Genomic DNA, 53,867 nt, shown 5'->3' with positions numbered 1-53,867 from the left:
CACCTCCGGCGGGATCGGGTTCGTCGGGGTCTTGATACTCGTGGTCTCCGTGATCATCGCGGCCGGCCTGCAGACCTTTCTCGTCGTCGTGCCCGGTGCCTGCCTCGCGGTCGCGTACAACATCTGGGCCTGGAGACGCGCCGAGTTGACGCCGATTCCGAAGGAGAACGCGGACGCGGCAAAGGCAGCCAACTGGTTTCTCGCGGGGCTTTACGCGCTGTTTGCGCTGTTCAGTTGACACGCCCGCAGCCGCTGCCGATCACACGGCGTGCTGCATATGGGGAAGCACGGCAGCGAGCACCTCCCTCGGTGTGCCTCCTGGGCCCTCAGTCGCGCCGCCGCGCGGGCAGGCGGGCGGCGGTGAAATTGCCGGAATCCTTCCTGATCCATAAGCGGCGGAAATAGTGCGGCAATGACGCGCGCGTTGCGCAGCACGACGTGGGAAACGGCTGACAGACAGACGCCGCTGCACGTGGACAGTACGCAATACTTGGTTTCGCAGGAAGTTTGTTCATGTCCGTCGTTTGTCCGATTTGCGGGGCCCCCAACCGCGAGAAAGCCATGTTCTGCAGCGGCTGCGCCGGCCGGCTGCCCGGCTTTGCGCCGACCGGCCCGTCGGCACTCGAAGCGATAAGGCCAACGCCAAGGACGACAGGATTCGAAGACTCCATCCCGTCCCTGGACGGCCCGTCGCGGCGCAGGAATCCTTCTCTCGCTCTGCTGCCGGCCGAGACGCCTGCCTTCTGGCTTCGCCTGGGGTTGTCGGCCGTCGCCATGAGCATCGCTTTCATCGGCTGGTATGTGTACGTCACGCGCGATGTCGGCGAGTCGTCGTCGTGGCCGAAGCTGAACACGACGGATGCGGCACCTGAAGCCAGGATGCCATCGCCGGAAAAAGCTGCGGTGGCAGTGCCCGAGCCCGCGTCGAAACCGCCGGCAGCCGCAGCGCCCGCACCTGCCGTGCCCGTCGCGGCCGCGCCCGCGGCGCCTGCGCCTGCGCCTGCGCCTGCACCTGCACCTGCGACCCCCGTCGCTGCGAAGCCTTCTCAGTCCAGCGCGGAAAAGTCCGCGGCGGCGCCCGCCGCGAGTCGCCGCTCCACCGCGTCCCCGGAGCGCATTCCTGCGGATCCATCGCCAGCGCCGCAGCAGGCGTACACGCCCGCATGGGCCCGCGGCGACTTGGGGCCTCCGATCGCCCCCGGTCCGGGGCCGCTGGTCGGCTCTGCGCGCGCGCAAGCGTGGACGCGCGACGATCCGGGACCGCCGATCGTGCCGGGTCCAGGTCCAGTGTTCAGCTCGTCTCGCTCACCCGAACCGAAATTCGACGACCCGGGGCCGCCGGTCGTCCCCGGTCCAGGCCCGCTCGTCAGCCGTACGCCCGCATGGGCCGCCGACGACTCGGGGCCGCCGATCGCCATCGGCCCCGGGCCGCTGGTCAATCCGGTTCGCGCGCCTCGCACGAGGTAGCGCCGTCCGAGGGACGGCGCGTCCCATTGTTTCCAAGTCGCAAACGCCGCGGTTCTTTTCGCGGCGTTTTTTCGAGCGCCTTCGCACGCAAACTTCATCTCACCAACCAACCGATTTGAAGGAACCGAAATGAATGCCTCGAAGCTCATCGCCGCTGCTGCCTTTTCGCTTGTGGCCGCAGTCGGCGCGCAAGCGGAAACCTATGACGGCGTGCACACCCTGACCTCGGCGGCCAGCCGCTCGGAAGTGGCCGCCGAAGGCGTCGCAGCCGCACGCGCCGGCAACCTCTACGCCGAAGGCGCCAGCGCCGGCGCGCAGACCTTCACGTCCACCGCCGACCGCGCCACGATTCGCGCGGAAGCGGTCGCCAAGGCGCACGACCCGTACCAGAGCCTGGATCGCCGCGCCTTCTATCGCGACGAGGTGCCGGCCGCCTACAAGAAGCCGACGGTCTCGTTCACGCGCCAGGCCGGCTTGTAAATCAGGCTTCGCTGCTGCTTCGCAGCAGCTTCACCAGCCGGTCCAGCGTCTTCAGCGCTGCGTCCGGCGTTTCGTCGAACTGCGCATGAACGATGGCGCCGTCGACCGCCAGCGCGACGAGCTGTGCATCCTTCGCGCGCTGGCGCGACGGCGGCAGCAGCCTCTCGATCTCCGCCGTCATCTCGCGCTTGTGGCTGCGCGCCATCCCCACCACTTCGGGCAAGGCAGTGCCGAGCTCGCTCACGCTGTTGAGGAAGGCGCAGCCGCGATAGCCCGCATCCGCGAACCAGTCGCGCAGCGCGGGCACCAGCGCATCGATGCCCTTGCCGCGGTGCGCACCGTGGCGCTCCAGCGCATCGACGAACCATTTCATCCAGCGCTCGTGGCGGTAGGCCAGGAAGGCGCGGATCAGCTCGTTCTTGCTCGGGAAGTGGCGGTAGAAGGTGACCTTGGTCACGCCCGACTCGGCGATCACGCGGTCGATGCCGGTGGCGCGAATGCCTTCGCGGTAGAACAGCTCGTGCGCGGTCAGCAGGATGCGCTCGCCGGCGGGGCGGTCCTTGAGTTCGAGAGTCGTGGGGCTTGGCATGAAGCCATTGTAGACAGGCCTGTCTACGTGCGTTAGACTGGCCATGTAGACAGAGTTGTCTACATCATCTCGTTCATCTCCTTCAGGAATTCGCCGCCATGGAAACACGCCCGCCCCTGCCTCCGTTCACCGTCGAAACCGCGACCCGGAAAGTGCGCTTGGCCGAGGATGGCTGGAACTCGCGCGACCCGGCGCGCGTCGCGCTGGCCTACAGCGAAGACACGCGCTGGCGCAACCGCGCCGAGTTCCCGGTCGGCCGGGCGGCCGCGCAGGCGCTGCTCGAGCGCAAGTGGGCTCGCGAGCTCGACTACCGCCTGATCAAGGAGCTGTGGGCCTTCGGCGGCCCGCGCATCGCGGTTCGCTTCGCCTACGAATGGCACGACGATGCCGGCAACTGGTTCCGCAGCTACGGCAACGAGAACTGGGAGTTCAACGAGCACGGCTTGATGACGCACCGCCATGCGAGCATCAACGACCTGCCGATCAAGCAGAGCGAACGCAAGTTCTTCTGGCCGATGGGGCCTCGGCCGGACGATCATCCCGGACTGAGCGACCTGGGACTCTGAACCGCACTCAGCCCGGCAGCGCCACCACCACTGCCGCCTCGTCGATGGCAGCCACGACGCGCTGCCGCGTGCGCAGCCCGGAGCCGGCCGGCGCGAAGCCGACCAGCTGCAGGCCGCTGTCGAGCATGATCGCGATCTCGTCGCCGTCCTCGCCGCGCGCCGTGCCCTGGATCACCCCGCCCAGCTGGTTCCTCCGAACCCTTCGCGGCGCCGCAGCGCGCTCCACGCGCACCGCGGTCGCCTTGCACAGCGCGATCGCCGCCATGCCTTCCGCCAGGCCCAGCAGTTCCGCGCTCTCCTGCGTAATGCGCGCGGCGATGGGCTGCTGCGCATCGCCGCCGAGCCGCATGTGCACGCGCACGATGCGGCCGGTGGATTCGATCGCGCCGACGGTGGCCGGCAGCTGGTTGCGCATGCTGGTGCGGATCGAGAGCCGCGCCGCCGCAGTGCCGGCACTGGCGCCCGCACGCGACTGCACGGCACGGCGCGCCGCATCGAGCGCATCCGCCAGTTCGAGCAGCTGCGCGCCGTGCGCGGTGAGCACGGCGCCGCCGCCGCCCGCGCCGCCGACCGCGCGCTCCACCAGCGAGACGCCGGCCAGGTTGGTGAGCGTGGCGACCGCTTGCCACGCGGCCTTGTAGCTCACGGCCGCCTCGCGCGCGGCCTGGGAGATGCTGCCCGTGCGGCCGATGCCGCGCAGGATGTCGATGCGCTTGTCGCTCATGCCATGGCCGAGCGCGTCGCCGAAACGGGGAGATGCCATGCGCGGATTGTGCCGTTGGGCCTACACTCTCGCTATTCCTTTGATGAATAGCGCTTCATGAAGCTCCCCCTCGCCTTTCGCCTCGCCGCCGCCACGCTGCTCATGCTCGGCGCCTCGCTCGCCAGCCGGGCGGCGGAAGTCCAGGTCGCGGTCGCGGCCAACTTCTTCGCACCCATGAAAGCGATCGCCGCCGAGTTCGAGAAGGCGAGCGGCCACAAGGCCATGCTTTCCTCCGGCGCGACGGGCAAGTTCTATGCGCAGATCCGCAGCGGCGCACCCTTCGACGTCTTCCTCGCAGCCGACGAGGAAACACCGGACCGTCTCGACAAGGAGAATGCCACGGTGGCGGGCAGCCGCTTCACTTATGCCACCGGCAAGCTGGTGCTGTGGTCGGCCAGGCCCGATGTGGTGGACGCCAAAGGCGAGGTGCTCAGGAGCGCGAAGTTCGCGCATATCGCACTGGCCGCGCCGAAGCTCGCACCCTATGGCGCGGCAGCCGTTGAAACGCTCACGCGTCTCGGCCTGCTGGCGCAGCTCGAACCCAGGTTCGTGCAGGGCGAGAGCATCGGGCAGGCCTTCAGCTTCGTCTATACCGGCAATGCGGAACTCGGCTTCGTTGCGCTCTCCCAGGTCTGGGAGAACGGCAAGCTCAAGAGCGGCTCGGCCTGGATCGTGCCCGCGCAACTGCACAGTCCGATCCGGCAGGACGCCGTGCTGCTGGCACGCGGCAAGGACAACGCGGCCGCCGCTGCACTCATCGCGTATCTCAAGTCCGACGCCGCGAAGGCCGTGATTCGTTCCTTCGGCTACGACACCTGAGCCCCGATCCTGCATGCCCAGTGCCTCCGACCTCGGCGCCATCGTCCTCACGCTGAAGCTGGCGTCGCTGACGACGCTGATCCTGCTGCTGGTGGGCACGCCGCTCGCCTGGTGGCTGGCGCGCACGCGCTCGGCATGGAAGGGGCCGGTCGGCGCGCTGGTCGCGCTGCCGCTGGTGCTGCCGCCCACCGTGCTTGGCTTCTACTTCCTGGTGACGATGGGGCCCAGCGGTCCGATCGGCGCGTTGACGCAATGGCTCGGCATCGGCGTGCTGCCCTTCACCTTCGCGGGGCTGGTCGTCGGCTCGGTGGTCTATTCGATGCCCTTCGTGGTCCAGCCGATCCAGAACGCCTTCGAGGCCATCGGCCAGGAGCCGCTCGAGGCGGCGGCGACGCTCCGGGCCTCGCCGCTCGACACTTTCTTGAGCGTGGTGCTGCCGCTCGCGCGGCCGGGCTACCTGACGGCGATCGTGATGGGCTTTGCCCACACGGTGGGCGAGTTCGGCGTGGTGCTGATGATCGGCGGCAACATCCCCGACAGGACGCGCGTGATATCGGTGCAGATCTACGACCATGTCGAGGCGCTCGAGTACACGCAGGCGCACTGGCTGGCAGCCGGCATGGTGGCCTTCTCCTTCCTCGTGCTGCTGGCGCTCTATGCGCTCAATCCGACGGGACAGCGGCGATGAGCGATGGCGTGCGTGCGCAGTTGAAGGTCGACCACCCCGGCTTCTCGCTTCGGGTCGATCTCGACCTGCCCGGCCGCGGCGTGAGCGCGCTCTTCGGCCCTTCCGGCTGCGGCAAGACCACTTGCCTGCGCGCGATCGCGGGGCTGCAGCACATGCCGGGCGCGCAGGTGACGATCAACGGCGAGGTCTGGCAGGACGGCGACACCTTCCTGCCCACGCACCGGCGGCCGCTGGGCTATGTGTTCCAGGAGACGCGGCTCTTCGCCCACCTCGACGTTCGGCGCAACCTCGAATACGGCATGAAGCGCGTCGCTGCATCCCGGCGGCGCGTGTCGCTCGCGCAGACGGTGGACCTGCTGGGCATCGGCCACCTGCTCGCGCGCCGGCCCGGCACGCTCTCGGGCGGCGAACGCCAGCGCGTGGGCATCGCGCGTGCGCTGGCCACCAGCCCCAGGCTGCTGCTGATGGATGAGCCGCTCGCCTCGCTGGACCTGCAGCGCAAGCGCGAGATCCTGCCCTACCTCGAGCGGCTGCATGCCGAGCTCGACATGCCGGTGATCTACGTGAGCCATGCGCCCGACGAAGTGGCGCGCCTGGCCGACCACCTGGTGCTGCTCGATGCCGGGCGCGTGACCGCGAGCGGCCCGGCCAACGCGCTGATGACACGGCTCGATCTGCCGCTGGCGCACGGCGATGCAGCGGGTGCCGTGATCGCGGCAGTGGTGACGGGCTACGACGCCGCCTATGGCCTCACGCAGCTCGCGTTCGCGGGCGGAACGCTCTGCCTGCCGCACAGCGGCGCGCGCGTGGGGCAGGCGGTGCGGGTTCGCATCCAGGCGCGCGACGTGAGCCTCACGCTGCAGCACCAAGCCGCAACCAGCGTGCTCAACATCCTGCCGGCGACCGTGATGGACCTCGCCGAAGACGGGCCGGCCCAGGTGATGGTGGGGCTGGATGTCGGCGGCGCGCGCATGCTCGCGCGCATCACGCGCAAGTCGGCCGAGCTGCTGCGGCTTGGCGTGGGCTCGGCCGTGCATGCGCAGGTCAAGGGCGTTGCGATCCTCGAGTAGGCCTCAGGCGCCGACCGGCACCTTGTCCAGGAAGCCCGTGACCGACCGCAGCTTGCCCGCGTCGAGCTGGACGAAGTCGGTGCCTTCGATCAGGTCCTCGGCGCCGCTCGGACCCAGCGTCCACGAGAAGCGCAGGTGGTCGCCATGCGCATCGGCCTGGCCTTTGAGCTTGAAGCGGAAGCCCGGATAGCGCTGGTGCACGTCGCCGACTAGCGCGCTGATCTGCGCGCGGCCGCTGCCTTGCATGATCGGGTCGACGTAGCGCGCGTCGGCGGTCCAATGACTTTCGATCAGCGCAAGGCGGCGCTCGGCATCGGTTTCGTTCCAGACGGCGATGTAGTGCTCGGCAATGCGCGCGGCATCGGGGGCGGCGGTGTTCATGGCATTTCCTTTCTGTTCAAGGCCCGCAACGGCGCGGGGTGAACGAATGGTCGTCGCGAGCGCACCGCGGGTCGATGACGTGGGAGGTCATGTGCGCAACGGCACTACCATGCAGAGAGGATTTTTGCGGAGCAGGTCATGAAGATCGCGGTGATGGGTGCAGGTGCGGTGGGTTGCTACTACGGCGGCATGCTGGCGCGCGCCGGCCATTCGGTGGTGCTGATCGGCAGGCCGCAGCACGTCGATGCGATCCGGCGCGACGGCCTGCTGCTCGATACGCAGTCCTTCAAGGCGCACGTGCCGATCGAGGCCAGCACGGAAGTCAGCGCCGTGCAGGGCGCGCAGCTGGTGCTGTTCTGCGTCAAGTCCACCGACACCGAAGATGCTGCGGCGCAGATGGGCCCGCACCTGATGCCGGACGCGCTGGTGCTCACGCTGCAGAACGGCGTCGACAACGCCGAGCGGCTGCAGGACGCACTGCGCCAGCAGGTCGCTGCGACGGTGGTGTATGTCGCGACCGAGATGGCGGGACCGGGCCATGTCAGGCACCACGGCCGCGGCGAGCTGGTCATCGCGCCGTCGCCCCGCAGCGATGAGGCCGCGCGCCTCTTCATCGAGGCCGGCGTGCCGACGCAGATCTCCGACAACGTGGCAGGCGCGCTGTGGGCCAAGCTGATCCTCAACTGCGCCTACAACGCACTGTCGGCGATTTCACAGCTGCCTTACGGCCGGCTCGTGCAGGGCGTCGGCGTGGACGCCGTGATGCGGGATGTGGTGCAGGAGTGCCTGGCCGTGGCCGAGGCCAGCGGCGTGACCGTGCCCGGCGACAGCTGGGCCGCCGTCGATCGCATCGCGCAGAGCATGCCCACGCAGTTCTCCTCCACCGCGCAAGACTTGGCGCGCGGCAAACGCAGCGAGATCGACCACCTCAACGGCTACGTGCTGCGCAAGGGCGAAGCGCTGGGCATCGCGACACCGGCCAACCGCGTGCTGCACACCTTGGTGAAGCTGCTGGAGGCGCGTGGCTAAGCCAGCGCCACCGCCTCCATCTCGACCAGCAGCCCATGGTGCAGCGGGCCGGTCGGCACAACGGCCCTCGCCGGCCGCGCATCGCCGGCCCATGCCGCATAGATCGCGTTGAAGGCCGGCCAGTGCGCGATGTCGACCACGTAGACGCGCACCTGCACCAATCGGTCGATGCCGCTGCCGGACGCGGCCAGTGCCGCCTCGATGTTGGCAAGCACCTGCAGCGCCTGCTGCTCGAAGGGTGCGTCCGTGAGCCGCACGCCTTCGGCCGTGATGGGCAACTGGCCGGAGACGAAGACGAAGCCATTGGCAACGGCCACATGGCTATAGTGGCCGCCGGGCGCGGACAGCTGCTGCGGCGAGATGAAGCGCGCCGTGTTTTCACCAGCCATGGAAGCGGCTCCAGCTGTGGACGCTGCCGTCGCGGTCCAGCGCGTGGTATTCGGGGAACTGGGCCCCGGTAGCGCACGCATGGTTGGGCAGGATGCGCAGCCGCGTGCCGATCGGAAAGCGCGCCGCGATGTCGGCGTCAGCCTTGTCCTCGCGCGCCAGGATGCCGTGCTCCTGGTTGGCGCCCTGCAGCACGTAGCCCGGCAGCACCGCGCCGTCGACGCTGCAGACCTGGCCGTAGCCCCAGTCGCGTTTCTGCTTCTGCGTGCCGCGGTCGCGGCTCATTGCCATCCAACCGGCATCGACGATGGCCCAGCCCTTCTCGGGCTGATGGCCGATCACGGTGGTGAGCACGCTGAGCGCGAGCTCGTCGATGGCGCACACGCCGGTGTTGTGCATCACCAGGTCGAAGAACACGTAGACGCCGGCGCGCACCTCGGTCACGCCGTCCAGTGCCTGTGCCGACAGCGCGGTCGGTGTCGAACCGACACTGACCACCGCGCAGGGCAGCCCCGCCGCGCGCAGCCGCTCCGCCGCCTGCACGCAGCCGGCGCGCTCCTGCTCGGCCAGGGCCGCGAGCGCCGCGGGCGTGTCGAGCTCGTAGCTGGAACCGGCATGCGTGAGCACGCCGCCCAGCCGCATTCCGGCCTCGTGAAGCAGCCGGCCCACCTCGATCAGGTCCGCCTCGCCGGGCCGCATGCCGGAGCGATGGCCGTCGGTATCGATCTCGATCCATACCTCGAAGGCCTCGCCCTGCGCGCGCCCGAACTCCGCGATCTGGCGCGCCGACGTCGGGCTGTCGGTGATGATCTTCAAGTCGCAACCGCGCCGCCGCAGCGCCAGCGCTTGCGGCAGTCGATGCTGCGCCATGCCGACGGCGTAGACGATGTCGGTCACGCCGTCGGCGAAGAACTGCTCGGCCTCCTTGAGCGTGGACACGGTGATGCCCTGCGCGCCGGCCGCGATCTGGGCGCCGACCACCGACGTGCACTTGGTGGTCTTCACATGTGGGCGCAGGCGCTTGCCGAGCGCATCCATGCGGGACTGCATGCGTTCGATGTTGTGCCGCATGCGCGCAAGGTCGACGATGGCCGACGGCGTGTCGAGCATGGCGAGAGGGTGGGAAGTGGGTGTCATGGTGGGTCTCAATCGAGGAATTCGCCCTTGCCCTCGAGCGCAGGCGATGGGCTCTACTGTAGGAAGTCACGCCCCGATCGTGGTTTATGCTGGCTGCATCAATCGTTAAGCTCGGCTGAATGATTCGCATCGAAGACCTGCAACTCGCCGCGGCCCTGGCGCAGGCGCCGTCCCTGAGCGCCGCCGCTCGCGCCCTGAACGTCACGCCGCCCGCGCTGTCGATGCGCCTGCGCAAGCTGGAAGCCACGCTCGGCCTGGCGCTGGCGGTGCGTACGGCCCGCCGACTGGGCCTGACGCCCGAAGGCGAGCGCTTCGCGCGCGAGGCCGCCGAGTTGCTCGCCAGGCTCGACGCCCTGCCCCAGGCCTTCCAGCGGGATGACCGCCAGCTCACCGGCACGCTGCGCATCGCGGCACCCTTCGGCTACGGACGGCAGCGCATCGCGCCCATGCTCGCGCGCTTCTCGCGCTTGCATCCAGGCCTGCGCCTGCAACTGGACCTGCGAGAGACGCCCTGGCCCGACCGGCACGATTCGGACGTGGTGATACACATCGGCACGGTGCGCGATTCGTCCTGGGTCGCGCGCACCCTCGCCTTCAATGAGCGCTGGCTGTGCGCGAGTCCCGACTACCTGCGCCGGAACGGCGCGCCGAGCGAACCGCGCGAGCTGCTGGCGCATGCCTGCATCAGCATTCGCGAAAACGACGAAGACGTGACGCTGTGGCACTTCCATCGCCCGAGCGCCGATGCTTCGCGATCGCGCAAGGTGCGCGAGACGGTGCGCATCGTGCCGGCCTTCACCACCAACGACGGCACGGTTGCGCGCGAGTGGGCCGAGCAGGGCCTGGGCCTGGTGCTGCGCTCGGAATGGGACGCGGCCGAGGCAGTCGCGCGCGGCGCCCTGGTGCGGGTGATGGTCGACTGGCGCCTCGACAGCGCGCCGGTGCTGGCGCTCGTTCCCACGCGCCGCGGCCGCACGGCGCGGGTGCAGGCGCTGCTGCAATTCCTCGAGGATTCGATGGGCAAGCCGGCGCGGCTCGCAACGCCCGCGCCTTCGGTCAGCACCCGGGCTCGGAGATCTGCCGGGTCAAGCTGATCGACGGGCCGCGGCCTGAGCCGCCTCAGCGCGGCGCCACCGGGCTCGGCTGCCGCACCGCGGGCAGCGCCGCGAGGTCCTGCCGATAGGGCATCGAGACCTGCGCGCCCGCCTTCGTCACGCTGAGCGCCGCGGCCTGGATGCCGAGCGCGATGCCGGCATCGACGGACTCTTCCATCGCGAGCGCGGCACACAGCGCGCCGATGAAGGTGTCGCCGGCCGCCGTGGTGTCGACCGCCTGGACCGTCAAGGCCGCGAAGTGGCGGCAGCCCTCGGCGTTGGCGATCACGACGCCTTCGCCGCCCATGGTGAGGATGACCTGCGCCGGACCCCGCTGTCGCAGGGCATCCGCCGCGCGGGCGGCACTCGCCGTGTCGCAGACGGTCATGCCGCTCAGCATCGCGGCCTCGGTTTCGTTGAGCACCAGGATGCTCACCCGCGGCCACAGCGTGTCGGGTAGCGGCTGAGCGGGGGCCGGGTTCAGCACCACCGTGCAACCGGCGGCATGCGCGATCGCCGCCGCCTCGCACACCGCCGGCATGGGCACCTCGAGCTGCAGCGACACGATGCGCGCCGCCGCGAGAGCGCTGCGCAGCCGGCCGATGTCTTCGGTGCCGACGGACGCGTTCGCGCCGGGACTCAGCGCAATGCGGTTCTGCGCGCCGTCGTCGACCATGATCAAGGCCACGCCGGTCGACGCTGCATCGGTGGCCACATGGCGAGCATCCACGCCGTCGGCTTCGAGCGAGGCCTTCAGCGCAAGTCCGAAGGCGTCGTCGCCCACGCGGCCGACCATGGCGACACGGGCGCCCTGCCGTACGCAGGCCACGGCCTGGTTGGCACCCTTGCCGCCCGGATTGCTCATGAAGGAACGCGCCTGCAGGGTTTCACCAGCATCCGGCACGCGCGGCACACGGAACACCAGGTCCATGTTGAGGCTGCCGAACACCACGACCTCGGGCTTGGCGTGCTCGGGGTTCAAGTCTCGGCGTCCATCTGTTGAAGCTTCTCGACGCGGCGCCGGAAGTCCTCGTCTTCCACCGCGGAAGCGCGCGCCCAGGTAGCAGCTGGAGAGGTCGGCGGGAGCCCGCCGGCGTGGTCCGAACCGATGACGAGACGCATGGATTCCTCTTCGGGTTGTGAATGATTCAAGCACGCATGTTCGCGGGCAGGTCGCTGCCGTAGAGCTTCTTGTCGATGGCGTTGAGCTTACCGCTCTGGAGATTGGCCGTGACCCTCGTTGAGCTTGGCGACCATGCGCTCCTCGCCTTCATGACGCCGATGGCGAGGTCGGGATGGAGTGGCCCTAGGCCGAGGCGCCGCTAGGCAACGCGCCGACGGAACGGTGCGGCGCGGGCTGCAGGTAGCGGTCCATCGCCAGGCCGTCGGTCCGGATATCGGGCCGCCGCCCCATCACCTGGTCGGCCACCACCTTGGCAGAGCCGCAGGCCATGGTCCAGCCCAGCGTGCCGTGGCCCGTGTTGAGGAACAAGTTGGCATACGGCGTTGCGCCGACGATCGGCGTGCTGTCGGGCGTCATCGGCCGCAGGCCGGTCCAAAAAGTGGCGCGCGGCAGGTCGCCGCAGGGGAACAGGTCGGTGATGACGCGTTCCAGCGTCTCGCGCCGGCGTGGGTTCAGGCGCAGGTCGAAGCCAGCGAGCTCGGCCATGCCGCCGACGCGGATGCGGTCGTCGAAGCGCGTGACCGCTACCTTGTAGGTCTCGTCGAGCACGGTGGATTGCGGTGCAGCGGCGGGGTCGACGAGCGGCACCGTCAGCGAGTAGCCCTTGACCGGGTACACCGGGATGTCCAGGCCCAGCTCGGCTGCGAAGTCGCGCGAATAGCTGCCGAAGGCGAGCACGTAGCGGTCGGCCGCGAGCACTTCGCGCCCCGGGCCGCCCAGGCGCACGCCGGTGATGCGGCCGCCTTCGGTGGCGAGCCCTTCGACGCTCTGGTCGAAACGGAAATCAACGCCCAGCCCGCGCGCGACCTCGGCCAGTCCGCACGTGAACAGGTGGCAGTCGCCGGTCTCGTCGTTGGGCAGTCGCAGGCCGCCGGCCAGCAGGTCGCCCGTGCGCGCCAGCGCCGGCTCGGCCGTCGCCAACTGGCTGCGATCGAGCAACTGGTAGGGCACGCCGCACTCCTGCAGCACGGCCACGTCGCGCTGCACGCCATCGAGCTGCGCCTGGGTGCGGAACAGCTGCAGCGTGCCCTGGGTGCGATGCTCGTAGCGGATGCCGGTCTCGGCGCGCAGCTCGCGCAGGCAGTCGCGGCTGTACTCGGCCACGCGCATCATGCGTTCCTTGTTGATCGCGTAGCGCTCGGGCGCGCAGTTCTTCAGCATCGCCGCCATCCAGCGCAGCTGGAACAGGCTGCCGTCGGGCCGGATCGAGAGCGGCGCGTGCTTCTGGAACATCCACTTGAGCGCCTTGAAGGGAATGCCCGGCGCGGCCCACGGCGTGGAATAGCCGGGCGACACCTGGCCGGCGTTGGCGAAGCTGGTCTCCTCCGCGGGGCCGCTTTGACGGTCAACCAGCGTCACTTCTGCGCCGGCACGCGCCAGGTAGTAGGCGGTCGTGACGCCGATGACACCACCGCCCAGAACGATCACTTTCATGGCAAGACACCTTCACTGCGAAAGAAGTGTCAAGCGTATTCATTCATCTGCCATAAACTTCACTGAAATATCGACCAATCTCAGTGCTTTTTGCTGACCATGACCGAACTCGACCGCACCGACCGCAAGATTCTCGACATCCTGCAGCGCCAGGGCCGCATCTCGATGACCGAACTGGCCGAGCAGATCGGCCTCTCGACCTCGCCCTGCTCCGAGCGCGTGAGGCGAATGGAGCGCGAAGGCGTCATCACCGGCTACCACGCGCGCATCGATCCGCAGGCGATCGGCAAGACGCTGCTCGTGTTCGTGGAGATCACGCTGTCCTCGAAGTCGGCCGACGTCTTCGACAAGGTGAGGAAGGAGCTGCTGCACGTGCCCGAGGTCATGGAATGCCACCTGGTGTCGGGTGGCTTCGACTACCTGGTGAAGGCCCGCCTGCGCGCGATGAGCGACTACCGCAACCTCCTGGGCGACCTGCTGAAGAAGCTGCCGGTCACCGCCGAATCGCACAGCTACGTCGTGATGGAAGAGGTCAAGGAGAGTCTCTACATGCCGCTGGATCGCTGAGGCTTCGGAGCGGATCAGCGCACGTCCTCAGACGCGATTGAGCGCGTCGAAATCCAGGCGATCGATTTGCGCGAACACGGCCTGCAAGACCTGGGGCGTGCGCGCATTCTGCTCGGGTCCGGTAACCGTTCCTCCTTCGAGTTCGTGCCAGGTCGCACCCGACAGCAACACGCGGGCTGTGTAGTAGGTGGACTCCGGACCCGGGTCCAAGTCCACCTTGTAGGTGATCAGCTTGCCGGTGACCGCCTGCACGTGTTCCCCATCGATGGTGACCATCCATACCTCCCCGACATTGAAAGTCGCAGGCTAGAGCCGGAGCGCCCCCATTGCTGTAAGACGGAAACGCACAGTCCTGAAGCCTGAAGCGAAAAATCCACCTTGGCGGCGGAGCGCCTACTGGCTGCCCGCATTGGGAAAGAACAGTTGCTCGCCGCCGATCCTGTAGCTCGCGACGGTCGATTGCCCGGCCGGCGAGATCACCCAGTCGACGAACTTCTGCGCGCCGGCGCCGTTGAGATGCGGAAACTTCGCCGGGCTCACGACCATCACGCCGTACTGGTTGAAGAGGCGCTTGTCGCCTTCCACCAGCACCGCCAGGTCGCCGCGGTTCTTGAAGCTGAGCCAGGTGCCGCGGTCCGCCAGCACGTAGGCGCCGCTCGAGGCGGCGATGTTGAGCGCCGGGCCCATGCCGCAGCCGCATTCCCTGTAGCCGGTGCCTTTCCTGTCGTTGGGCACCGGCTGGCCCGCTTTGGCGACCCCGGCCTGCGACCAGAGCCGGTGCTCGGCGGCATCGGTGCCGCTCTTGTCGCCGCGCGAGACAAAGGCCGCGTTGCGGGCGGCGATCTTCTTGAGCGCGGCGGCGATGTCCTTGCCCTTCACCGCGGCCGGGTCGTTCTTGGGCCCGACCAGCACGAAGTCGTTGTACATGACGGGAAAGCGCCTGGCCGCGAAGCCCTCGGCGACGAACTTCTCCTCGGCTGCCGCGTCGTGCACGAAGAGCACGTCGGCATCGCCGCGCCTGGCCATGTCGATCGCCTGGCCCGTGCCGACCGCCACCACCTTGACGTCGATGCTGCTGGCCTGCTTGAAGGCAGGCAGCAGATGCGAGAACAGGCCCGACTGCTCGGTCGAGGTCGTGGAGGCCATGGTGATGGTCTCGGCATTCGCCGAGAACCCGCCGGCCGCGAGGACGATCGCGAGCGCCACGAACCTGAATGACTTCATGCCAGTTCTCCCTTGACGAACATGCGGGCCTCTTCGGGAAGAGGCCCCTTGAAGAAATCGTCGACCGGCAGGTCGGCGAGCACCCGGCCGCGCTCCAGATAGACGACGCGGCTCGCGAGCCGCTTGACTTGCCCGAGGTTGTGGCTCGCGAACACCAGCGTGCGGCCGTGCGCCGCATCGGCGATCAGGGTTTCGACCTCGCGCTTGGCGGTCGGGTCCAGGCTCGCGGTGGGTTCGTCGAGCAGCAGCACGGCCGGCTTCAGCGCCCAGGCGCGCGCCAGCGCCAGGCGCTGCTGCTGGCCGCCCGACAGCGTGCGCGCGTTGCGGCCGGCCAGCGCCTCGAGGCCGACGCGCCCGAGCGCCGCCGTGGCCTCGCGCTGCGCGCTGCGCCACCGCGCGCCGTGCAGCCAAAGCGCGAGCGCGACGTTGTTGCGCACGCTCATGCGCAGCATGTGCGGCCGCTGGAACAGCATGGCCTGCGCGCGCAGCGGCACCGACCCCACGAAGGCGCCGGACGCATGCGGCACCAGGCCGTGCAGCACGCGCAGCAGCGTGCTCTTGCCGCTGCCGTTGGCGCCGATCAGCGCGACGCGCTCGCCGGCATGGATCGACAGCGTGGCGTCGACCAGCGCCGGCACGCGGCCGTAGCGCACGTCGATCTCGTGCAGGCTGAAGAGCGCCTCGCTCACGACAGCACCTCCACCCGCCGCGCCGCAGCCGCGTCGGCCGCGCCGCCGTCGACGCGCTCGCGCCAGCCGCGCACGGCCGAGATTGCGAGGTTGAGCAGCAGCACCACGCCCAGCAGCACCAGCCCGAGCGCGAGCGCGAGCGGCAGGTCGCCTTTGCTGGTTTCGAGCGCGATCGCGGTGGTCATCACCCGCGTGAAGCCGTCGATGTTGCCGCCGACGATCATCACCGCGCCGACCTCGGACACGGCACGGCCGAAGGCGGCGATCAGCACCGTGATCAGCGCATAGCGCTCGTCCCACACCAGCAGCAGCGCGCGCACCAGCCCGCCGGCGCCGAGCGAGCGCAGCTGCTCGCCATGCGCGCGGTCGGCATCCTCGATGGTCTGCCGCGTCAGGGCGGTGACCACCGGCAGCACCAGCAGCGTCTGCGCCAGCACCATGGCCTTGAAGGAGAACAGCCAGCCCAGGAAGCCCAGCGGCCCCGAGCGCGAGAGCAGCAGGTAGATCACCAGCCCCACCACCACCGAGGGCAGCGCCAGCAGCGTGTTGAGCAGCGTGAGCAGCAGGCCGCGGCCGGCGAAGCGGGCCACCGCGAGCCAGGCGCCCAGCAGCAGGCCGAAGCCGCAGGCCAGCGCGCAGGCGCTGGCGCTGACGGCCAGCGAACGGCCGACGATGGCGAGCAGCGCCGGATCGCCCGAGACGACGAGGTGCCAGGCCGCGACGGCGCTGTCGGTGAAGGTGTTCATGCAAAGGTTGGAATCGGAAGCCGGCGCAGTATGGGCAAATGCGGGAAGCCTGCTTATGCAATCGCCTGCATAGGTTGGGGTCGGCCTCTGCATAATCCTTCGCGGCATCCCGCCTTCCCTTTTTCCCGCGTGCAACAGATCGAACTCTCCTACGCCATCGCACCGCGCCGCAACGGCCGGACGCTGATTCGCAATCCGCTCATGGAGCTGCTGCACGCAGTGCGCGAGCACGGCTCCATTTCTGCCGCGTCACGGGTGCTGGGGCTTTCGTACCGGCATGTGTGGGGCGAGCTCAAGCGCTGGGAGCAGACCCTGGGCCATCCGCTGGTGACCGGCGAGCAGGGCCGCTCGGCGCAGCTCTCCGAGTTCGGCGACAAGCTCCTGTGGGCCGAGCGCCAGGCGCAGGCTCGGCTCGCGCCGCAGATCGAGGCGCTGCATGCCGATCTCGAACGCGCCTTCGCGCTCGCCTTCGACGACAGCATCCACGTGTTGAGCCTGCATGCGAGCCATGACGATGCGCTGGTGCTGCTGCGCGCGCACGCAGCCGAGAGCGCGCACCTGCAACTCGACATCCGCTTCACCGGCAGCGTGGACGCGATCGGCGCGCTCAACCAGGGCCGCTGCGTGATGGCGGGCTTCCACACGCGGGAGCGCCCGCCGCGCGGCTCGCTGGCGCAGCGCACCTACAAGCCGCTGCTCAAGCCCGGACTGCACAAGATCATCGGCTTTGCCCGCCGCACGCAGGGGTTGATCGTCGCGCCCGGCAATCCACTGGGCTTGCGCGGCCTGGCCGATGCCGCGAGCCGGCGCGTTCGCTACGTGAACCGCGCGCTCGGCACCGGCACACGGGTACTCTTCGACGAACTGCTCGAGGAACAGCAAATCGACGCCGGCGCGCTCGAAGGCTACGCGCTCTGCGAACCCTCGCACGCCGCCGTCGCGCACGCGGTGGCGGCCGGCCAGGCCGATGCAGGACTGGGGATCGAATCCGCCGCGCACAACGCAGGGCTGGGCTTCGTGCCGCTGGTTCACGAGCGCTACCACCTGGCCTGCCTGAAGTCGGCGCTCGACCAGCCCGCGATCCTGGCCCTGCTCGCGCTGCTGCGCGGCGCCGCGTGGCAGCATCGCCTCGGCACGCTCGCGGGCTACGAAAGCGCCGGCAGCGGCGAGGTGCAGTCGCTGAACGCCCTGCTGCCGTGGTGGAGCTTCAAGCGGCCGAAGTGATCAGGTTTTCTCGGCTTGCGAGTTGCGAAGCGCTGCCGGCCTAGGCTTCGGTACGCGCGCCCAGCCCCAGGTAGGTGTCGATGATACGGCGGTCGTGCAGCAGCTCCTTGGCCGGCCCCTGCAGCGCGACGGCGCCCATCTCGAGCACGTAGGCGCGGTCCGCCACCTGCAGCGCGGCGCGCGCGTTCTGCTCCACCAGCAGCACCGAGACGCCATGCTGGCGCAGCGAGGACACCACGTGCAGCACCTCGCGCACGATCAGCGGCGCGAGGCCGAGCGAGGGCTCGTCGAGCATCAGGAGGCGCGGCCGCGCCATCAGCGCCCGGCCGATCGCGAGCATCTGCCGCTCGCCGCCGGACAGGGTGGACGCGAGCTGCGCGCGGCGCTCCTGCAGGCGCGGGAAGATGGCGAAGACCTCCGTCATGCGCTGGCGCTGGTCGCGCTCGCCGCGCCACCAGCGCGAGAAGCCGCCCAGGAGCAGGTTGTCCTCGACCGACATCTCGCCGAAGAGCTCGCGCTTTTCCGGCACCAGCCCGACGCCGCGCGCCACCATCGCTTCGACACTGGTGCGCGCCATGCGCTCGCCGTCGAGCAGCACGCCGCCGCGCGAAGGCAATAGACCCATCGCGGCGCACAGCAGCGTGGTCTTGCCCGCGCCGTTGGGCCCGATCACCGTGACGATCTCGCCCGCATCGACGCGCAGGTCGATGTGGTGCACCGCTTCCACCGCGCCGTAGGAGACGCAGAAGTCTTCGAGTTGCAGCAAGGGCTTGCTCATGCGGACTGCTCCACCAAGCGGCCTGCTTCGGCCGGCTCGTCGACGCCGCCGAGGTAGGCATCCAGCACCTTCGGATCGGCCTGCACTTCGAGCGGCGTTCCGCGCGCGATGACGGAGCCGAACTCCAGCACGGTCACGCGATCGGCCAGATTCATGACGAACTCCATGTCGTGCTCCACCACCAGGATCGCCAGCCCCTCGGCACGCAACTGATCGAGCAGGGTGGCGAGCGCGCGTTTTTCCAGGTGGCGCAGTCCGGCGGCCGGCTCGTCGAGCAGCAGCACCGCCGGATGGCCCGCCAAAGCACGTGCGATCTCGATCACGCGCTGTTGCCCCAGCGCCAGCGAGCCCGCCGGCACTTCCGCGAACTCGCCGAGCCCGCAGCGTTCGAGCTGGCGCCGCGCCTGCGCGAGCAATGCGGCCTCTTCCGCGCGGTCGAGCCGCAGCATCGAGGCGATCCATCCGCGCCGCCCGCGGCGGTGCGCGCCGAGCGCGACGTTCTCGATCACGCGGCGCTGCCCCAGCAGGCGCACATGCTGGAAGGTCCGGCCCAGGCCGAGCGCGGCGAAGGCGCGCGAGGGCTGGCCGGTCATCGGCCGGCCCATCAGCCGCACCTCGCCCGAGCTGGGATCGTCCACGCCAGAGATCATGTTGAAGAAGGTGCTCTTGCCCGCGCCGTTGGGGCCGATCAGCGCATGGATCTCGCCCGCCTTCACGTCCATGCTGACCGCGTCGTTGGCGACCAGGCCGCCGAAGCGCTTGGTCACGGCGTCCGCCTGCAGAACGATCTGCCCGCGCGGCGGCAGGGCCGCCTCCGGCAGCGTGAGGGTCTGGCGCGGAGCGCGCGCCTTCACCGGCTTCAGAAAGCGGCCGCCGAGGCGCGCCACGGTCGGCCACAGGCCGTCGGCAAAGCGCTGCAGCACCACCAGCATCAGGAGCCCGAACACGATCACCTCGAAGTTGCCGCTGGAGCCCAGCAGGCGCGGCAGGATGTCCTGCAGCTGCTCCTTGAGCAAGGTGATCAGCGCAGCGCCGAGCACCGCGCCCCACAGATGGCCGGCGCCGCCGACCACCGCCATGAAGAGGTACTCGATGCCGATGTTGAGGTTGAAGGGCGTCGGATTGATGAAACGCTGCATGTGCGCATAGAGCCAGCCCGACACGGCCGCCAGCAGCGCTGCCAGCACGAAGACCTTGATGCGGTAGCGCCCGGTGTCCACGCCCATCGACTCGGCCATCACGCGGCCGCCCTTCAGCGCGCGGATGGCGCGGCCCTCGCGCGAATCCAGCAGGTTGTGCAGCGCCCACAGCGCGAGCAGCAGCACGCCCCAGATCACCAGGCCCAGCGAGCGCGGCGACGCGAGGGACATGCCGGCCACCACGATCGGCGGCACGCCGGCCACACCCGTGTGGCCGCCGAGGAAGTCGAGGTTGCCGAACAGGAAATAGAAGCTCAGGCCCCAGGCGATGGTGCACAGCGGCAGGTAGTGGCCCGAGAGCCGCAGCGTGACCGCGCCCAATCCCCAGGCCACGACGAAGGTCACGACGATGCCGAACAAGAGCCCGATCCACGGCAGCAGCGCGGGATTCACCACCGTGCCGATCGCGGCGGCCACCATCGGCGAGGTGCAGACCCAGGCGGTCGCGTAGGCACCGGCGCCGACGAAGGCGGCCTGGCCGAAGGATGTCATGCCGCCTACGCCGGTCAGCATTACCAGACCGGCGGCGACCAGCGCGTAGAGGCCGATGTAGCTGAGCACGGTGACCGAGAAGTCCGGCAACAAGCCCCACAGCGCCGCGAGCGCGACGACGAAGGCCAGCGTCAGGTGCCTGCGGTTCATTGGGTAGCCTCCCCCAGGCTCGTCGCTTCGTGTACTTCGCGCACCCCCTCCTGAAGGAGGGGGCGAGCGCCTTCGGGCGGCCGGGCGGCGCTCATTCCTCGTCCTCCACATGGCGGCTGCTCAGCGAGCGCCACCAGAGCACAGGGATGATCAGCGTGAATACGAAGACCTCCTTGAACGCGCTGGCCCAGAAGGAGGAGAAAGCTTCGAGCTGGCCGACGATCAGCGCCCCCACCAGTGCCAGTGGATAGCTGGCCAGGCCGCCGACGATGGCAGCCACGAAGCCCTTGAGGCCGATCAGGAAGCCGGTGTCGTAGTAGATGGTGGTGAGCGGCGCGATCAGGAGCCCCGAGATCGCGCCGATCGCCGCCGCCAGCGCGAAGCTCAGGTCACCCGAGAGGCCGGTCGGAATGCCCATCAGCCGCGCGCCGACGCGGTTGATCGCAGTGGCGCGCAGCGCCTTGCCGACGATCGAGCGCTCGAAGAACAGGAACATCAGCACCACCAGCGCGGCGGTGACCGCCACCACGACCAGCGACTGGCCCGTCAACGCCACGCCGCCCAGGTCGAGCCGCAGGTCCGAGAAGGCCGGCGTACGCGAACCCTCGGCGCCGAAGAAGAGCAGGCCCAGGCCGACCAGCACGCCATGCAGCGCCACCGAGACGATCAGGAGCGTGAGCACGGTGGCATCGGCCAGCGGCCGGTAGGCCAACCGATAGAGCAGCGGGCCGAGCGGCACGATCACCGCGAGCGCCGTCAGCGTCTGCATCACCAGCGATTCCGGGCGCAGCAGCAGCACCAGCGCGCAGGCCACCGCCGGCAGCACCACGCACCAGGCGATGGTCGAAGCCCAGTCGACCGCGACGCCTCGCTTCCATCGCCACAGCTCCACCGCCAGCGCGGCCACGGCCAGCGCCACCAGCAGCCACAGCGTGGCCGGCACGCGGCCGGCCTGCAAAGCCACCACGGACAAGGCGCTGAAGGCGACGAACTCGCCCTGGGGAATGAAGATGACGCGGGTGACCGAAAACACCAGCACCAGCGCCAGCGCCATGAGCCCGTAGATCGCCCCGTTCACGATACCGTCCTGCCCCAGTATCAGGGCGATTTGCATGTCCATCAGTTCCTCCGGCGCGGCCACGCCTGTCGGTTGGAGATGCTCAACTCAGCGGCTCCACCACGCTTCGCACAACCTATGACGCATGAAGCGTGCACGCGAGTCGGGGAACACCGCGGAACCGGCTCTGCCGGGCCGCTGGTGTTGCCCCCAGAGAGGGGTTGGCGGACCACACGAAGTGGGGGAGCCTGGGGTGAGCTTGATTTCAGTCTTGGGGCTGGTACTTCCAGGCGCCCTTCTCGATCTTGACCATCACGCGAGCACGCTGGTCCAGACCCAGGTGGTCCGTGGGCGACATGGTGAAGATGCCATGGGCGCCGGGAACGTCCTTCACCGATTCGAGCGCATCGCGCAGGGCGGCGCGGAAGGCCGGCGTGCCGGGCTGGGCCTTTTTGAGCGCCACCGGAATGGCGGCGGTCATGAGCAGGCCCGCATCCCAGGCATGGCCGCCGAAGGTCGAGGCGCTGCCCTTGCCGTGGGCCGCCTCGTAGGCGTTGACGTAGGCCAGCGCCGACTTCTTCAGCGGATGCGAGTCGGGCAGCTGCGACGCCACCAGCATCGGGCCGGAGGGCAGCAGCGTGCCTTCGACGTCCTTGCCGCCGACGCGCAGGAAGTCGGCGTTCGCGACGCCGTGGGTCTGGTAGATCTTGCCGGTGTAGCCCCGCTCCTTGAGCGTTTTCTGCGGCAGCGCGGCCGGCGTGCCGGAGCCGGCGATCAGCACCGCATCGGGCTTGGCGGAGATCAGCTTCAGCGTCTGGCCCGTGACGGAGGTGTCGCTGCGCGCATAGCGCTCGTTCGCGGTTACCTGCAGCTTCTTGAGCGCGGCGGCCTTGCTGAACTCCTGGAACCAGCCTTCGCCGTAGGCGTCGGAAAAGCCGATGAAGCCGACCGTCTTGACGCCGTTGGCCGCCATGTGCTCGGCGATGGCGAGCGACATCATGATGTCGTTCTGCGGCGTCTTGAAGACCCACTTGCGCTTCTCGTCCACGGGCTCGACGATGCGCGCCGAGGCCGCCATCGAGATCATCGGCACCTTTTCCTCGGCGACCACGTCGATCATGGCCAGCGAGTTGGGCGTGACGGTCGAGCCGATCACGATGTCGACCTTGTTCTCGCTGATCAGCTTGCGCGTGTTCGACACCGCCGCGGTGGTGTCGGAGGCGTCGTCGAGCACGATGTAGTTGATCTTCTGGCCGCCGATGGTCTTGGGCATCAGGGCGATGGTGTTCTTCTCGGGGATGCCGAGGGACGCGGCCGGGCCGGTCGCCGACAGCGTGACGCCGACGTTGACGTCGGCCTGCGCGGCAAAGGCCGTCGCGCACAGGAGCGCCCCTGCGAGCCGGGTGAATGTTTTCATGAAAGTCTCCGTTGGTTGAAAAGTAGCAGCGGCTTCAGCGCTCGTCGAAGGACAACACCACGCGCTCGGTCAAGGGATGCGCCTGGCAGGTCAAGATGAAGCCGCCCGCCACCTCATTCTTGTCGAGCGCGAAGTTGCGCTCCATCCGCACTTCCCCTTCCAGCAGCTTGGCGCGGCAGGTGCCGCACACGCCCGAAGTGCAGGAATACGGCACCTCCAGACCCGCCGAAGAAGCGGCGTCGAGGATGCTCGGCTGGCCCTTGGTAAACGGGATCTCTCGGCTGACGCCGTCGCGCACGATGGTGATGCGCGCCTGCTCGGCATCGCCGGGCAAGGCCTCGTGCACCACGGCGCCGACCGGGCCGGCGGGCTGGGCGATGCCGAAGCGCTCGATATGGATGCGCTCCTCCGGCACGCCGGCCGCCAGCAGTGCCGCCTCGGCCTCGTCGTTCATCTGGAAAGGCCCGCAGATGTAGACGTGGTCGATCTGCCCGGCGGGCACCAGGCCTTCGAGGAACTCGGCGATCTTCTCGCGGTTCATCACGCCCATGTTGATCGGCACGTCGGTGTGCTCGTCGGAGAACACGTGCTGCAGCGCGAGCCGCGTCATGTAGCGGTTCTTGAGGTCCTCGATCTCTTCCTTGAACATCGTGGACTTGAGCGACCGGTTGCCGTAGATCAGCGTGAAGCGGGCGAAGGGCTCGCGCGCCAGCACGGTCTTCATGATCGAAAGGATGGGCGTGATGCCGCTGCCGCCCGCGATGCCCACATGGTGGCGGTGCGCCTCCGGCTCGATCGGCACGAAGAAGCGCCCCTCCGGCGCCATCACCTGCAGCGTGTCGCCCGGCTGCAGCGCGCTGTTGATCCAGTTGGAGAAGGTGCCGCCCTGCACCTTGCGCACGCCCACGCGCAGCTCGCCGTCGTCGACGCCGGCGCAGATCGAATAGGAGCGCCGCAGGTCCTGGCCGTCGATTTCCTTGCGCAGCGTGAGGTACTGGCCCTGCGTGAAACCGAAGACCTCGCGCAATTCTTCCGGCACGTCGAAGGAGATGATCACGGCCTCGGAGGTGTCGGGCTCGATCCTGCGCACTCGCAGGGGGTGGAAGATGACGCTCATAGAGCCTTGAAGTGTTCGAACGGTTCGCGGCAAGCCACGCAGCGGTAGAGCGATTTGCAGGCGGTGGCGCCGAAAGCCGAGAGGCGCTCGGTGTTCTTGCTGCCGCAGCGGGGGCAGGCAAGCGCTGCATCCGCCCTGCGGCCGACGATGCGGATTGGGACGGCATCGCCCGGCCCCGCCGGTCCGGGCGGAGCAATGCCGTACTCGGCCAGCTTGCGCCGGCCTTCGGCGCTGATCCAGTCGGTGGTCCAGGCCGGCGCGCGCTGCAGCGCGACACGGGCCGGGCCGAGGCCTGCCTTCTCGATGGCTTCGAGCACGTCGCGCTCGATCACTTCGGTGGCGGGGCAGCCGGAGTAGGTCGGCGTCAGCACGATCTCGAGTGCGTCGCCACGCTCGATCACGTCGCGAACGATGCCGAGGTCGCGCACCGACAGGGCCGGCACTTCGGGGTCGAGCACGGTGCCGAGCACCTGCCAAGCGAACTCGATCCGTGCAACGCGCTCTTCGCGGGAGAGCCGCCGCGCACGGACGCCCGAAGCGGCCGCCTCGCCCCCCGGTGAGGGGGGTTGGCGAAGCGACACGAAGTGCGCGGAGCCTGGGGGGAGAGCAATATTCACCATACGCCTCCCGGATAAGTACGCTGCAGATGCTGCATCTCGGCCAGGATGTAGCCCATGTGCTCGCTGTGCACGCCGTGCTTGCCGGTGCTCAGGAAGGCCGACTCGGCCGGCGGCGCGAGCAAGGCCTCGTCGAGCACGGCGCCCATCTCCGCGAGCCAGGCTTCGCGCAACACGGCCCACGCCGGGCCCAGGCCGCTGGCGCTGGCCTCTTCGTCCACGGCGTCCGAGGCGAACAGCTCGGGCACGAAGCGCCACAGCTCCTTCAGCGCGGCGTCAATGCGCGCGTGGGATTCGTCCGTGCCATCGCCCAGGCGCACCACCCAGTCGGCCGAATGCTGCTGGTGGTAGCGCGCTTCCTTGATCGCCTTGCCGGCGATGGCGGCGACCTCCCCGTCGTTCGACGAGGCCAGGCGCTCCCACAACAGCTTGAGCAGCGTCGCGACCATCGCATTGCGCAGCACGCTGAAGGCGAAATCGCCGCGCGGAAGCTCGACCAGCGTGGCATTGAAGTAGTCGCGCTCGTCGCGCAGGAAGGCGAGCTGGTCCTCGTCGTGCGCGCGGCGGCCCTCGATCTGGCCGGCGCGTGTGAACAGCGCTCGCGCCTGGCCCACGAGGTCGAGCGCCATGTTGGTCATGGCGATGTCTTCTTCGAGCGCCGGCGCGTGGCCGCACCACTCGCCCAGGCGCTGGGCCAGGATCAGGCAGGTGTCGGCGATGCGCAGCAGATACTGCACAGCAGGGCTGCGCTCGAGTGGGATGGACGCTACGGGCATACAAAAGATTCCTTCCAGGAATACCGCGGAACCGGCTTTGCCGGGCCGCTGGTATTGCCCCCTTGAGGGGGGATTCGGCTACGCGAAGCGAGCAAGAAACGGGGGTGGGTCATCCTCACATGTGGTCGACGGACTTGGGCAGCACGTAGAAAGTGGGGTGGCGATAGACCTTGTCTTCCGCCGGATCGAAGAACATGTCCTTGTCGCCCGGGTCGCTGGCCACGATCTGGTCGGAGCGCACCACCCACACGCTCACGCCTTCCTGGCGCCGGGTGTAGACGTCGCGCGCCATCTGCAGTGCCATCTTGGGGTCGGGCGCGTGCAGGCTGCCGCAATGCTTGTGGTCCAGGCCGGCCTTGCTGCGCACGAACACTTCCCACAGCGGCCATTCGTGTTCGGTCGTGTCGCTCATGCAGCCTCCTTCAGCGGGTTCTTCTTTCGGCCATAGGCCAATGCGGCTTCGCGCACCCATGCGCCCTCCTCCCAGGCCTTCACTCGGGCGCCGAGACGTTCGCGGTTGCAGGGGCCGTCGCCACCGATCACGCGCCAGAACTCGCTCCAGTCGATCGGCCCGTGGTCGTGCGCCTGGCGCTCCTCGTTCCACTTGAGATCGGGGTCGGGCAGGGTCACGCCGAGCACCTTGGCCTGCTCGACCGCGGCATCGATGAACTTCTGCCGCAGCTCGTCGTTGGAAAAGCGCTTGATGCCCCAGCGCATCGATTGCGCGCTGTTGGGCGACTGGTCGTCGGGCGGGCCGAACATCATGATGGAAGGCCACCACCAGCGGTTCACCGCGTCCTGCACCATCGCCTTCTGCGCCTCGGTGCCGTGCTGCATCATCGTGAGCAGCGCCTCGTAGCCCTGGCGCTGGTGGAAGCTCTCCTCACGGCAGATGCGGATCATCGCGCGCGCATAGGGCGCGTAGGAGCAGCGGCAGATCGGCACCTGGTTCATGATCGCCGCGCCGTCGACCAGCCAGCCGATGGTGCCCATGTCGGCCCAGGTGAGCGTGGGGTAGTTGAAGATCGAGCTGTACTTGGCGCGGCCCGTGTGCAGCGCATCCAGCATCTGGTCGCGGCTGGTGCCGAGCGTCTCGGCCGCGGCATAGAGGTAGAGGCCATGGCCGCCCTCGTCCTGCACTTTGGCCAGGAGGATGGCCTTGCGCTTGAGCGTGGGCGCACGGCTGATCCAGTTGCCTTCGGGCAGCATGCCGACGATCTCGGAATGCGCATGCTGGCTGATCTGGCGCACCAGCGTCTTGCGGTAGTGCTCGGGCATCCAGTCCTTCGCCTCGATGAAGCCGCCGGCGTCGATGCGCTCGTCGAAGCGCTCTTCGAGGCGCATCTCCTCGGCGGAGCGCACGGTCTTGCGGCCGTCGCCCTGCTCCTTGCTCGCAGTGTCCATGGCTTGGGTGTACATGGCTCTTTTCCTTTCAAGTCTTGGGGCGCTCGTCGACCACGCGCCGAGCCTTGCCGGTCAGCGTGCGTTCGATCGATTCGGGGCGCTTCACGAGCACCCTGGTGGAGATGCCAACCATCGTCTTCACGCGCTGCTGCACCCATTGCGCGATCTGCTCGCGCTCGGCATCGCCGAGGTCGCCGGCGCCGGCCTGCACTTCGCAATGCACTTCCACGCAGTCGAGATGGCCCTCGCGGCCGACCTTGATCAGGTACTGGCCCGAGAGCTTCTCGTGCGCGAGCACGATCTCCTCGATCTGCGTCGGGAACACGTTGACGCCGCGGATGATCAGCATGTCGTCGCTGCGACCGACGATCTTTCCCATGCGGCGGAAGCTGCGCGAGGTGGGCGGCAGCAGGCGCGTGAGGTCGCGCGTGCGGTAGCGGACGATGGGCAGCGCTTCCTTGGTCAGTGAGGTGAAGACGAGTTCGCCCTCTTCGCCGTCCGGCAGCACCGCGCCGGTCTCGGGATCGATGATCTCCGGATAGAAATGGTCTTCCCAGACCACCGGCCCGTCCTTGCTCTCGATGCACTCGCTGGCGACGCCGGGGCCCATCACCTCCGAGAGCCCGTAGATGTCGACCGCGTCCATGCCGCCCTTGGCCTCGATCTCGCGGCGCATGGCCTCGGTCCAGGGTTCGGCGCCGAAGATGCCGACCTTGAGCGAGTTCTCGCGCGGATCCAGCCCCTGGCGCTGGAACTCCTCGATGATGACCTGCATGTAGCTCGGGGTGACCATGATGATGTCGGGCTTCAGGTCACGGATCAGCTGCACCTGCTTCTCGGTCTGGCCGCCCGACATCGGGATCACCGTGCAGCCCGCGCGCTCGGCGCCGTAGTGCGCGCCCAGCCCGCCGGTGAACAGGCCGTAGCCGTAGGCCACGTGCACGATGTCGCCGGGCCGTCCGCCGGCGGCGCGAATGGAGCGCGCCACCAGGTCGGCCCAGTTGTCGATGTCCTTCAGCGTGTAGCCCACCACTGTCGGCTTGCCGGTGGTGCCGGAGGACGCATGGATGCGCGCGACCTGTTCGCGCGGCACGGCGAACAGGCCGAAGGGGTAGTTGTCGCGCAGGTCCTTCTTGACGGTGAACGGAAACTTCGAGAGGTCGCTCAATTGCTTGAGCTCGCCAGGGTGCACGCCTTTTTCATCGAAGGCCTTGCGGTAGTGCGGCACCTTGTCGTAGGCGCGCTGCAGGGTGGACTGCAGGCGCCGCAGCTGCAGCGCGGCGATCTCGTCGCGGCTGGCCTTCTCGATCGCCTCGAGGTCGCCGGGTGCCGGGCGTTGGACAGGCATGGGGGTGTCTCCTTCTCTTCAAGCCGCAACGACGGGCTTGCCTTTGATCGTGTAGGAGCGTCCGCGGAACACCGCGATCCGCTCGCCGCGCTGGTTCAGCACCTCGGCGTCGTAGACGCCGGTGCGGCCGGTCTTCGAGACCTCGACGCAGCGCGCGACCAGCCGGTCGCCGTGGCGCGCGGGCGCGACGAAGTCGATGCCGAATCCCGAGGCGACGGTGACCTCGTTGTAGGAGTTGCAGGCATAGGCGAAGGCCGAATCGGCCAGGGTCGAGATGAAGCCGCCGTGGCAGATGTCGTGGCCGTTGAGCATGTCTTCGCGCACGGTCATCGCGATGTCGGCGCGGCCCGGCCCGATGGCCTCGACCTCCATGCCGAGGCCGCGCACCGCGCGATCGTTGGCGAACATGGCGTCGCGCACGCGTTCGGCGGTGTGTTGGGGATGTGTCTCGCTCATCGACGGAACTCCTCAGCGGTCGGTGAAGCGCGGCGGGCGCTTGGCGCGGAAGGCTTCGACGCCCTCGCGGTAGTCGTTCGCGCCGCCGAGGCGGCCTTGCAGCTCGGCTTCCATCGCGAGCGCGGACTGCAGGTCGAGCTGCTGCGCATCGGCCAGCGCCTGGCGCGTGGCGACCAGTGCGGCGAGCGGCATGTCGGCGAGGCGCGTGGCCAGCGTCTCGACCGTGAGCGCCAATTCGGCGTCTTCCACGCACTTCCAGATCAGGCCCATCTGCGCCGCCTCGGCGGCCGGCAGCTTGTCGCCCAGCAAGGCGAGGCCGAGCGCGCGCGCCTGGCCCACGAGCCGCGGCAAGAGCCAGGTGCCGCCGGTGTCGGGCACCAGCCCGATCTTGGTGAAGGCCTGGATGAAGCTCGCCGATTTCGCGGCCACGACGAGATCGCAGGCCAGCGCGAGGTTGGCGCCAGCGCCGGCGGCGACGCCGTGGACCTCGGCGATCACCGGCACCGGCATCGAGCGCAGGCGCAGCACCAGCGGTGCGTAGAGCGACTCGATCACGTGGCCGAGGTCCTTGGGCGGCGCGCCCGGCGTGGGATCGGGCGCGACCATCGGGTCGGCCAGGTCCTGGCCGGCGCAGAAGGCACGCCCCGCGCCGCCGAGCACCACGCAGCGCACGGCACTGTCGGCCGCGGCGTCGTCGAGGGCCGCCATGAGCGCGGCATGCAGTTGCGAGTTGAAGCTGTTGAGCGCTTCCGGCCGGTTGAGCTGGAGCGTGCGCACGGCGCCCGACTGTGTGATGCGTACCAGGGGTTCGTCCATCGTGGTCTGAGATGTGAGGTTGATCGGTGCCAAAGGAATGATTCAATAATTGACCGACCGTTCGGTTGATTATAGGATTCGCCGTGTTGCCACAGCAAGCCTTGTCCTTTGGTACTAACCCTCAAGGCTAGCGCGCGCTACCTGTTTTTCCAACCTCGCTGGAGCGCATCCCCATGCCCTGCTATGCACTCGAAGGCGTCGTCCCGGTGGTCGACGCCACTGCCTACGTCCATCCCACGGCCGTGCTGATCGGCGACGTGATCGTCGGCCCCGGCTGCTATGTCGGCCCCTGTGCGAGCCTGCGCGGCGACTTCGGCCGCATCGTGCTCGAGCGCGGCGCCAACGTACAGGACAACTGCACGATCCACGGCTTCCCCGACCAGGACACGGTGGTCGAGGAGAACGGCCACATCGGCCACGGCGCCGTGCTCCACAGCTGCGTGGTGCGGCGCGATGCGCTGGTGGGCATGAATGCGGTGGTGATGGACGAGGCCGAGATCGGCGCCAACGCCTTCGTCGCCGCCTGCGCCTTCGTGCCCGCCGGCATGCGGGTGCCGGCGAAGAGCCTGGTGGCCGGCATCCCCGCCACGGTGCGGCGCGAGCTCGGCGACGACGAGATCGCGTGGAAGCGCGAAGGCACCGAGACCTACCAGGACCTCACGCGGCGCTGCCTGGCCAGCCTGGTGGAAACCGAGCCGCTGCCCGCCATTGAGGAGGGCCGTCCGCGGCTGCAATCGCCCGAGGTGCGCTCGCTGATAGCGACCCGACGCGGCTGATCGCTACGGCAGCGCCTGCGAAATCACGGTCCGCTCGATCAGCCGGTCGTCGCCGAGCACGATCATCGCGAACAGCAGCTCCTCGAGGTTGTTCGCGAGCGAGGTCTTGCGCGCAAGCAAGGGCGTTGCCTTCGGATCGATCACCAGGAAGTCCGCCTCGCAGCCCGGCTGCAGGTTGCCGATGACGCCGTCGAGCCCCAGCGCGCGCGCCGCGCCTGCGGTGTGGCGCCACCACAGCTGCGACGGCGGGATGCTGATGCCCGGCTTGGTCTGGCCCTCGCGGCCCACGTAGTAGGCGGCCATCATGGTCGAGAAGGGGCTGAAGCTGGTGCCGCCGCCGACGTCGCTGGCCAGGCCGTAGGCGCAGCCGATGCGGTCCGCGCCCTCGAAGTCGAAGAAGCCGCTGCCGAGGAACAGGTTGCTGGTCGGGCTCACTGCCGAGGCGGTGCCGGTGTCGCGCATCAGGCGCCGGTCGTCGTCGTCGAAGTGGATGCAGTGGGCATAGACGGCGCGCTCGCGCATCAGGCCGAAACCGGCATAGACGTCGAGGTAGGAGCGCGCGCCGGGGAACAGTTCGCGCGCCCACTTCACTTCGTCCTTGTTCTCGGCCACGTGCGAGTGGATCCAGGTGTCCGGATACTTCGCGGCCAGCTCGCCGGCGCCGCGCAGCTGCGCGTCGGTGCTGGTCGGCGCGAAGCGCGGCGTGATCGCATAGCCCAGCCGGTCGACGCTGTGCCATTGGCGGATCAGCGACTCGGTGTCGATCAGGCTCTGTTCGGTCTGGTCGCGCACGCCGTCGGGCGAATGCCGGTCCTGCAGCACCTTGCCCGTGATCATGCGCAGCCGGCGGCGCTGCGCCGCCTCGAAGAAGGCTTGCACCGACTGCGGATGCGAGGTCGCGAAGGTCAGCGAGGTGGTGACGCCGTTGCGCAGCAGCTCGTCGAAGAAGATCTCCGCCACCGCCGCCGCATGCGCCTGGACGGCAAAGCGGCTCTCGGCCGGGAAGGTGTAGTTCTCGAGCCAAGGCAACAGGCCTTCCGAGGGCGCGCCGATGATGTCGGTCTGCGGGAAATGGATATGCATGTCGACGAAGCCCGGCGCCAGGATGCGCCCCGGCCAGTGCATGACGGCCACGCCCGGATGGCGCGCCGCCACCGCTGCATGGGCGCCGGCGTCCAGCACGCGCTGGCGCCCGGCGGCGTCGGGGCCGACCACCAGCAGGCCGTCTTCATCGAACACCGGCTGGCCGGCGGCGTCGAATCGCAAAAGGGAGGCGCGGTACGCTTGCATGGGCGTCGAGGGTAAGGCAGCGGGGCCGGTACGGAATGTGCGAGCGTATATGGAGGCTATATGACAGCCGCGCTCGGCAGTGGCACATCCTAGGCCGCGCCAGCCACTCGAACATAATCCGCCTTCAATCCAACAGGAACAGCGATGAATCCACGCGACGCCGACCGCCGCGCATGTCGAACATGAAAGTGCTTCTCATCGGGAACTATGTCCCCGACGGCCAGACCAGCATGCTGGCCTTCAAACGCATCCTGGAACGCGAACTCCCCCATGCCGGTTGCGAGCTGCGCGTGCTCACGCCGCCGCGGCGGGTGCTGCGGGTGCCGACCACTTCGCGCCTGTGGAAGTGGCTGGGCTACGTGGACAAGTTCATCCTCTTCATCCCCTTGATCGCCCGCCATCTGCGCTGGGCCGACGTGGTGCACGTGACCGACCATTCCAACGGCATGTACATCCCCTGGGTCAAGAAAAAGCCCAACATCATCACCTGCCACGACGTGATCGCGGTGCAGGCCGCCAAGGGCATGGTCGAGGGCTGGAACGTGAGCTGGACCGGCCGGCTGTTCCAGCGGTTGATCGTCAAGGGCCTGGCGGCAGCCGATCTGGTCACCTGCGTATCGGACCTGACTCGGCGCGAGCTGCTGGCGCTGGGCCTCGCGCAGGAATCCAGGGTCAGCGTGGTGCAGAACGGCTTGAACGACGATTTCCGGCCCGTGCCCCCGGAGGAGGCGCAGCCCCTTATCGAAGGCCTTGGGATCTCGGTGCACGACAAGTACCTGATCCACGTCGGCTGGGACCTGGCGCGCAAGAACCGCCGCACCGTGCTCGAGGCTTTCATCGCGCTGCAGGAGCGCGCGGCCGCGAGCGGCGTCGCGGCGCCGGTCGAGCAGCTCCTTTTCGTCGGGCCCGAGCTGGTGCCGGAGATGGCCGAGCTGGCGCGCAAGCACGGCGTCGCCGACCGCGTCAAGACGGTACAGGGTGTCTCGCACGAGCAGCTGCGCGCGCTCTACGCCAACGCAACGGCGTTGCTCTTCCCCTCGCTGCAGGAAGGCTTCGGCTGGCCGATCATCGAAGCCCAGGCCTGCGGCTGTCCGGTCTTCACCTCCGACCTCGCGCCGATGAACGAGATCGGGGGTCCGGGCGCGGTCTACGTAGACCCCAACGATCCCGCTGCCATCGCGGCAGCCATCGAGCAGGCCGCGCCGCGCTTCGGCGAGATGCGCCGGCTCGGCCTGGAGAACGCCACGCACTACAGCGCCGCGCAGATGGCCTCGAACTACGTGGCGGCCTACCGGCGGGTGATCGAAGAGCGAAAGACCGCCCGGTGAAGAAGCTGCTGGCGCTCGCCGTGGTGTTCCTGCCCTGGGCGCTCAAGCGCCGGGTGCTGCGCCGCTTCTGGGGCTACCAGATCGCCGACGGCGCGCGCATCGGGCTGTCCTACGTATTTCCGGGGCAGCTGGTCATGGGCGAAGGCGCCTACATCGGCCACTTCAACGTCGCCGTCCACCTGGGCCGGCTCGAATGCGGCGCGCATTCGGTCATCGACCGCTCCAACTGGATCACCGGCCATCCGCCGAAGGGCGCGCACTTCACGCACCGCACCGACCGCGATCCGACCCTCTCGGTGGGCGAGCATGCGGCCATCACCAAGCAGCACATCATCGACTGCACCGATCGCGTCGACATCGGCGCCTTCACCACCATCGCGGGCTACCGCTCGCAGCTGATCACGCACGGCATCAACGTGGCGGACAACCGCCAGGACTGCAAGCCGATCCGCATCGGCGCCTACTGCCTGCTCGGCACGCGCGTCACGGTGCTCGGCGGCGCGGCCTTGCCCGACCGATCGATGCTGGGTGCGGGCTCGGTGCTCAACAAGGCGCACACCGAGGAATACGCGGTGTACGCAGGCTCGCCGGCGGTGCAGGTGAAAAAGCTCGACCCCGAGGCGGCGTACTTCCACCGCGAGCGCGGCTTCGTGCACTGAGCCGCTCAGCGCGCGATGCGCCCCTGCACGCCCTCGGCCAGCCAGTTCATCGTGAGGATCTGATCGTCGCGCAGGCTCGTGCCCTTGGCGATGGCTAGCTTGCCTTCGTTGTCGCGCACGTCCGCGACCGCGCGAAAGACCTGCAGCTTGCCGCTGGCGATGTCCTGCTGGCGCGCCAGCACCTCCTCCTGCACGGCCTTCGGCACCTTGGGCCCGAAGTCGCCGACGCGGATCATCCCCTCCTTGACGCCGCCCCAGACGCTGGTGGCCTTCCAGCTGCCGTCGAGCACGGCCTGCGCACGCTGCGTGTAGTAGCCGCCCCATTGGTGGGTGACGGCGACGATCTGCGCATCCGGCGCCACCTTGCGCATGTCGGAGTGGTAGGCCACAGCCATCATGCCGCGCTCCTGCGCCGCAGCCATGACGGCGGTGGAGCCGGTATGGAAGGCGATCACGTCGACGCCCTGGTTGAACAGCGTCATCGCGGCATCGCGCTCCTTCGGCGGGTCGAACCAGGCATCGAGCCAGACGACTTTGACCTGCGCCTTCGGGTTCACCGAGCGCATGCCGAGCGTGAAGGCGTTGATGCCCTGCAGCACCTCGGGGATCGGGAAGCCGGCCACGTAGCCCGCGATATGGGTCTTCGTCATGCGGCCGGCCGCGACGCCGGCGAGGTAGCGGCCCTGGTAGTAGCGCGCGTTCGCGGTCGCGACGTTGGGTGCGGCCTTGTAGCCGGTGACGGATTCGAACTTCACGTCCGGGAAATCGCGCGCCACCTTGAGCGTGGGCTCCATGTAGCCGAAGCTCGGCGTGAAGATGAGCTTGTTGCCCTGCTGCGCAAGGTCGCGGATCACGCGCTCGGCATCGGCGCCCTCGGGCACGTTCTCGACGAAGGTGGTTTTCACCTTGCCCGGCAATGCGGCCTCGACGGCCTTGCGGCCCTCTTCATGCTGGCGCACCCAGCCGGCATCGGTGACAGGCGCGACGTACACGAAGCCGATCTTGAGCGGATCGGCCGCGGGCTTCGGTTGGGAGAATGAAGGCGATAAAAAACAGGCGGCTGCGAGCGCCACGATGGCGCTGCCCGCGAGGTTTTTGTACATGGTGTTCCTCTACATGGCCCCGGATGAAAAAACGGCGCTGCGGGGCGGCAGCGCCGGGGCGTCATTTTACCGGCACGCACCCCAAGCTCGCCGGATGGCCGTCGCCCCCGAGTCCGCAACCCGATCGGCATCGACCGTCCAGGCGACGGCCGTATGCGGCAAGCGCGCCACGCGCCGATACGAATCCGCAACTTCGCGCGCGCTCCGGCGCAATAGTTCACGGCATCGACGTGCGCGGGCGAAGATGCAGCAGTAGGATGGAAACGCTGAACGCCCATCTGCGTTCGCTGGAAGCGGGCGGATACTATGAAAGCGCGATTTGAACTGGGAGCACTCCTATCGGCCTCCGTGCTCGGCATCTGCGTGCCGGCCGGGGCCCAGACGGAACGAGAGACGATCGCCGCGCCGAACGCGGCCGAGCAGCAGGAGGCCGACTGGCGAGTGATCGCGGCGCGCTGCGGCACCCCGGCCTTCGAGAAGGCTTTCTACAAGGAATCCAGGGCCGCCGTCGCCGCCGGGCTGATCAACAAGAATCGCATGCCCGCGGATGTCGAGAAGTCGGTCGAGGGGCTCCGGCGCAGCCCCTTCGTCCTGGTCGCGAGCAACGCGGACTGCCCGAGCCAGCTGGCGCAGTTGAAGGAGCTTCAGGAGACCCGCAAGGAAATGCGGCGGACGCGTGGCCGCAGGTCTTAGCGCGCGACAGCGACATGGGAGGATTTGCGGTAGAACGCACGACCATGGAAACTCGCAGACTCAAAGCAGGCCAGCCCATCACGCCGGATCAATTCGAAGAAATGTCCGACGAGCAACTGGCGCGCCTCGTGCCACGCGCATACCGGGAGTTCTTTCCAGGCAAGGACTTCTGCGCCGACGGCCACTTCTATCTTCACGACGGTACGGCATGGAGCTTCTACAGAGGGGACTTCCTCGACGAGTAGGCCGGCTCAAGCCTTGCCGAATTCGGTGAATTTCTCGTTCAACCGATCCATCCAGCGCGCTTTCGTCGTCGCGTCGACAAAGCTTCCCTCGAAGCTGTTGGCCGCCAACTGCCACGCATGCTGCGCCGTGAGGCCGGTCGCAGCGAAGGTCTGGACGAAGTTCTCGTTCATGTAGCCGCCGAAGTAGGCCGGGTCGTCCGAGTTCACGGTCGCGACCAGGCCGGCGTCGAGCAAGGCGCCGAGGTTGTGCTGCGCCAGGTCGGGGAACACGCACAGCTTCAGGTTGGACAGCGGACAGACGGTAAGCGGGACGCGGTCCACTGCCAGGCGCTCCATCAGCGCAGCGTCCTTGGTGCTCTGCACGCCGTGGTCGATGCGCTCGACCTTGAGCACGTCGAGCGCGCTCCACACGTAGGCCGGCGGCCCCTCCTCGCCCGCGTGCGCGACCAGGTGAAGGCCCAGCTCGCGGCAGCGCGCGAACACGCGCGCGAACTTCTCGGGCGGATGGCCGAGTTCGCTGGAGTCGAGGCCGACGCCGATGAAGCGGTCGCGAAACGGCAGCGCCTGTTCGAGCGTGGCGAAGGCATCTTCCTCGCTCAGGTGGCGCAGGAAGCACAGGATCAGCGCGGCGCTCACGCCGAGCTTGCTCTTGGCGTCGACGCAGGCACGGTGCAAGCCGTCGATCACGGTCTGCATCGGGACGCCGCGCGCGGTGTGCGTCTGCGGGTCGAAGAACATCTCGGTATGGACCACGTTGTCGGCCGCGGCGCGTTCGAGGTACGCCCAGGCCATGTCGTAGAAATCCTGCTCCGTGAACAGCACGCTGGCGCCGGCGTAGTAGATGTCCAGAAAGCTCTGCAGGTTGGTGAAGGCATAGGCGCGGCGCAGCTCCTCGACACTGGCGTAGGGAATGGCCACGCCGTTGCGCTGCGCCAGCGCGAAGATCAGCTCGGGCTCGAGCGAGCCCTCGATGTGAATGTGCAGCTCGGCCTTGGGCATGGCGCGCAGCAGCGCGGGCAGGCGTTCGGCGTCAATGGGGGGAACGGTGTGTTGGGTCGTCATCGGCAGACTCCGAAAGTGATGCCGCGCGCCAAGAGGTGCCGGCGGTAGAAAGACGAGGCCTTGTCGGCCGCGGTGTGCAGCTCGGCGCGCAGGTCCAGCGGCAGGCGCTTGGGCTGCTGCGATTCGAGCACCGGCTTGTCCTGCAGGAAGATGGTGTCCTGGAATGCGCGCAATGCCGCATCATCGCGCGCAAAGTCGGCGGTGGCGAGGCGAAACCACACGCGGCTGCACTCCGCATCGACGGGGCAGATGAAGAGCGCGATCGATTCCTGATAGCCGTCGATGCCCACGCTCGCCGCTTCGGGAATCTTGGTCAGCACCGCAGCGTAGGGCGCCGTCACCTCGTAGCTGTATTCGACCTGCGCCGGCGTGGTGGAGTTGATCGTGGACTGCGGCTGCCAGGCCTTGCAGCCGGTCGCGAGAAGACCCTCGGGCGTGGCCTCGACGCGGTGGTCGTCGATGGCCGTTGTCTCGCGCGCGCCGAGCCAGCCTTCGTGCACGAAGCCGAAGTGCGCCATGTCCAGGAAGTTCTCGACCAGGCGCGGCGCGCTGGTTTCCACCTCGTAGGGGCCGCAGTTGAGCTTGCGCAGCTGCGCATCGTGCTCGGCTGCGAAGACGGGCAGCGCGCCGCCCTCGCCTTGCAGCCGAACCCAGACCAGGCCATGGGCTTCCTGCGCGGCGTGCACCGTCGTGCGGTGCGTGGCCGGCGGGACGAACTCGGGCAATGCCGGCACGTGCGCGCATTGCCCGCCGGTCGCGAAGCGCCATCCGTGGTACGGGCACTCGAGCGCCGTGCCGCCCTCGCAAGACACCACGCGGCCCAGCGAGAGCTGCGCGCCGCGATGCGGGCAGCGATCGGCCCAGGCTTGCACCGCGCCGGCCGCATCGCGCCACAGGACGAGGTTTTCGCCGAGCAGGCGTGCGGCGAGCGGTGCGTCAACTACTTCGTCCGCAAGCGCCACGGGATGCCAGAGTTTTTTTTCGATCATCGTGGGGGCAATGAAAAAGGGTTGCCGATGGGCAACCCTTCCAAGGTGGGGAGGCGGACGCCGCCGGGCCGCCCCAAGGCGGCCGCGCCTCCCCCTCGGGGGGTGGAGTTACACGAAGCGCAGCGAAGTGAAAAGCCGGGGGCTATTTCTTATCGCCGCCCGGGACCTTGCCTTCCACGCCCTTGACGTAGAAGTTCACGCCCGAGAGGAACTTGTCATCAGCCACGGCGCCGCCAGCGATCAGCTCCTTGCCGTCTTGGGCGACGATCGGGCCCTTCCAGATCGAGAAGCTGCCGTCCTTCAGGCCCTTCTTGACCTCCTCGACCTTCGCCTTGGTCTCGGCCGGCACGTCTTCGGCGACCGAGACGATGTCGATCGCGCCTTCCTTCACGCCCCACCAGGTCTGGCCGGTGGTCCACTTGCCGTCGAGCGCGTCCTGCACGGCCTTGGTGTAGTACGGCGTCCAGTTGATGATGGCCGAGGCCAGGTGGGCCTTGGGACCGTAGGCGGTCATGTCCGAATCCCAGCCGAAGGCGCGCTTGCCTTTTTCCTGCGCGGTCTTGAGCACGGCCGGCGAGTCGGTGTTCTGGAACAGCACGTCGGCGCCGCCGTTGATGAGCGCGGTGGCCGCCTCGGTTTCCTTCGGCGGGCTAAACCATTCGTTGACCCACACCACCTTGGTCGTGATCTTCGGATTGACCGACTGCGCGCCCAGCGTGAAGGAGTTGATGTTGCGCAGCACCTCGGGGATCGGCACCGAGCCGACCACGCCCAGCGTGTTGCTCTTGGTCATTGCGCCGGCGATGATGCCGGCCATGTAGGCGCCCTCGTAGGTACGGCTGTCGTAGGTGCGCATGTTCTCGGCCGTCTTGTAGCCGGTCGCGTGCTCGAACTTCACGTCCTTGTGGTCGTTCGCGACCTTGAGCATCGGCTCCATGTAGCCGAAGGTGGTGCCGAAGATCAGCTTGTTGCCCTGGCTGACCATGTCGCGGAACACGCGCTCGGCATCGGCCGACTCGGGCACGCTCTCGACGAAGGTGGTCTTGATCTTGTCGCCGAACTCCTTCTCGATCGCCTTGCGCCCGTTGTCGTGCGCGAAGGACCAGCCGCCATCGCCCACCGGGCCGACATAGGCGAATGCGACGTTCAGCGGTGCGGCCGGCGCGGGCGCTGCGGCCGTCGGGGCGGCTGCCGGTGCAGCAGGTGCAGGGGTCGGCGCTTCTTCCTTCTTGCCGCAGCCGATGAGAGCTGCCGAAGCGACCGCGGTGAAGGCAGCCAGCTTGAGCAGGGAACGCTTGTTCAGATCATTCATTGTCGAAATCCTCAAAAGGACAGGTTGGCAGAGAAGCAAAACGAAACGCAATTATGAGCCGGGGTAGAAGGGTTTTCCGATCGACGCCGGCATGTTGACGCGGATGAACGCCGGGTTGCGCGAGATCAGCGCCAGCACCACGATCGGCGCGATGTACTGCAGCATGCTCAGGAACTGGCTGGGCACATCGATGCCCGTGCTCTGCAGGTGGAAGCCCAGCATCGAGACGCCGCCGAACAGGTAGGCGCCGAGCAGCACGCGCACCGGCCGCCATGTGGCGAAAGTGGTGAGCGCCAGCGCGATCCAGCCGCGGCCGGCCACCATGCCCTCGACCCACAGCGGCGTGTAGACCGTCGACAAATAGGCACCCGAGAGCCCGCACAGCGCGCCGCCCGCGATCACCGCCAGGAAGCGGATGCGGCGCACCGGGTAGCCCAGCGCGTGCGAGGACTCCGGCGACTCGCCGACCGAGCGCAGCACCAGCCCGGCGCGCGTGCGGTAGAGGAACCAGATGAGGCCGATGGTCAGCAGAACCGCGAAGTACACCATCGGGTGATGCCGGAACAGCGCCGGCCCGATGAGCGGGATGTCGCCCAGCACCGGCAGCGCGTAGTTGATGCTCTCGGGCAGCTTGGCCTGCACGAAGTTGATGCCGACGAAGGCAGAGAAGCCGACGCCGAACAGGCTCAGCGCGAGCCCGGTCGCGTACTGGTTGGTGTTGAGCCAGATCACCAGCACGCCGAAGAAGGCCGCCAGCAGCGCACCCGCCGCGGCGCCGGCAAGAAAGCCGAGCCAGGTGTTGCGCGTGACCACCACGGTGGCGAAGCCCGCGATCGCGGCGCACAGCATCATGCCCTCGGCGCCGAGATTCACGATGCCGGCCTTTTCGTTGATCAAGAGGCCCAGCGCCGCGATCGCGAGCACGGTGCCGGCGCTGAGCGTGGAGCCGAGGAGGAGTGCGTAGGATTCCATCATGCCTCCCGCCGGGCCGCCCCAAGGGAGGCCTGCGCCCCCTCGGGGGGCAGCGAATACACGAAGTGGTGAGCGTGGGGGTTCATTAAATTGCTCCTTCGGTGGCTTGAACGGCGGTCGGGGCAGTAAGAGGCGTGCTGGCTTGCAGTGAAGACGTGCCGGCCGGCGCAACCACTGCCTTCGGCGCCGACTTGCGCCGGATGCGGTAGGCAATCAGCGTGTCGCACGCGAGCAGCGTGAACAGCAGCAGACCCTGGAACACCCCGGTCAGTGACTTGGGCAAACCAAGCCGCGACTGCGCGAGCTCGCCGCCGATGTAGAACATGCTCATCAGGATGGCCGAGAAGATCATGCCCACCGGATGCAGCCGGCCGACGAAGGCCACGATGATCGCGGCGAAGCCGTAGCCCGCCGGCACATAGGGCGTGAGCTGGCCGATCGGGCCCGCCACTTCGAGCGCGCCCGCGAGTCCGGCCGCGCCGCCCGAGGTGAGCAGCGCGATCCACACCGCGCGCCGCGCCGAGAAGCCTGCGTAGCGCGCGGCTGCCGGCGCCAGCCCGCCGACCTGCTGCGCGAAGCCCGAGCGCGTCCGGAACAGGAACACCCACAAGGCCGCCGCGCCGATCAGCGCGATGACGAGCCCGATGCTCACGCGCGAGCCTTTCATGAGCCGCGGGATCTGCGTCACCGCCTCGAAGGTCTTGGTCTGCGGGAAGTTGTAGCCCATCGGGTCCTTCCAGGGCCCGTAGACCATGTAGCCGAGGAGCAGCGTCGCGACGTAGACCAGCATCAGGCTCACGAGGATCTCGTTGGCGTTGAACTTGTCGCGCAGGAAGGCGACGATGCCGGCCCAGACCATGCCGCCCGCGATGCCGGCGGCGAGGATCGCAGCCACGATCCAGGCCCCGGTGGTCTTGTCGGCCAGAAGCGCCACGCCGCCGGCCGCGATCGCACCGAACACGAACTGGCCCTCGGCGCCGATGTTCCAGACGTTGGAGCGGAAGCAGACGGCCAGCCCGAGCGCGATGATCAGCAAGGGCGTGGCCTTGACCATCAGCTCGCCCAGCGCATACCCGCTCTTGATCGGCTCCCAGAAGAAGACCGCGAGGCCCTTCACCGGGTCCTTGCCGAGCAGCGCGAACAGCACCATGCCGATCAGCACCGTGATGAGCAGCGCCAGGATCGGCGAGCCGTAGCTCCAAAAGCGCGAGAGCTGCGGGCGGGGTTCGAGCTTAAGCATGGGCCACCTCCTTCGCTGCAGCAGTGGGTGCATTCCATAGGCCACTCATCCATTCGCCGATCTGCGGCACGGTGGCCGCGGCGCGGTCGATGGAGGGCGAGAGCCGGCCCTTGGCGATCACGTGCAGCCGGTCGCTGATTTCGAACAGCTCGTCGAGCTCCTCGCTCACCACCAGCACCGCGCAGCCGGCGTCGCGCAGCGCCAGGATCTCGCCGCGGATCAGCGCCGCGGCGCCAACATCCACGCCCCAGGTCGGCTGCGAGACGACGAAGATCTTCGGGTTGGCATCGATCTCGCGCCCGACGATGAACTTCTGCAGGTTGCCGCCGGAGAGCGAACGCGCCGCGGCGCCCGGTCCGCCGGCCTTGACGTTGAAGCGCCGGATGATCTCGCCGGCATGCTGCTGCAGCGCGCCGGTTCGGATCCAGCCGCCCTTGCCGACCGCGTTGCTGCGCGTGAGCAGCATGTTGTGCGCGAGGCTCAGCGTCGGCACCGCGCCGCGGCCCAGCCGCTCTTCCGGCACGAAATGCAGGCCCAGCGCGCGCCGCCTGCGCGGCCTGAAATGCGCCGCCGGCTGGCCGAAGACCTCGATCATCTTCGCCTCGGCGCGCGTATCCTCGCCCGAGAGCGCATAGAGCAGCTCCTTCTGGCCGTTGCCCGACACGCCGGCGATGCCCACCACCTCGCCGGCGCGCACCTCGAGCGAGATGCCGTCGAGGTCGACGCCGAACTGGTCCTCGCGCGCCAGCGTCAGGCCCTTGACCCGCAAGGCCACGGCGCCCGCATGCACCGGCCGGTGCGTGAGCGGCGGCGGCTCGGCGCCGATCATCAGGCGCGAGAGCGACTCATTGCTTTCGTTCTGCGGATTGCACACGCCGGTGACCTTGCCGCCGCGCAGCACGGTGCAGGCGGTGCAGAGCTCGCGGATCTCGTGCAGCTTGTGGCTGATGTAGAGGATGCTGCAGCCCTCGGACGCGAGCTTCTTGAGCACCACGAAGAGCTTCTGCACGGCCTGAGGGGTCAGCACCGAGGTCGGCTCGTCGAGGATCAGGAGCTTGGGGTCGGTGAGCAGCGCGCGGATGATCTCCACCCGCTGCATCTCGCCGACCGAGAGCGTGTGCACCGGCCGCGACGGATCGATGTCCAGGCCGTACTCGCTCGCCTTGGCCGTGATGCGGCGCGTCACCTCCGCCAGCGCCAGGCTCTTGTCGAGCCCGAGCCACACGTTCTCGGCGACGGTGAGGGTATCGAACAGGCTGAAGTGCTGGAACACCATGCTGATGCCCAGCGCCCTCGCCTCCTGCGGGTTGCGAACGTTGACCGGCTGGCCGTTGAAAGTCACGCTGCCTTCGTCCGGCTTGACCGAACCGTAGATGATCTTCATCAGCGTGGACTTGCCGGCGCCGTTCTCGCCGAGCACGGCATGGGTCTCGCCGGGTGCCACTGTCAGCGAGACGTCGCTGTTCGCAACGACCGCGGGATAGCGCTTGGTGATGTTCGCAAGCTGGAGTCTGTTTGTCATGCCTGTGCCTCGCCTGTGGGTTCTCAGGATTGTGCAGCGCGCTCTGCTTCCAGGAACACCGCGGAACCGGCTTTGCCGGGCCGCTGGTGTTGCCCCCTGCAAGGGGGTTGGCGAAGCGACACGAAGTGCGCGAAGCCTGGGGGTGGGTTCATCAGTGTCCGCCTATGTAAATGAACTTGAAGAGAAAGACGCCGCCGATCAGCCACACCATCCAGTGCACCTGCCTGGCGCGGCCGGTGAACAGCTTGAGCACCGCATAGGTGATGAAGCCGAAGGCCAGGCCGTTGGCGATCGAGTAGGTGAAGGGCATCGCCAGCGCGGTGACGGCTGCCGGGATCACCTCGGTCGTGTCGTCCCAATCGAGTTCCGTGATGTCCCTAAGCATCAAACAGGCCACGAAGAAAAGCGCCGGCGCGGTGGCATAGGCCGGCACCGAGCCGGCCAGTGGCGAGATCACCAGCGCCGCCAGGAACAGCACCGCCACCGTGAGCGCGGTGAGCCCGGTGCGCCCGCCGGCCTGCACGCCGGCTGCGCTTTCCACATAGGCCGTGGTGCTCGACGTGCCGAGCAGCGAGCCCGCGAAGATCGCGCCGCTGTCGGCCAGGAGCGACTTGTTGAGCCGGTCCATCTTGCCCGGCACCAGCAGGCCGGCGCGGCGCGCCACGCCCATCAGCGTGCCGGTGGCATCGAAGAGCTCGACCAGGAAGAAGACCAGGATCACGTTCAGGATGCCGCCCGAGAGCGCCGACTTGATGTCCAGCTGCAGGAAGGTGGGCGCGATCGAGGGCGGTGCCGAGAACACGCCGCGGAAGGTGTTGCCGCCGAAGAAGAAAGACAGCACCGTCACCGCGACGATGCCGATCAGGATCGCGCCGGGCACCTTGAGCCGGTCGAGCACCACGATGGTGAAGAAGCCCAGCGTCGCCAGCACCACCTGCGGCGTGTGCAAGTCGCCCAGCGTGATGTAGGTGGCCTTCGACGGCGCCACGATGCCCGCGCTCTTGAGCGCGATGATCGCGAGGAAGAGCCCGATGCCGACCGTGATGGCCAGCCGTATCGATTGCGGGATGCCGCGGATGATCAGCTCGCGCATCTTGAAGAGCGTGACCAGCAGGAACAGGCAGCCCGAGACGAACACCGCGCCCAGCGCCGCCTGCCAGGTGAAGCCCATCTGCAGCACCACCACGTAGGCGAAGTAGGCGTTGAGCCCCATGCCGGGTGCGAGCGCGATCGGGTAGTTGGCATACAGCGCCATGATTGCCGTGCCGAGTGCCGCGATCAGGCAGGTGGAGACGAACACCGCATCCTTCGGCATGCCGGCGTCGCCGAGGATCGAAGGATTGACGAAGATGATGTAGGCCATCGTCAGGAAGGTCGTGAGGCCTGCCACCAGCTCGGTGCGCACTGTCGTGTTGTGCTCCCTGAGCTTGAACATGCGCTCGGCCCAGCCGGTGGCCTGGGGCGCAGAGCTGGTGTCGTGCTCGCCGATGTCGAGCATCTGTTCTGTGCGGTTCATCGCGTTGTCTCCGTCTCTTCTTTACGTGGCGTGGGCCGAAGTCGCGACGCCCGGCGCGAGTGGAAAAAGCTGCCTAGCCGGAGCCGGCAGGAGGAAGCGACGGCCTCAGCGAGGCCGCCACGGCTTTGGTGCGCTCGCGCAGCCAGCGCGCGGAGCTCGAGGAATGGGTGCGCTCGTGCCAGAGCTGGTAGTACATGAGCCGCGGCAGCGCGATCGGGCACTCGAGGATCGCGACCGGCAGCCGGTCGACGAAGCGCTCGCAGTACTGGCGGCCGGTGGTCAGCACCAGCAGGCTCGAGGCCACCATGTCGGGGATCAGGCTGAAGTGCGCGCAGCGCGCCGTGATGTTGCGCTGCCGGCCCAGCTCGTCGAGCATCTGGTCGATGATGCCGCGCGCGCCGGGGTGCATGGGCGTCGGCGCCACGTGCTCGGCGGCGAGCCAGGTCTCGAGCTCCCAGCCGCGGCGTACCGCCGGATGGTCCTTGTTGACCAGCGAGACGATCTCGTCGGAGAAGAGCCGCGCCATGTGCAGGTCTTCCGGCGGCTTGAGCCAGTTGCCGATCACCAGGTCGACCTGGCCGAGCGAGAGGTGCGCGTGGTAGTCCGAGTCGGACGACAGCGAGTGGATCTCGATGTGGCACAGCGGCGCCTGCGCCTTGACCTGCGCCACCAGCATCGGCAGAAAGAGCGGGTCGAGGTAGTCGCTGGCCGCGATGCGGAAGGTGGTGGAGGCGGTCTGCGGATCGAAGCCGCGCGCGTCGGAGAACAGCATCTCCGCCGCACGCAGGATGCTCGCGGCCGGATCGATCATGCGCAGGCCTGCGTCGGTCGGCACCATGCCCGAGCCCGAGCGCACCAGCAAGGGGTCGCCCGAGAGCTCGCGCAGGCGCTTCAGCGCTGCGGAGACTGCAGGCTGGTACATGCCCAGGCGGATGGCGGCGCGCGAGACGCTGCGGTCGGTCAACACGGTATGTAGAACCCTGATGAGATGAAGATCGATCTTGTCTAGAAGCGCTTGGTCTCTCATGAGCTGCCCGCATGTTGCTGAATGTGTGGGCAGTTATACAGCGCTGAATTCACATGGAAGTGCCTTCAGTTCGAAGCGTTCTGCACGGCGGTGATGGCGCGAAGAATTGCCTCGCTGGTGGCCGGCGCGGTCAGCGGCGGATCCACCTGGTGCGCACCCACGGCCGACACTGCATCGCGGATCGCGAAGAACACCGAGAAGGGCAGCAAGAGCGGCGGCTCACCCACCGCCTTGCTGCGATGGATCGAGTCCTCGAAGTTCTGGCCCTCGAACAGGCGCACGTTGAACACCGGCGGGCAGTCGTTGGCCGTCGGGATCTTGTAGGTGCTGGGCGCATGGGTGGTGAGCAGGCCGGTCTTCGGATGCCACACCAGCTCCTCGGTCGTGAGCCAGCCCATGCCCTGGATGAAGGCGCCTTCCACCTGGCCGATGTCGACGGCCGGGTTCAGCGACTTGCCGGCGTCATGCAGGATGTCGGCGCGCAGCAGCTTCCACTCGCCCGTCAGCGTGTCGACGATGACCTCGCTCACGGCGGCGCCGTAGGCGTAGTAGAAGAAGGGGCGGCCCTGCATCCGGTCCTTGTCCCAGCTGAGGCCCGGCGTCGCGTAGAAGCCGTCGGACCAAAGCTGCACGCGGTCGAGATAGGCCTCGCCGACGACCGTGCTGAACGACAGCGAGCGGCCGTTGACTTCGACCTGGTCGTTGGCGAAGCGCACCGCGCCCGCCTCGCCGCCGTGGCGCGCCGCGGCGCAGGCGGCCAGGCGCTCGCGGATCTGGCGTGCCGCATCCTGCGCCGCCTTGCCGTTGAGGTCGGCGCCGGTCGATGCGGCAGTGGCCGAGGTGTTGGCCACCTTCTGCGTGTCGGTGGCGGTGACGCGCACGCTCTCGAAGCTCACGCCGAGTTCGTGCGCCACCACCTGCGCCACCTTCGTGTTGAGCCCCTGCCCCATCTCGGTGCCGCCATGGTTCACGAGGATCGAGCCGTCGGTGTAGACGTGGACCAGCGCGCCGGCTTGGTTGAAGTGCTTGACGTTGAAGGAGATGCCGAACTTCAGCGGCGCCAGCGCGATGCCGCGCTTGAGCACCGGGCTCTTCGCGTTGAAGGCCGCGATCTCCTCGCGCCGCCCGCGGTAGCCGCTGGTGCCTTCGAGCTCGGCCACCAGCTCGTGGATGATGTTGTCGCTGACGAGCTGGCCGTAGGGCGTGACGTTGTTCTCCGTCTTGCCGTAGAAATTGATGCGCCGCACGTCGAGCGGATCGCGGCCCAGCTCGCGTGCCACGCTGTCGAGGATGTTCTCGATCGCGATCGCGCCCTGCGGGCCGCCGAAGCCGCGAAACGCCGTGTTGCTCTGCGTGTTGGTGCGGCCCGAGTAGCCGTGCATGGCCACGTCCGGCAGCCAGTAGGCGTTGTCGAAGTGGCACAGCGCCCGCGTCATCACCGGGCCCGAGAGATCGGCGGAGTGGCCGGCGCGCGAGACCATCGAGATCTCGGCGCCGAGGATGCGGCCCTCGTCGTCGTAGCCGACTTCGTATTCGTACCAGAAGCAGTGGCGCCGGCCGGTGATCAGGAAATCATCGTCGCGGTCGAGCCGGAGCTTGACGGGGCGCTGCAGCTTGTTGGCCGCCACTGCCGCCACGCAGGCGAAGAGCGCCGACTGCGACTCCTTGCCGCCGAAGCCGCCGCCCATGCGCCGGCATTCGACGTGCACCTCGTTCGCATGCAGGTGCAGCGCATGCGCCACCAGATGCTGCATCTCGCTCGGGTGCTGGGTCGAGCAGTGCACGTGCATCGTGCCGCCCTCCTTCGGGATCGCGTAGCTGATCTGGCCTTCGAGGTAGAACTGCTCCTGCCCGCCGACGTCGAGCGTGGCCTTGAGCCGGTGCGGCGCCTTCGCGATTGCAGCCTGGGCGCCGCCCTCGTGGGTAGCGCGCACCAGGTGCATCGGCGGCAGCACGTACTGGCCCTTCTCGTGCGCCTGCTGCGGCGTGATCACAGGCGGCGCGGCCTCGATGTCCAGCGCATCCTTGGCCCGGGCCGCGGCGCGGCGCGCGGCATCGCGCGTCTCGGCGATCACGGCGAACACCGGCTGGCCCAGGTAGCGGATGTCGCCGCTGCAGAGGATCGGGTCGTCGTGGATGATCGAGCCGCAGTCGTTGCTGCCCGGGATGTCGGCCGCGGTCAGCACCGCCACCACGCCGGGCATGGCGCAGATGGCTTCGAGCTTCATGTTCTTGAGCCGGCCGTTGGCGACCGGCGAAAGCCCCAGCGCGCAGTGCAGCGTGCCCGCGAGTTCGGGGATGTCGTCGATGTAGGTGGCCTCGCCGGCCACGTGCAGGTGGGCCGATTCGTGCGGCCGGCTGATGCCGACGCGCGCACCGTCCTCGTGCGCCTTGGCTTCGGCGCGCGCATCGATGCGCGCGGCGGTGTTCTTCAGGTAGTCGGTGAAGGCCTCTGCGGATTGCAGCAGGGCGAGGTCGATGGGCTTGTTCATCTCAGGCTCCTTGCAGGGCCGCATGGGGCATCACGCTCCAGACGCTGGTGGCTTCCACCGGCAGCGCATCCTCTGTGCGCGTTTCCAGCCACAGGCGCTGCAGCAGGTTCTGCGCCACCTGCAGGCGGTAGTCGGCACTCGCGCGCATGTCGGAGAGCGGCTTGAAGTCCTGCGCCAGCGCGAGCTTGGCCGCGTTGAGGCTGGCCTGAGTCCAGGGCTTGCCGACCAGCGCGGCCTCGGCCTGCGCCGCGCGCTTGACGATCGCGGCCATGCCGCCGAAGGCCAGGCGCACTTCCTTCACCACATCGCCGTCGAGCGCGATGGCGAAGCCGCCGCACAGGGCCGAGATGTCGCAGTCGAAGCGCTTGCTGATCTTGTAGGCGCGCACCTGGCGCTGCATGGCCGCGAGCGGGACCACGAGGCCCTGCACGAACTCGCCGGGCTCGAGCCGGTTCTTCATGTAGTCGACGTAGAACTCGGGCAGCGGCATGCGGCGCACGCGGCTGCCGCGGCGCAGCTCGATCTCGGCGTCGAGCGCCATCAGCACCGGCGGCGAATCGCCGATCGGCGAGCCGTTGGCGACGTTGCCGCCCATGGTGCCGGCGTTGCGTATCGGCGGCGAGGCGAAGCGCAGCCAGACGTCGGTCAGGCTGGGCAGGCGCCGCGCCAGAGCGCCGAAGGCAGTCTCGAGCGAGGCGCCGGCACCGATGTAGAGCGTGTCGCCGCGCTCTTCCACCACCTTCATCTCGGCCACGTCGCCGACGAAGATGATGTCGCCCAGGTCGCGGAACTGCTTGTTGACCCAAAGGCCGACGTCGGTGGAGCCGGCCAGCAGCTGCGCCGTCGGCTCGGCTTCGCGCAGCGCGGCCAGGTCGGCCAGCGTGGTCGGCGCGTGGAAGTGGTCTATGCGCTGGCCGAGCGGTGCGGCGTAGTCGAAGCTGCTTTCGTGCTGGAGGCTGGCGAGCGCGGCGATGACCGGCTCGGTGTCGAGCCGCACGCCGGGCAGGTCGAACATTCGCTGGCCGGCATCGAGGATCGGGCGGTAACCGGTGCAGCGGCACAGGTTGCCCGAGAGATCGTCGGCCAGCTGCTGGCGCGTAGGCCGCGTGCCTCCGGCCTGGTGGTGCTCGTAGGTGGACCACAGCGACATCACGAAGCCCGGCGTGCAGAAGCCGCACTGCGAGCCGTGGCAGTCGACCATCGCCTGCTGCACCGGATGCAGGCGCGTCACCGCATGCTTGTCGTGCTGCGCGCTGTCGCGGCTCTTGCCGCATTGCGCCTTGAGGTCTTCGACCGTGAACAGCGCCTTGCCATGCAGCGTGGGCAGGAACTGGATGCAGGAATTCACCGTCGAGAGCCTGAGGCCGCCCACCGAATTCGCCTCGCCGGACTCGGCCAGTTCGCCGATCACCACGGTGCAGGCACCGCAGTCGCCCTCGTTGCAGCCTTCCTTGGTGCCGGTGCAGCGGGCATCTTCACGCAGCCAGTCGAGCACCGAACGCGTCGGATGCACGCCGCTCACGTCGACGATCCGGCCGCGGTGGAAGAAGCGGATGGGTTGGGTGCTCGGGGTCATGGGCATGCTCGTGGGAGGCATTCGTTGTGGCGTGTGGCGATCAAGAACCGTGCCTGCGAAGTTAGTCCTTTAGCGGGCCGCATGCATACCGTCGTGCCCATATCGGCTATGTGGGGACCGGTATGTGACGCCCGGGAAAACCCTGGGTCGATGAGCGCGCGCGCCGAGCCGGCAGCTAAGATCTGCGCTCCACGTCCCGCCGCGCCACTTCGGCCTCCACGGGCCGAACAAAGAGGAAAGAAGCACATCCGATGCGACTCAGCACCCGAGGTCGTTTCGCCGTCACCGCGATGATCGACATGGCCCTCCACCAACAGGCGGGACCGGTCAACCTGGCCAGCATCAGCCGCCGCCAGCAGGTGTCGCTCTCCCACCTGGAACAACTGTTCGGCAAGCTGCGCCGCCACGGCCTGGCCGCGTCGACGCGCGGGCCCGGCGGCGGCTATTCGCTCGGCCGCAAGGCCGCGGACATCAGCGTGGCGGACATCCTCTTCGCGATCGACGATGCGGCCGCCGACGAGGCGACGAAGAAAAAGCAGGCCGCGGCAGCGGACCACCCGAGCCGCTACGCGACCGACGAGCTCTGGGCCTCGGTGAACCGCTGCGCGGTCGAGTTCCTCGACGCCATCACGCTCCAAAGCCTGGTCGACGAACAGATCGCCAGAGGTGTGCAGCCCGAAAGCGGGCTCGCCGAGCGGCGGGCTCCGGCCTCTTCCACCCGAGCCAAGCCACTGCTTCCGGACACGCCGAATTCGGTCTTCTCGCTGGGGCGGATGCTGACGACGAAGCGTTCGTGAGGCGCTCCCTCACCCCTCCCCGAACAACTCCCGCATCACGCCCCTCAACCAGCTGTTCGCCGGATCCGCCTCGAAGCGCTTGCTCCAGTGCAGCGACACGGTGAAGTCGCGCAGCGGAAAGGCCGGCTCGACGATGGTGTAGCCGCCCTCCTCCGCGAAGCCGTTTGCGATGTTGCGCGGCATCACGACCGCGAGATCGGTGGCGCGCACGATGGCCGGCAGCACCATGAAGTGCTCGGTGGTCAGGCGCACGCGGTCTTCGAGGTTGAGCAGTTGCAGGATGCGCAGCGTTTCGGCGTGCGTGCGCACCGCAACGTATTCCAGCTTCTGCAGCGCCTCCAACAACGCCTTGCCGCTGCGCCGCCCGCGCGTGAAAGGATGGCCGCGGCGCAAGAGCACGATGTAGCGGTCCTTCAAAAGGTGGACGCGCTGCGTGTCGCGCACCTTGGGCAGGAAGCCGAAGGCGAAGTCGATGCGGCCACTGTCGAGCGCCGGCGCGATCTCGGCCGGCAGAAGCGGCAAGGTCTCTAGCCGCACGCCGGGCGCGAGCTCGCCCAGCCGGGCCATCAGCGCCGGCAGGAAGCGGCCTTCGCCGATGTCGCTCATGTGGATGCGGAAGGTCTTGCGCGAGGCCGAGGGCTCGAAGCGATCGGGCTCGTTGAGCGCTTCTTCCAGCGTGCCCAGCGCCGACTGCACGGCGATCGCCAGCCGCTCGGCGCGCGGCGTGGGCGCGACCCCGCCGGCGACGCGCGTGAACAGCGCGTCCTCCAGCAGCAGCCGCAGCCGGCCCAGGCCATGGCTCGCGGCCGGCTGGGTGAGGCCCAACGAGTCGGCGGCGCGGCTCACGCTGCGCGCACGGTAGACGGCATCGAACAGGCGCAGCAGGTTCAGGTCGATGGTGTCGATATGCATGGCGTTCATGTTGCTTAGCAGGATTATTTTATTGAACGCGAGCGCCGCGCGTCCGACACTGCGCCGTGGCTCTCGGGCCGCTTTCAAAAACGCAGAAAAGGAGACATCGCCATGCCGAAGACCCGTTCGTTCTGTGCGGCGGCCGCAGTGCTTTGCGCCGCCATGACCGCCACGGCCCAGCAGCCGCCCGCCGAAGAACCCGGTTGGGCCAAGGGCCGCCCGAAGACCGAAGCCGCCCAGCGCATGGCGCCGGTTCCGGCTTTCCCGATTCCGACTTCGCCCGACAAGCTGCCGACGGCCAAGTTCAAGCTGCCGCCGGGCTTCAAGGTCGAGACCTGGGCCTCGGGCGTGCTCGATGCGCGCGCGCTGCGCCAGGGTGCCGGCGACACCGTGTTCGTGAGTTCGCTGTTCGTCGCCAACAAGGTCTACGCGGTCGTTCCCAAGGGCAACACGCGCGAGGTCAAGACCGTCATCGACAAGATGGAGAAGGCCGCCGGCATCGAGTACCACAAGGGCGCCCTCTACCTGGCCACCCACAAGCAGATCATGCGATACGACGGCATCGATTCGAAGCTCGACAACCCCGGCGCGCCGGTCGTGCTGTACGACAAGCTGCCCGGCGGCGAGGACCACAGCTGGAAATACCTGCGCATCCACAAGGACAAGCTCTACTTCGCGATCGGCGCGCCCTGCAACATCTGCGACCCCGGCGAGTACGCCAAGATCTACCGCATGAACCTCGACGGCAGCGGCATGGAAACCGTGGCCAGCGGCGTGCGCAACACAGTGGGCTTCGACTTCGACCCGAAGACCGGCCGGCTCTGGTTCACCGACAACGGCCGCGACTGGCTCAGCGAGGAAATCCCGAACGACGAGCTCAACGTGGTCAGCGGCCCGAACCAGCACTTCGGCTATCCGTATTGCCACCAGGGCAACATCCCCGATCCGGAATTCGGCTGGGGCAAGTCCTGCAGCGACTACGCGAAGCCGGCCGCATTCCTCGGCCCGCATGCCGGCTCGCTGGGCCTGAAGTTCTACACGGGCAAGATGTTCCCGGCCAAGTACCAGGGCGCTATGTTCATCGCCCGCCACGGCCCATGGAACCGCACCGTCAAGTACGCCGACGTCTCGGTCGCATGGCCCGACGGCAAGGGCGGCGCCAAGGTCGAGCCTTTCATGACCGGCTTCGTCGAGAACAACACCTACCTCGGGCGCCCGGTCGACTTCCTGGTGATGAAGGACGGCTCGCTGCTGGTGAGCGACGACCACGCGGGCGCCATCTACCGCATCAGCTACGGCAAGTGATGAGAGGCGCACGACAACTCGCATTCACCGTCGCAGCGGCAGCATCCTTCTGGCTCGCGGCGCCGGCCGGCGCGCAGGGCAGCAGCCCTCCGGGCGCCTATGCACAACGCTATGCGGCGTTGTGCGCGGCCTGCCACGGCGCCAACGGGCGCAGCGAGATGCCGGGCACGCCGGCGCTCGCGGGCCAGCATTCCTTCTACGCGATCACGCAGCTCTTCCTGTTTCGCGAAGGGCGGCGCGCCAACGAGCCCATGAGCGCGGTGGCGAAGACCCTGAAGGACGATGACCTGCGCGGCTTCTCCGACTTCATCGCCACGCTGCCGCCGGTGCCTGCGCCGGCGCCGGCGACCCCTCCCGATGCGGCACGCATGACCCGTGGCCAGGCCCTGGCCCAGGAACACAAATGCGTGTTCTGCCACGGCGCCGATTTCAGCGGCGGCCAGCAGGTCCCGCGCATCGGGCAGCAGCGCGAGGACTACCTGCAGTTGACGCTGCGCGAGTTCAAGTCCGGCAAGCGCGTGGGCTACACGATGGCCATGGCCGAGGCGGTCGGCCGGATCCCGAACGAGGACCTGGACACCCTCGCCTACTACCTGGCCCGCTTCCCGGGCCGCAAATAGACCCACGGAGAAAAAACGCTTGGAAGTTTCATTCAGCAAAGAGATCGAGGCGCTGCGCCTGGGCGCCGGCGACACCTTTCACGGCGAGGGCATCCTCGCGATCACCAAAGGCCTGCTGCAGTCGGGCGTGGCCTACGTCGGCGGCTACCAGGGCGCGCCAGTCTCGCACCTGCTCGACGTGATGGTGCAGGCCAAGCCCTACATGGACGAGCTAGGCGTGCATGTCGAAGCCTGCTCCAACGAGGCCTCCGCCGCGGCGATGCTCGGCGCCTCCATCCACTACCCCCTGCGCGGCGCAGTGACCTGGAAGTCCATCGTCGGCACCAACGTCGCGGCCGATGCGCTGTCCAACCTTTCGTCGCCCGGCGTCAAGGGCGGCGTGTTGATCGTCGTGGGCGAGGACTACGGCGAGGGCGCCAGCGTGATCCAGGAGCGCACGCACGCCTATGCGCTCAAATCCGGCATGTGCCTGCTCGATCCGCGCCCCGACCTGGGCGTGATGGTGAACATGGTCGAGCACGGGTTCCGCCTTTCCGAGCACTCCAACATGCCCTGCATGATGGAGCTGCGCATCCGCACCTGCCACGTGCGCGGCAGCTTCGAATGCAAGAACAACCTCGCGCCCCTGGTCTCGACGCGCGCGCTGATGGAAGAGCCGGCCGGCTTCGACTACATGCGGCTCGCGCATCCGCCAGTCACCTTCCGCCACGAGAAGCTGAAGGGCGACGAGCGCCTGCCGGCCGCGCGCCGCTACATCGCCGAGAACCGGCTCAACGAGCTGATCCCCGGCACGCACGCCGACCTCGGCATCGTGGTGCAGGGCGGGCTCTACAACTCGCTCGTGCGCAGCCTGCAGCAGTTGGGCCTGGCCGACGCCTTCGGCGCCACCGACATTCCCTTGCTGGTGCTCAACGTCGCCTATCCGCTGGTGCCCGAGCAGGTGGCGGACTTCTGCGTGGGCAAGCGCGCCGTGCTGGTGGTGGAAGAAGGCCAGCCCGAATACATCGAGCAGGAGATCGCGACGCTCCTGCGCCGGCGCGACATCCAGACGCCGCTGCACGGCTGCGACATGCTGCCGGCCGCCGGCGAGTACGGCGTCGAGGTGCTGGCGACCGGCATGGCGCAGTTCGCCCAGCGCTACCTGCCGCAGCACGCGCAGCACTCGGCCCAGGGCTGGCTCGTGGGCAACCGCGAGCGCCGCGCCGCGGTGGCCACGCAACTCGAAGCGCCGCTGCCGGCGCGCCCGCCGAGCTTCTGCATCGGCTGC

General features: G+C 68.3%; 57 protein-coding genes (2 of these 57 only partly in view). 19 read left to right on the top strand and 38 right to left on the bottom strand.

Going from position 1 to position 53,867, the window contains the following annotated elements:
- Positions 1–238 carry the 3' portion of a hypothetical protein gene (locus EJI01_RS06505; protein WP_126836312.1) on the top strand. 11 nt of this gene lie to the left of the window's left edge, so only the last 238 of its 249 coding nucleotides appear in the window; the start codon falls outside the window, past its left edge; it ends in the stop codon at positions 236–238.
- 88 nt (positions 239–326) lie between these two features.
- Here the strand turns inward: EJI01_RS06505 and EJI01_RS06500 are convergent, their stop codons facing one another.
- On the bottom strand, positions 327–791 hold the full coding sequence (locus EJI01_RS06500) for a hypothetical protein (protein ID WP_221885645.1): 465 nt from the start codon (positions 789–791) through the stop codon (positions 327–329).
- Positions 792–1,596: 805 nt separating this feature from the next.
- Between EJI01_RS06500 and EJI01_RS06495 the strand changes: the two genes are divergently transcribed.
- Complete coding sequence (locus EJI01_RS06495) at positions 1,597–1,947, top strand: alpha/beta hydrolase (protein WP_126836310.1); 351 nt, start codon at positions 1,597–1,599, stop codon at positions 1,945–1,947.
- A 1-nt stretch (position 1,948) separates the two neighbouring features.
- Here the strand turns inward: EJI01_RS06495 and EJI01_RS06490 are convergent, their stop codons facing one another.
- Positions 1,949–2,536 (bottom strand): TetR/AcrR family transcriptional regulator, encoded by a 588-nt coding sequence (locus EJI01_RS06490; RefSeq protein ID WP_221885644.1) that lies wholly within the window; start codon positions 2,534–2,536, stop codon positions 1,949–1,951.
- A 98-nt stretch (positions 2,537–2,634) separates the two neighbouring features.
- Here EJI01_RS06490 and EJI01_RS06485 point away from each other — a divergent pair, with 98 nt between their 5' ends.
- Positions 2,635–3,102, top strand: a complete 468-nt coding sequence (locus tag EJI01_RS06485; protein WP_126836308.1) for a DUF1348 family protein — start codon at positions 2,635–2,637, stop codon at positions 3,100–3,102.
- A 7-nt stretch (positions 3,103–3,109) separates the two neighbouring features.
- On the opposite strand, the gene EJI01_RS06480 is transcribed toward EJI01_RS06485, so the two are convergent.
- Complete coding sequence (locus EJI01_RS06480) at positions 3,110–3,865, bottom strand: TOBE-like domain-containing protein (protein WP_126836307.1); 756 nt, start codon at positions 3,863–3,865, stop codon at positions 3,110–3,112.
- Between the two features lie 57 nt (positions 3,866–3,922).
- Between EJI01_RS06480 and modA the strand changes: the two genes are divergently transcribed.
- Genes modA through modC form a run of 3 tightly spaced genes read left to right on the top strand, consistent with a single transcriptional unit; the run spans position 3,923 to position 6,442 of the window.
- A complete protein-coding gene (modA, locus tag EJI01_RS06475; protein ID WP_126836306.1) occupies positions 3,923–4,684 on the top strand; it encodes a molybdate ABC transporter substrate-binding protein in 762 nt (253 codons plus the stop codon).
- Positions 4,685–4,697: 13 nt separating this feature from the next.
- Positions 4,698–5,372 (top strand): molybdate ABC transporter permease subunit, encoded by a 675-nt coding sequence (gene modB, locus EJI01_RS06470; RefSeq protein ID WP_126836305.1) that lies wholly within the window; start codon positions 4,698–4,700, stop codon positions 5,370–5,372.
- Entirely contained in the window at positions 5,369–6,442 is a 1,074-nt protein-coding gene (gene modC / locus EJI01_RS06465) for a molybdenum ABC transporter ATP-binding protein (protein WP_126836304.1), read from the top strand. Before modB ends, modC begins: the two co-directional genes overlap by 4 nt.
- A gap of 3 nt (positions 6,443–6,445) precedes the next feature.
- On the opposite strand, the gene EJI01_RS06460 is transcribed toward modC, so the two are convergent.
- On the bottom strand, positions 6,446–6,823 hold the full coding sequence (locus EJI01_RS06460) for a nuclear transport factor 2 family protein (RefSeq protein WP_126836303.1): 378 nt from the start codon (positions 6,821–6,823) through the stop codon (positions 6,446–6,448).
- A 138-nt stretch (positions 6,824–6,961) separates the two neighbouring features.
- Here EJI01_RS06460 and EJI01_RS06455 point away from each other — a divergent pair, with 138 nt between their 5' ends.
- Entirely contained in the window at positions 6,962–7,852 is an 891-nt protein-coding gene (locus EJI01_RS06455; RefSeq protein WP_126836302.1) for a ketopantoate reductase family protein, read from the top strand.
- Here the strand turns inward: EJI01_RS06455 and EJI01_RS06450 are convergent.
- Both EJI01_RS06450 and EJI01_RS06445 read right to left on the bottom strand, forming a co-directional pair.
- A complete protein-coding gene (locus EJI01_RS06450; protein ID WP_126836301.1) occupies positions 7,849–8,241 on the bottom strand; it encodes a RidA family protein in 393 nt (130 codons plus the stop codon). The genes EJI01_RS06455 and EJI01_RS06450 overlap by 4 nt on opposite strands.
- Positions 8,231–9,376, bottom strand: a complete 1,146-nt coding sequence (locus tag EJI01_RS06445) for a DSD1 family PLP-dependent enzyme (RefSeq protein ID WP_126836300.1) — start codon at positions 9,374–9,376, stop codon at positions 8,231–8,233. The genes EJI01_RS06450 and EJI01_RS06445 overlap by 11 nt, the downstream gene beginning before the upstream one ends.
- A 119-nt stretch (positions 9,377–9,495) precedes the next feature.
- Here EJI01_RS06445 and EJI01_RS06440 point away from each other — a divergent pair, with 119 nt between their 5' ends.
- Positions 9,496–10,470, top strand: a complete 975-nt coding sequence (locus EJI01_RS06440; RefSeq protein WP_126836299.1) for a LysR substrate-binding domain-containing protein — start codon at positions 9,496–9,498, stop codon at positions 10,468–10,470.
- A 25-nt stretch (positions 10,471–10,495) separates the two neighbouring features.
- On the opposite strand, the gene rbsK is transcribed toward EJI01_RS06440, so the two are convergent.
- The 3 genes from rbsK to EJI01_RS06430 form a co-directional block, all read right to left on the bottom strand.
- Positions 10,496–11,452, bottom strand: coding sequence for a ribokinase (rbsK, locus tag EJI01_RS06435; protein ID WP_260602357.1), 957 nt, complete (start codon positions 11,450–11,452; stop codon positions 10,496–10,498).
- Positions 11,449–11,592 carry a hypothetical protein gene (locus tag EJI01_RS28695; protein WP_185878843.1) on the bottom strand — a complete coding sequence of 48 codons (144 nt, stop codon included), beginning with the start codon at positions 11,590–11,592 and terminating at the stop codon, positions 11,449–11,451. The genes rbsK and EJI01_RS28695 overlap by 4 nt, the downstream gene beginning before the upstream one ends.
- Positions 11,593–11,776: 184 nt before the next feature.
- Positions 11,777–13,087, bottom strand: coding sequence for a D-amino acid dehydrogenase (locus EJI01_RS06430; RefSeq protein WP_126836298.1), 1,311 nt, complete (start codon positions 13,085–13,087; stop codon positions 11,777–11,779).
- Between the two features lie 99 nt (positions 13,088–13,186).
- Between EJI01_RS06430 and EJI01_RS06425 the strand changes: the two genes are divergently transcribed.
- The gene (locus tag EJI01_RS06425) at positions 13,187–13,654 is read left to right on the top strand and encodes a winged helix-turn-helix transcriptional regulator (protein ID WP_126836297.1); all 468 of its coding nucleotides are present in this window, start codon (positions 13,187–13,189) and stop codon (positions 13,652–13,654) included.
- 27 nt (positions 13,655–13,681) lie between these two features.
- On the opposite strand, the gene EJI01_RS06420 is transcribed toward EJI01_RS06425, so the two are convergent.
- From EJI01_RS06420 to EJI01_RS06405, 4 genes are all read right to left on the bottom strand, one after another.
- A complete protein-coding gene (locus EJI01_RS06420; RefSeq protein WP_126836296.1) occupies positions 13,682–13,930 on the bottom strand; it encodes a hypothetical protein in 249 nt (82 codons plus the stop codon).
- Positions 13,931–14,047: 117 nt separating this feature from the next.
- Positions 14,048–14,878 (bottom strand): substrate-binding domain-containing protein, encoded by an 831-nt coding sequence (locus EJI01_RS06415; protein ID WP_126836295.1) that lies wholly within the window; start codon positions 14,876–14,878, stop codon positions 14,048–14,050.
- On the bottom strand, positions 14,875–15,567 hold the full coding sequence (locus tag EJI01_RS06410; protein ID WP_126836294.1) for a phosphate ABC transporter ATP-binding protein: 693 nt from the start codon (positions 15,565–15,567) through the stop codon (positions 14,875–14,877). The genes EJI01_RS06415 and EJI01_RS06410 overlap by 4 nt, the downstream gene beginning before the upstream one ends.
- Positions 15,564–16,313 carry an ABC transporter permease gene (locus tag EJI01_RS06405; RefSeq protein ID WP_126836293.1) on the bottom strand — a complete coding sequence of 250 codons (750 nt, stop codon included), beginning with the start codon at positions 16,311–16,313 and terminating at the stop codon, positions 15,564–15,566. The genes EJI01_RS06410 and EJI01_RS06405 overlap by 4 nt, the downstream gene beginning before the upstream one ends.
- Positions 16,314–16,442: 129 nt before the next feature.
- Between EJI01_RS06405 and EJI01_RS06400 the strand changes: the two genes are divergently transcribed.
- Complete coding sequence (locus EJI01_RS06400) at positions 16,443–17,537, top strand: substrate-binding domain-containing protein (protein ID WP_126836292.1); 1,095 nt, start codon at positions 16,443–16,445, stop codon at positions 17,535–17,537.
- Between the two features lie 40 nt (positions 17,538–17,577).
- Here the strand turns inward: EJI01_RS06400 and EJI01_RS06395 are convergent, their stop codons facing one another.
- The 12 genes from EJI01_RS06395 to EJI01_RS06340 form a co-directional block, all read right to left on the bottom strand.
- On the bottom strand, positions 17,578–18,315 hold the full coding sequence (locus EJI01_RS06395; RefSeq protein WP_126836291.1) for an ABC transporter ATP-binding protein: 738 nt from the start codon (positions 18,313–18,315) through the stop codon (positions 17,578–17,580).
- Positions 18,312–20,156 carry an ABC transporter permease subunit gene (locus EJI01_RS06390; RefSeq protein ID WP_126836290.1) on the bottom strand — a complete coding sequence of 615 codons (1,845 nt, stop codon included), beginning with the start codon at positions 20,154–20,156 and terminating at the stop codon, positions 18,312–18,314. Before EJI01_RS06390 ends, EJI01_RS06395 begins: the two co-directional genes overlap by 4 nt.
- Before the next feature lie 91 nt (positions 20,157–20,247).
- Positions 20,248–21,276 (bottom strand): branched-chain amino acid ABC transporter permease, encoded by a 1,029-nt coding sequence (locus tag EJI01_RS06385; protein ID WP_126836289.1) that lies wholly within the window; start codon positions 21,274–21,276, stop codon positions 20,248–20,250.
- 202 nt (positions 21,277–21,478) lie between these two features.
- The gene (locus EJI01_RS06380) at positions 21,479–22,630 is read right to left on the bottom strand and encodes an ABC transporter substrate-binding protein (RefSeq protein WP_126836288.1); all 1,152 of its coding nucleotides are present in this window, start codon (positions 22,628–22,630) and stop codon (positions 21,479–21,481) included.
- Between the two features lie 34 nt (positions 22,631–22,664).
- Positions 22,665–23,747 carry a 1,2-phenylacetyl-CoA epoxidase subunit PaaE gene (paaE, locus tag EJI01_RS06375; protein ID WP_126836287.1) on the bottom strand — a complete coding sequence of 361 codons (1,083 nt, stop codon included), beginning with the start codon at positions 23,745–23,747 and terminating at the stop codon, positions 22,665–22,667.
- A complete protein-coding gene (gene paaD, locus EJI01_RS06370; RefSeq protein WP_126836286.1) occupies positions 23,744–24,367 on the bottom strand; it encodes a 1,2-phenylacetyl-CoA epoxidase subunit PaaD in 624 nt (207 codons plus the stop codon). Before paaD ends, paaE begins: the two co-directional genes overlap by 4 nt.
- Positions 24,361–25,140 carry a 1,2-phenylacetyl-CoA epoxidase subunit PaaC gene (paaC, locus tag EJI01_RS06365; protein WP_126836285.1) on the bottom strand — a complete coding sequence of 260 codons (780 nt, stop codon included), beginning with the start codon at positions 25,138–25,140 and terminating at the stop codon, positions 24,361–24,363. The genes paaD and paaC overlap by 7 nt, the downstream gene beginning before the upstream one ends.
- A gap of 115 nt (positions 25,141–25,255) precedes the next feature.
- Complete coding sequence (paaB, locus tag EJI01_RS06360; RefSeq protein ID WP_126836284.1) at positions 25,256–25,552, bottom strand: 1,2-phenylacetyl-CoA epoxidase subunit PaaB; 297 nt, start codon at positions 25,550–25,552, stop codon at positions 25,256–25,258.
- Complete coding sequence (gene paaA, locus EJI01_RS06355) at positions 25,549–26,559, bottom strand: 1,2-phenylacetyl-CoA epoxidase subunit PaaA (protein ID WP_126836283.1); 1,011 nt, start codon at positions 26,557–26,559, stop codon at positions 25,549–25,551. Before paaA ends, paaB begins: the two co-directional genes overlap by 4 nt.
- A 13-nt stretch (positions 26,560–26,572) precedes the next feature.
- Entirely contained in the window at positions 26,573–27,892 is a 1,320-nt protein-coding gene (paaK, locus tag EJI01_RS06350) for a phenylacetate--CoA ligase PaaK (protein WP_126836282.1), read from the bottom strand.
- Positions 27,893–27,910: 18 nt separating this feature from the next.
- Positions 27,911–28,348, bottom strand: coding sequence for a hydroxyphenylacetyl-CoA thioesterase PaaI (gene paaI / locus EJI01_RS06345; RefSeq protein ID WP_126836281.1), 438 nt, complete (start codon positions 28,346–28,348; stop codon positions 27,911–27,913).
- Between the two features lie 12 nt (positions 28,349–28,360).
- Positions 28,361–29,164, bottom strand: a complete 804-nt coding sequence (locus EJI01_RS06340; protein WP_126836280.1) for an enoyl-CoA hydratase-related protein — start codon at positions 29,162–29,164, stop codon at positions 28,361–28,363.
- A 173-nt stretch (positions 29,165–29,337) separates the two neighbouring features.
- Between EJI01_RS06340 and EJI01_RS06335 the strand changes: the two genes are divergently transcribed.
- Positions 29,338–29,940 (top strand): phenylacetic acid degradation protein PaaY, encoded by a 603-nt coding sequence (locus EJI01_RS06335; RefSeq protein WP_126836279.1) that lies wholly within the window; start codon positions 29,338–29,340, stop codon positions 29,938–29,940.
- A gap of 3 nt (positions 29,941–29,943) precedes the next feature.
- Here EJI01_RS06335 and guaD read toward each other — a convergent pair whose 3' ends face one another.
- Positions 29,944–31,230, bottom strand: coding sequence for a guanine deaminase (guaD, locus tag EJI01_RS06330; protein ID WP_126836278.1), 1,287 nt, complete (start codon positions 31,228–31,230; stop codon positions 29,944–29,946).
- 182 nt (positions 31,231–31,412) lie between these two features.
- On the opposite strand from guaD, the gene EJI01_RS06325 reads away from it, so the two are divergent.
- Both EJI01_RS06325 and EJI01_RS06320 read left to right on the top strand, forming a co-directional pair.
- The gene (locus EJI01_RS06325; RefSeq protein ID WP_185878842.1) at positions 31,413–32,558 is read left to right on the top strand and encodes a glycosyltransferase family 1 protein; all 1,146 of its coding nucleotides are present in this window, start codon (positions 31,413–31,415) and stop codon (positions 32,556–32,558) included.
- The gene (locus EJI01_RS06320; RefSeq protein WP_126836276.1) at positions 32,555–33,217 is read left to right on the top strand and encodes an acyltransferase; all 663 of its coding nucleotides are present in this window, start codon (positions 32,555–32,557) and stop codon (positions 33,215–33,217) included. The genes EJI01_RS06325 and EJI01_RS06320 overlap by 4 nt, the downstream gene beginning before the upstream one ends.
- A 5-nt stretch (positions 33,218–33,222) precedes the next feature.
- Here the strand turns inward: EJI01_RS06320 and EJI01_RS06315 are convergent, their stop codons facing one another.
- Positions 33,223–34,320 carry a BMP family ABC transporter substrate-binding protein gene (locus EJI01_RS06315; RefSeq protein WP_126836275.1) on the bottom strand — a complete coding sequence of 366 codons (1,098 nt, stop codon included), beginning with the start codon at positions 34,318–34,320 and terminating at the stop codon, positions 33,223–33,225.
- A 348-nt stretch (positions 34,321–34,668) separates the two neighbouring features.
- On the opposite strand from EJI01_RS06315, the gene EJI01_RS06310 reads away from it, so the two are divergent.
- Positions 34,669–35,013 carry a hypothetical protein gene (locus EJI01_RS06310; RefSeq protein ID WP_126836274.1) on the top strand — a complete coding sequence of 115 codons (345 nt, stop codon included), beginning with the start codon at positions 34,669–34,671 and terminating at the stop codon, positions 35,011–35,013.
- Between the two features lie 44 nt (positions 35,014–35,057).
- Positions 35,058–35,258, top strand: coding sequence for a hypothetical protein (locus EJI01_RS06305; RefSeq protein ID WP_126836273.1), 201 nt, complete (start codon positions 35,058–35,060; stop codon positions 35,256–35,258).
- Between the two features lie 6 nt (positions 35,259–35,264).
- Here EJI01_RS06305 and EJI01_RS06300 read toward each other — a convergent pair whose 3' ends face one another.
- From EJI01_RS06300 to xdhA, 10 genes are all read right to left on the bottom strand, one after another.
- Positions 35,265–36,320 carry an adenosine deaminase gene (locus EJI01_RS06300; protein WP_126836272.1) on the bottom strand — a complete coding sequence of 352 codons (1,056 nt, stop codon included), beginning with the start codon at positions 36,318–36,320 and terminating at the stop codon, positions 35,265–35,267.
- Positions 36,317–37,309 carry an aromatic ring-hydroxylating oxygenase subunit alpha gene (locus EJI01_RS06295; protein WP_126836271.1) on the bottom strand — a complete coding sequence of 331 codons (993 nt, stop codon included), beginning with the start codon at positions 37,307–37,309 and terminating at the stop codon, positions 36,317–36,319. The genes EJI01_RS06300 and EJI01_RS06295 overlap by 4 nt, the downstream gene beginning before the upstream one ends.
- Before the next feature lie 142 nt (positions 37,310–37,451).
- Positions 37,452–38,621: a BMP family ABC transporter substrate-binding protein gene (locus tag EJI01_RS06290; protein ID WP_126836270.1), complete on the bottom strand. Its 1,170-nt coding sequence runs from the start codon at positions 38,619–38,621 to the stop codon at positions 37,452–37,454.
- A gap of 51 nt (positions 38,622–38,672) precedes the next feature.
- Positions 38,673–39,593, bottom strand: coding sequence for an ABC transporter permease (locus tag EJI01_RS06285; protein ID WP_126836569.1), 921 nt, complete (start codon positions 39,591–39,593; stop codon positions 38,673–38,675).
- Positions 39,594–39,678: 85 nt separating this feature from the next.
- Positions 39,679–40,833, bottom strand: a complete 1,155-nt coding sequence (locus tag EJI01_RS06280; RefSeq protein WP_126836269.1) for an ABC transporter permease — start codon at positions 40,831–40,833, stop codon at positions 39,679–39,681.
- Positions 40,826–42,355 carry an ABC transporter ATP-binding protein gene (locus EJI01_RS06275; protein WP_126836268.1) on the bottom strand — a complete coding sequence of 510 codons (1,530 nt, stop codon included), beginning with the start codon at positions 42,353–42,355 and terminating at the stop codon, positions 40,826–40,828. The genes EJI01_RS06280 and EJI01_RS06275 overlap by 8 nt, the downstream gene beginning before the upstream one ends.
- Positions 42,356–42,506: 151 nt before the next feature.
- The gene (locus EJI01_RS06265) at positions 42,507–43,853 is read right to left on the bottom strand and encodes an NCS2 family permease (protein WP_126836568.1); all 1,347 of its coding nucleotides are present in this window, start codon (positions 43,851–43,853) and stop codon (positions 42,507–42,509) included.
- A gap of 91 nt (positions 43,854–43,944) precedes the next feature.
- Entirely contained in the window at positions 43,945–44,898 is a 954-nt protein-coding gene (locus tag EJI01_RS06260; protein ID WP_126836267.1) for a LysR family transcriptional regulator, read from the bottom strand.
- A gap of 65 nt (positions 44,899–44,963) precedes the next feature.
- Positions 44,964–47,390, bottom strand: a complete 2,427-nt coding sequence (gene xdhB / locus EJI01_RS06255) for a xanthine dehydrogenase molybdopterin binding subunit (protein ID WP_126836266.1) — start codon at positions 47,388–47,390, stop codon at positions 44,964–44,966.
- A gap of 1 nt (position 47,391) precedes the next feature.
- Positions 47,392–48,972, bottom strand: coding sequence for a xanthine dehydrogenase small subunit (xdhA, locus tag EJI01_RS06250; RefSeq protein WP_126836265.1), 1,581 nt, complete (start codon positions 48,970–48,972; stop codon positions 47,392–47,394).
- A 245-nt stretch (positions 48,973–49,217) separates the two neighbouring features.
- Between xdhA and EJI01_RS06245 the strand changes: the two genes are divergently transcribed.
- A complete protein-coding gene (locus tag EJI01_RS06245; protein WP_126836264.1) occupies positions 49,218–49,763 on the top strand; it encodes an Rrf2 family transcriptional regulator in 546 nt (181 codons plus the stop codon).
- Positions 49,764–49,772: 9 nt separating this feature from the next.
- Here the strand turns inward: EJI01_RS06245 and EJI01_RS06240 are convergent, their stop codons facing one another.
- Positions 49,773–50,684 carry a LysR family transcriptional regulator gene (locus EJI01_RS06240; protein WP_126836263.1) on the bottom strand — a complete coding sequence of 304 codons (912 nt, stop codon included), beginning with the start codon at positions 50,682–50,684 and terminating at the stop codon, positions 49,773–49,775.
- A 102-nt stretch (positions 50,685–50,786) separates the two neighbouring features.
- Between EJI01_RS06240 and EJI01_RS06235 the strand changes: the two genes are divergently transcribed.
- The 3 genes in view from EJI01_RS06235 to EJI01_RS06225 are tightly spaced (at most 19 nt apart) and all read left to right on the top strand, a layout consistent with a single transcriptional unit that may run on beyond the window.
- On the top strand, positions 50,787–51,980 hold the full coding sequence (locus tag EJI01_RS06235; RefSeq protein ID WP_221885643.1) for a sorbosone dehydrogenase family protein: 1,194 nt from the start codon (positions 50,787–50,789) through the stop codon (positions 51,978–51,980).
- Positions 51,980–52,600 (top strand): c-type cytochrome, encoded by a 621-nt coding sequence (locus tag EJI01_RS06230; protein ID WP_126836262.1) that lies wholly within the window; start codon positions 51,980–51,982, stop codon positions 52,598–52,600. The genes EJI01_RS06235 and EJI01_RS06230 overlap by 1 nt, the downstream gene beginning before the upstream one ends.
- Positions 52,601–52,619: 19 nt before the next feature.
- On the top strand, positions 52,620–53,867 hold the 5' portion of the coding sequence (locus EJI01_RS06225) for an indolepyruvate ferredoxin oxidoreductase subunit alpha (RefSeq protein ID WP_126836261.1). It continues 906 nt past the right edge of the window; 1,248 of the gene's 2,154 nt are visible here — the first part of the coding sequence; it begins with the start codon at positions 52,620–52,622; the stop codon falls past the right edge of the window.

Origin of the sequence: Variovorax sp. MHTC-1 (assembly GCF_003984645.1) — a bacterium.
Lineage (GTDB): Bacteria > Pseudomonadota > Gammaproteobacteria > Burkholderiales > Burkholderiaceae_C > Variovorax.
Note: the sequence above shows the minus strand (reverse complement) of the source record. Positions and strands in the feature narration are given on the sequence as shown.

Bases quoted from the DNA above. Each gene is read 5' to 3' on its own strand.
- EJI01_RS06500 (WP_221885645.1), bottom strand. From the start codon at position 791: ATGAAAGCGATGCTCATGGCGACGGCCGACAACCCCAGGCGAAGCCAG.
- EJI01_RS06495 (WP_126836310.1), top strand. From the start codon at position 1,597: ATGAATGCCTCGAAGCTCATCGCCGCTGCTGCCTTTTCGCTTGTGGCC.
- EJI01_RS06490 (WP_221885644.1), bottom strand. From the start codon at position 2,536: ATGCCAAGCCCCACGACTCTCGAACTCAAGGACCGCCCCGCCGGCGAG.
- EJI01_RS06485 (WP_126836308.1), top strand. From the start codon at position 2,635: ATGGAAACACGCCCGCCCCTGCCTCCGTTCACCGTCGAAACCGCGACC.
- EJI01_RS06480 (WP_126836307.1), bottom strand. From the start codon at position 3,865: ATGGCATCTCCCCGTTTCGGCGACGCGCTCGGCCATGGCATGAGCGAC.
- modA (WP_126836306.1), top strand. From the start codon at position 3,923: ATGAAGCTCCCCCTCGCCTTTCGCCTCGCCGCCGCCACGCTGCTCATG.
- modB (WP_126836305.1), top strand. From the start codon at position 4,698: ATGCCCAGTGCCTCCGACCTCGGCGCCATCGTCCTCACGCTGAAGCTG.
- modC (WP_126836304.1), top strand. From the start codon at position 5,369: ATGAGCGATGGCGTGCGTGCGCAGTTGAAGGTCGACCACCCCGGCTTC.
- EJI01_RS06460 (WP_126836303.1), bottom strand. From the start codon at position 6,823: ATGAACACCGCCGCCCCCGATGCCGCGCGCATTGCCGAGCACTACATC.
- EJI01_RS06455 (WP_126836302.1), top strand. From the start codon at position 6,962: ATGAAGATCGCGGTGATGGGTGCAGGTGCGGTGGGTTGCTACTACGGC.
- EJI01_RS06450 (WP_126836301.1), bottom strand. From the start codon at position 8,241: ATGGCTGGTGAAAACACGGCGCGCTTCATCTCGCCGCAGCAGCTGTCC.
- EJI01_RS06445 (WP_126836300.1), bottom strand. From the start codon at position 9,376: ATGACACCCACTTCCCACCCTCTCGCCATGCTCGACACGCCGTCGGCC.
- EJI01_RS06440 (WP_126836299.1), top strand. From the start codon at position 9,496: ATGATTCGCATCGAAGACCTGCAACTCGCCGCGGCCCTGGCGCAGGCG.
- EJI01_RS28695 (WP_185878843.1), bottom strand. From the start codon at position 11,592: ATGCGTCTCGTCATCGGTTCGGACCACGCCGGCGGGCTCCCGCCGACC.
- EJI01_RS06430 (WP_126836298.1), bottom strand. From the start codon at position 13,087: ATGAAAGTGATCGTTCTGGGCGGTGGTGTCATCGGCGTCACGACCGCC.
- EJI01_RS06425 (WP_126836297.1), top strand. From the start codon at position 13,187: ATGACCGAACTCGACCGCACCGACCGCAAGATTCTCGACATCCTGCAG.
- EJI01_RS06420 (WP_126836296.1), bottom strand. From the start codon at position 13,930: ATGGTCACCATCGATGGGGAACACGTGCAGGCGGTCACCGGCAAGCTG.
- EJI01_RS06415 (WP_126836295.1), bottom strand. From the start codon at position 14,878: ATGAAGTCATTCAGGTTCGTGGCGCTCGCGATCGTCCTCGCGGCCGGC.
- EJI01_RS06405 (WP_126836293.1), bottom strand. From the start codon at position 16,313: ATGAACACCTTCACCGACAGCGCCGTCGCGGCCTGGCACCTCGTCGTC.
- EJI01_RS06395 (WP_126836291.1), bottom strand. From the start codon at position 18,315: ATGAGCAAGCCCTTGCTGCAACTCGAAGACTTCTGCGTCTCCTACGGC.
- EJI01_RS06390 (WP_126836290.1), bottom strand. From the start codon at position 20,156: ATGAACCGCAGGCACCTGACGCTGGCCTTCGTCGTCGCGCTCGCGGCG.
- EJI01_RS06385 (WP_126836289.1), bottom strand. From the start codon at position 21,276: ATGGACATGCAAATCGCCCTGATACTGGGGCAGGACGGTATCGTGAAC.
- EJI01_RS06380 (WP_126836288.1), bottom strand. From the start codon at position 22,630: ATGAAAACATTCACCCGGCTCGCAGGGGCGCTCCTGTGCGCGACGGCC.
- paaE (WP_126836287.1), bottom strand. From the start codon at position 23,747: ATGAGCGTCATCTTCCACCCCCTGCGAGTGCGCAGGATCGAGCCCGAC.
- paaD (WP_126836286.1), bottom strand. From the start codon at position 24,367: ATGGTGAATATTGCTCTCCCCCCAGGCTCCGCGCACTTCGTGTCGCTT.
- paaC (WP_126836285.1), bottom strand. From the start codon at position 25,140: ATGCCCGTAGCGTCCATCCCACTCGAGCGCAGCCCTGCTGTGCAGTAT.
- paaB (WP_126836284.1), bottom strand. From the start codon at position 25,552: ATGAGCGACACGACCGAACACGAATGGCCGCTGTGGGAAGTGTTCGTG.
- paaA (WP_126836283.1), bottom strand. From the start codon at position 26,559: ATGTACACCCAAGCCATGGACACTGCGAGCAAGGAGCAGGGCGACGGC.
- paaK (WP_126836282.1), bottom strand. From the start codon at position 27,892: ATGCCTGTCCAACGCCCGGCACCCGGCGACCTCGAGGCGATCGAGAAG.
- paaI (WP_126836281.1), bottom strand. From the start codon at position 28,348: ATGAGCGAGACACATCCCCAACACACCGCCGAACGCGTGCGCGACGCC.
- EJI01_RS06340 (WP_126836280.1), bottom strand. From the start codon at position 29,164: ATGGACGAACCCCTGGTACGCATCACACAGTCGGGCGCCGTGCGCACG.
- EJI01_RS06335 (WP_126836279.1), top strand. From the start codon at position 29,338: ATGCCCTGCTATGCACTCGAAGGCGTCGTCCCGGTGGTCGACGCCACT.
- guaD (WP_126836278.1), bottom strand. From the start codon at position 31,230: ATGCAAGCGTACCGCGCCTCCCTTTTGCGATTCGACGCCGCCGGCCAG.
- EJI01_RS06325 (WP_185878842.1), top strand. From the start codon at position 31,413: ATGAAAGTGCTTCTCATCGGGAACTATGTCCCCGACGGCCAGACCAGC.
- EJI01_RS06315 (WP_126836275.1), bottom strand. From the start codon at position 34,320: ATGTACAAAAACCTCGCGGGCAGCGCCATCGTGGCGCTCGCAGCCGCC.
- EJI01_RS06305 (WP_126836273.1), top strand. From the start codon at position 35,058: ATGGAAACTCGCAGACTCAAAGCAGGCCAGCCCATCACGCCGGATCAA.
- EJI01_RS06300 (WP_126836272.1), bottom strand. From the start codon at position 36,320: ATGACGACCCAACACACCGTTCCCCCCATTGACGCCGAACGCCTGCCC.
- EJI01_RS06295 (WP_126836271.1), bottom strand. From the start codon at position 37,309: ATGATCGAAAAAAAACTCTGGCATCCCGTGGCGCTTGCGGACGAAGTA.
- EJI01_RS06290 (WP_126836270.1), bottom strand. From the start codon at position 38,621: ATGAATGATCTGAACAAGCGTTCCCTGCTCAAGCTGGCTGCCTTCACC.
- EJI01_RS06285 (WP_126836569.1), bottom strand. From the start codon at position 39,593: ATGGAATCCTACGCACTCCTCCTCGGCTCCACGCTCAGCGCCGGCACC.
- EJI01_RS06280 (WP_126836269.1), bottom strand. From the start codon at position 40,833: ATGCTTAAGCTCGAACCCCGCCCGCAGCTCTCGCGCTTTTGGAGCTAC.
- EJI01_RS06275 (WP_126836268.1), bottom strand. From the start codon at position 42,355: ATGACAAACAGACTCCAGCTTGCGAACATCACCAAGCGCTATCCCGCG.
- EJI01_RS06265 (WP_126836568.1), bottom strand. From the start codon at position 43,853: ATGCTCGACATCGGCGAGCACGACACCAGCTCTGCGCCCCAGGCCACC.
- EJI01_RS06260 (WP_126836267.1), bottom strand. From the start codon at position 44,898: ATGAGAGACCAAGCGCTTCTAGACAAGATCGATCTTCATCTCATCAGG.
- xdhB (WP_126836266.1), bottom strand. From the start codon at position 47,390: ATGAACAAGCCCATCGACCTCGCCCTGCTGCAATCCGCAGAGGCCTTC.
- xdhA (WP_126836265.1), bottom strand. From the start codon at position 48,972: ATGCCCATGACCCCGAGCACCCAACCCATCCGCTTCTTCCACCGCGGC.
- EJI01_RS06245 (WP_126836264.1), top strand. From the start codon at position 49,218: ATGCGACTCAGCACCCGAGGTCGTTTCGCCGTCACCGCGATGATCGAC.
- EJI01_RS06240 (WP_126836263.1), bottom strand. From the start codon at position 50,684: ATGAACGCCATGCATATCGACACCATCGACCTGAACCTGCTGCGCCTG.
- EJI01_RS06235 (WP_221885643.1), top strand. From the start codon at position 50,787: ATGCCGAAGACCCGTTCGTTCTGTGCGGCGGCCGCAGTGCTTTGCGCC.
- EJI01_RS06230 (WP_126836262.1), top strand. From the start codon at position 51,980: ATGAGAGGCGCACGACAACTCGCATTCACCGTCGCAGCGGCAGCATCC.